The 53,272-nt window shown below is 61.6% G+C and carries 47 protein-coding genes; 25 read left to right on the forward strand and 22 right to left on the reverse strand.

Annotation, left to right across the window (positions count from 1 at the left end; all coding sequences use genetic code 11):
* Both VF769_RS10995 and VF769_RS11000 read right to left on the reverse strand, forming a co-directional pair.
* On the reverse strand, positions 1-1,621 hold a 1,621-nt coding region (locus VF769_RS10995; protein ID WP_331008451.1), incomplete at its 3' end, for a DNA phosphorothioation-associated putative methyltransferase.
* Positions 1,608-2,792, reverse strand: coding sequence for a cysteine desulfurase family protein (locus VF769_RS11000; protein ID WP_331008452.1), 1,185 nt, complete (start codon positions 2,790-2,792; stop codon positions 1,608-1,610). The genes VF769_RS11000 and VF769_RS10995, both read right to left, overlap by 14 nt.
* Positions 2,793-2,893: 101 nt before the next feature.
* Between VF769_RS11000 and VF769_RS11005 the strand changes: the two genes are divergently transcribed.
* Genes VF769_RS11005 through VF769_RS11025 form a run of 5 tightly spaced genes read left to right on the forward strand, consistent with a single transcriptional unit; the run spans position 2,894 to position 9,101 of the window.
* Entirely contained in the window at positions 2,894-3,850 is a 957-nt protein-coding gene (locus VF769_RS11005; protein WP_331008453.1) for a DUF4007 family protein, read from the forward strand.
* On the forward strand, positions 3,847-7,152 hold the full coding sequence (locus VF769_RS11010; protein ID WP_331008454.1) for a hypothetical protein: 3,306 nt from the start codon (positions 3,847-3,849) through the stop codon (positions 7,150-7,152). Before VF769_RS11005 ends, VF769_RS11010 begins: the two co-directional genes overlap by 4 nt.
* A complete protein-coding gene (locus VF769_RS11015; RefSeq protein WP_331008455.1) occupies positions 7,149-7,979 on the forward strand; it encodes a phosphoadenosine phosphosulfate reductase family protein in 831 nt (276 codons plus the stop codon). The genes VF769_RS11010 and VF769_RS11015 overlap by 4 nt, the downstream gene beginning before the upstream one ends.
* Before the next feature lie 43 nt (positions 7,980-8,022).
* On the forward strand, positions 8,023-8,445 hold the full coding sequence (locus VF769_RS11020; protein WP_331008456.1) for a hypothetical protein: 423 nt from the start codon (positions 8,023-8,025) through the stop codon (positions 8,443-8,445).
* A complete protein-coding gene (locus VF769_RS11025) occupies positions 8,442-9,101 on the forward strand; it encodes a class I SAM-dependent methyltransferase (RefSeq protein WP_331008457.1) in 660 nt (219 codons plus the stop codon). Before VF769_RS11020 ends, VF769_RS11025 begins: the two co-directional genes overlap by 4 nt.
* 126 nt (positions 9,102-9,227) lie before the next feature.
* On the opposite strand, the gene VF769_RS11030 is transcribed toward VF769_RS11025, so the two are convergent.
* The 3 genes from VF769_RS11030 to VF769_RS11040 all read right to left on the reverse strand — a co-directional run bounded on the left by VF769_RS11030 (position 9,228) and on the right by VF769_RS11040 (position 15,180).
* On the reverse strand, positions 9,228-10,913 hold the full coding sequence (locus tag VF769_RS11030; RefSeq protein WP_331008458.1) for a phospholipase D-like domain-containing protein: 1,686 nt from the start codon (positions 10,911-10,913) through the stop codon (positions 9,228-9,230).
* A 95-nt stretch (positions 10,914-11,008) separates the two neighbouring features.
* A complete protein-coding gene (locus VF769_RS11035) occupies positions 11,009-14,584 on the reverse strand; it encodes an AAA domain-containing protein (RefSeq protein ID WP_331008459.1) in 3,576 nt (1,191 codons plus the stop codon).
* A 332-nt stretch (positions 14,585-14,916) separates the two neighbouring features.
* Positions 14,917-15,180 (reverse strand): helix-turn-helix transcriptional regulator, encoded by a 264-nt coding sequence (locus VF769_RS11040; protein ID WP_331008460.1) that lies wholly within the window; start codon positions 15,178-15,180, stop codon positions 14,917-14,919.
* Between VF769_RS11040 and VF769_RS11045 the strand changes: the two genes are divergently transcribed.
* The 3 genes from VF769_RS11045 to VF769_RS11055 are packed head-to-tail and all read left to right on the forward strand — an operon-like array spanning position 15,173 to position 17,126.
* Complete coding sequence (locus tag VF769_RS11045) at positions 15,173-15,622, forward strand: hypothetical protein (RefSeq protein WP_331008461.1); 450 nt, start codon at positions 15,173-15,175, stop codon at positions 15,620-15,622. The two genes, VF769_RS11040 and VF769_RS11045, sit on opposite strands and share 8 nt — an antisense overlap.
* On the forward strand, positions 15,619-16,119 hold the full coding sequence (locus VF769_RS11050) for a sigma-70 family RNA polymerase sigma factor (RefSeq protein WP_331008462.1): 501 nt from the start codon (positions 15,619-15,621) through the stop codon (positions 16,117-16,119). Before VF769_RS11045 ends, VF769_RS11050 begins: the two co-directional genes overlap by 4 nt.
* A 14-nt stretch (positions 16,120-16,133) precedes the next feature.
* On the forward strand, positions 16,134-17,126 hold the full coding sequence (locus VF769_RS11055; RefSeq protein WP_331008463.1) for a FecR family protein: 993 nt from the start codon (positions 16,134-16,136) through the stop codon (positions 17,124-17,126).
* A gap of 50 nt (positions 17,127-17,176) precedes the next feature.
* On the opposite strand, the gene VF769_RS11060 is transcribed toward VF769_RS11055, so the two are convergent.
* The 5 genes from VF769_RS11060 to VF769_RS11080 form a co-directional block, all read right to left on the reverse strand.
* Positions 17,177-18,367 (reverse strand): HNH endonuclease, encoded by a 1,191-nt coding sequence (locus VF769_RS11060; RefSeq protein ID WP_331008464.1) that lies wholly within the window; start codon positions 18,365-18,367, stop codon positions 17,177-17,179.
* Between the two features lie 206 nt (positions 18,368-18,573).
* On the reverse strand, positions 18,574-19,890 hold the full coding sequence (locus VF769_RS11065; protein WP_331008465.1) for a hypothetical protein: 1,317 nt from the start codon (positions 19,888-19,890) through the stop codon (positions 18,574-18,576).
* 34 nt (positions 19,891-19,924) lie between these two features.
* Entirely contained in the window at positions 19,925-21,145 is a 1,221-nt protein-coding gene (locus VF769_RS11070) for a hypothetical protein (RefSeq protein WP_331008466.1), read from the reverse strand.
* Positions 21,132-22,391, reverse strand: coding sequence for a KamA family radical SAM protein (locus VF769_RS11075; protein WP_331008467.1), 1,260 nt, complete (start codon positions 22,389-22,391; stop codon positions 21,132-21,134). Before VF769_RS11075 ends, VF769_RS11070 begins: the two co-directional genes overlap by 14 nt.
* A gap of 11 nt (positions 22,392-22,402) precedes the next feature.
* Positions 22,403-22,909, reverse strand: a complete 507-nt coding sequence (locus VF769_RS11080) for a hypothetical protein (protein ID WP_331008468.1) — start codon at positions 22,907-22,909, stop codon at positions 22,403-22,405.
* A 415-nt stretch (positions 22,910-23,324) separates the two neighbouring features.
* Between VF769_RS11080 and VF769_RS11085 the strand changes: the two genes are divergently transcribed.
* From VF769_RS11085 to VF769_RS11105, 5 genes are read left to right on the forward strand one after another with little or no spacing between them, the layout of a single operon-like run.
* Positions 23,325-23,864 carry a hypothetical protein gene (locus tag VF769_RS11085; protein WP_331008469.1) on the forward strand — a complete coding sequence of 180 codons (540 nt, stop codon included), beginning with the start codon at positions 23,325-23,327 and terminating at the stop codon, positions 23,862-23,864.
* The gene (locus tag VF769_RS11090; protein ID WP_331008470.1) at positions 23,864-24,601 is read left to right on the forward strand and encodes a hypothetical protein; all 738 of its coding nucleotides are present in this window, start codon (positions 23,864-23,866) and stop codon (positions 24,599-24,601) included. Before VF769_RS11085 ends, VF769_RS11090 begins: the two co-directional genes overlap by 1 nt.
* Complete coding sequence (locus tag VF769_RS11095) at positions 24,582-25,796, forward strand: ATP-binding cassette domain-containing protein (RefSeq protein WP_331008471.1); 1,215 nt, start codon at positions 24,582-24,584, stop codon at positions 25,794-25,796. The genes VF769_RS11090 and VF769_RS11095 overlap by 20 nt, the downstream gene beginning before the upstream one ends.
* Entirely contained in the window at positions 25,789-27,069 is a 1,281-nt protein-coding gene (locus VF769_RS11100) for a hypothetical protein (RefSeq protein WP_331008472.1), read from the forward strand. Before VF769_RS11095 ends, VF769_RS11100 begins: the two co-directional genes overlap by 8 nt.
* 4 nt (positions 27,070-27,073) lie before the next feature.
* Complete coding sequence (locus VF769_RS11105) at positions 27,074-28,456, forward strand: NAD(P)-dependent oxidoreductase (RefSeq protein WP_331008473.1); 1,383 nt, start codon at positions 27,074-27,076, stop codon at positions 28,454-28,456.
* A gap of 13 nt (positions 28,457-28,469) precedes the next feature.
* On the opposite strand, the gene VF769_RS11110 is transcribed toward VF769_RS11105, so the two are convergent.
* The 3 genes from VF769_RS11110 to VF769_RS11120 form a co-directional block, all read right to left on the reverse strand.
* Positions 28,470-29,540, reverse strand: a complete 1,071-nt coding sequence (locus VF769_RS11110) for a DUF2332 domain-containing protein (protein WP_331008474.1) — start codon at positions 29,538-29,540, stop codon at positions 28,470-28,472.
* Between the two features lie 340 nt (positions 29,541-29,880).
* Positions 29,881-30,579 (reverse strand): SOS response-associated peptidase, encoded by a 699-nt coding sequence (locus VF769_RS11115; RefSeq protein ID WP_331008475.1) that lies wholly within the window; start codon positions 30,577-30,579, stop codon positions 29,881-29,883.
* Positions 30,580-31,130: 551 nt separating this feature from the next.
* Positions 31,131-31,484, reverse strand: coding sequence for a helix-turn-helix domain-containing protein (locus VF769_RS11120; protein WP_331008476.1), 354 nt, complete (start codon positions 31,482-31,484; stop codon positions 31,131-31,133).
* A gap of 155 nt (positions 31,485-31,639) precedes the next feature.
* On the opposite strand from VF769_RS11120, the gene VF769_RS11125 reads away from it, so the two are divergent.
* Together VF769_RS11125 and VF769_RS11130 are read left to right on the forward strand one after the other, a co-directional pair.
* Positions 31,640-34,621, forward strand: coding sequence for a TonB-dependent receptor plug domain-containing protein (locus VF769_RS11125; RefSeq protein ID WP_331008477.1), 2,982 nt, complete (start codon positions 31,640-31,642; stop codon positions 34,619-34,621).
* Positions 34,621-36,645, forward strand: coding sequence for an Atxe2 family lasso peptide isopeptidase (locus VF769_RS11130; protein ID WP_331008478.1), 2,025 nt, complete (start codon positions 34,621-34,623; stop codon positions 36,643-36,645). The genes VF769_RS11125 and VF769_RS11130 overlap by 1 nt, the downstream gene beginning before the upstream one ends.
* On the opposite strand, the gene VF769_RS11135 is transcribed toward VF769_RS11130, so the two are convergent.
* From VF769_RS11135 to VF769_RS11175, 9 genes are all read right to left on the reverse strand, one after another.
* Positions 36,601-38,400 carry an asparagine synthase-related protein gene (locus tag VF769_RS11135; RefSeq protein ID WP_331008479.1) on the reverse strand — a complete coding sequence of 600 codons (1,800 nt, stop codon included), beginning with the start codon at positions 38,398-38,400 and terminating at the stop codon, positions 36,601-36,603. The genes VF769_RS11130 and VF769_RS11135 overlap by 45 nt on opposite strands.
* A 3-nt stretch (positions 38,401-38,403) precedes the next feature.
* Complete coding sequence (locus VF769_RS11140; RefSeq protein ID WP_331008480.1) at positions 38,404-39,048, reverse strand: lasso peptide biosynthesis B2 protein; 645 nt, start codon at positions 39,046-39,048, stop codon at positions 38,404-38,406.
* Between the two features lie 48 nt (positions 39,049-39,096).
* Positions 39,097-39,228: a hypothetical protein gene (locus VF769_RS11145; RefSeq protein ID WP_331008481.1), complete on the reverse strand. Its 132-nt coding sequence runs from the start codon at positions 39,226-39,228 to the stop codon at positions 39,097-39,099.
* 63 nt (positions 39,229-39,291) lie between these two features.
* Positions 39,292-39,417 (reverse strand): hypothetical protein, encoded by a 126-nt coding sequence (locus tag VF769_RS11150; RefSeq protein WP_331008482.1) that lies wholly within the window; start codon positions 39,415-39,417, stop codon positions 39,292-39,294.
* Positions 39,418-39,525: 108 nt separating this feature from the next.
* Positions 39,526-40,137, reverse strand: a complete 612-nt coding sequence (locus tag VF769_RS11155) for a GntR family transcriptional regulator (RefSeq protein ID WP_331008483.1) — start codon at positions 40,135-40,137, stop codon at positions 39,526-39,528.
* The gene (locus VF769_RS11160; RefSeq protein ID WP_331008484.1) at positions 40,127-41,026 is read right to left on the reverse strand and encodes a phytanoyl-CoA dioxygenase family protein; all 900 of its coding nucleotides are present in this window, start codon (positions 41,024-41,026) and stop codon (positions 40,127-40,129) included. The genes VF769_RS11155 and VF769_RS11160 overlap by 11 nt, the downstream gene beginning before the upstream one ends.
* A gap of 12 nt (positions 41,027-41,038) precedes the next feature.
* Complete coding sequence (locus VF769_RS11165) at positions 41,039-41,668, reverse strand: acyl-homoserine-lactone synthase (RefSeq protein ID WP_331008485.1); 630 nt, start codon at positions 41,666-41,668, stop codon at positions 41,039-41,041.
* A 99-nt stretch (positions 41,669-41,767) separates the two neighbouring features.
* Positions 41,768-42,496, reverse strand: coding sequence for a LuxR family transcriptional regulator (locus VF769_RS11170; RefSeq protein WP_331008486.1), 729 nt, complete (start codon positions 42,494-42,496; stop codon positions 41,768-41,770).
* Positions 42,497-42,652: 156 nt separating this feature from the next.
* Complete coding sequence (locus VF769_RS11175; RefSeq protein WP_331008487.1) at positions 42,653-43,432, reverse strand: LuxR family transcriptional regulator; 780 nt, start codon at positions 43,430-43,432, stop codon at positions 42,653-42,655.
* Positions 43,433-43,588: 156 nt separating this feature from the next.
* Here VF769_RS11175 and VF769_RS11180 point away from each other — a divergent pair, with 156 nt between their 5' ends.
* From VF769_RS11180 to trbG, 10 genes are all read left to right on the forward strand, one after another.
* Positions 43,589-45,601 carry a type IV secretory system conjugative DNA transfer family protein gene (locus VF769_RS11180; protein ID WP_331008488.1) on the forward strand — a complete coding sequence of 671 codons (2,013 nt, stop codon included), beginning with the start codon at positions 43,589-43,591 and terminating at the stop codon, positions 45,599-45,601.
* Positions 45,598-46,047: a hypothetical protein gene (locus VF769_RS11185; protein WP_331008489.1), complete on the forward strand. Its 450-nt coding sequence runs from the start codon at positions 45,598-45,600 to the stop codon at positions 46,045-46,047. Before VF769_RS11180 ends, VF769_RS11185 begins: the two co-directional genes overlap by 4 nt.
* On the forward strand, positions 46,044-46,985 hold the full coding sequence (trbB, locus tag VF769_RS11190) for a P-type conjugative transfer ATPase TrbB (protein ID WP_331008490.1): 942 nt from the start codon (positions 46,044-46,046) through the stop codon (positions 46,983-46,985). Before VF769_RS11185 ends, trbB begins: the two co-directional genes overlap by 4 nt.
* Positions 46,982-47,302, forward strand: coding sequence for a TrbC/VirB2 family protein (locus VF769_RS11195; protein WP_331008491.1), 321 nt, complete (start codon positions 46,982-46,984; stop codon positions 47,300-47,302). The genes trbB and VF769_RS11195 overlap by 4 nt, the downstream gene beginning before the upstream one ends.
* Positions 47,302-47,565, forward strand: a complete 264-nt coding sequence (locus VF769_RS11200; RefSeq protein ID WP_331008492.1) for a VirB3 family type IV secretion system protein — start codon at positions 47,302-47,304, stop codon at positions 47,563-47,565. The genes VF769_RS11195 and VF769_RS11200 overlap by 1 nt, the downstream gene beginning before the upstream one ends.
* Before the next feature lie 7 nt (positions 47,566-47,572).
* Positions 47,573-50,044, forward strand: a complete 2,472-nt coding sequence (trbE, locus tag VF769_RS11205; protein ID WP_331008493.1) for a conjugal transfer protein TrbE — start codon at positions 47,573-47,575, stop codon at positions 50,042-50,044.
* The gene (locus VF769_RS11210; RefSeq protein WP_331008494.1) at positions 50,041-50,754 is read left to right on the forward strand and encodes a DUF4141 domain-containing protein; all 714 of its coding nucleotides are present in this window, start codon (positions 50,041-50,043) and stop codon (positions 50,752-50,754) included. The genes trbE and VF769_RS11210 overlap by 4 nt, the downstream gene beginning before the upstream one ends.
* Positions 50,755-50,759: 5 nt before the next feature.
* Positions 50,760-51,728: a type IV secretion system protein gene (locus VF769_RS11215; protein ID WP_331008495.1), complete on the forward strand. Its 969-nt coding sequence runs from the start codon at positions 50,760-50,762 to the stop codon at positions 51,726-51,728.
* Positions 51,729-51,746: 18 nt separating this feature from the next.
* Entirely contained in the window at positions 51,747-52,457 is a 711-nt protein-coding gene (gene trbF / locus VF769_RS11220) for a conjugal transfer protein TrbF (protein WP_331008496.1), read from the forward strand.
* Positions 52,454-53,272: P-type conjugative transfer protein TrbG (gene trbG / locus VF769_RS11225; RefSeq protein ID WP_331008497.1), on the forward strand; the 819-nt coding region annotated here is incomplete at its 3' end. The genes trbF and trbG, both read left to right, overlap by 4 nt.

Here is a 53,272-nt window from a genome sequence, read left to right on the forward strand (position 1 = left end):
TCAAGAGCCGGATCGGCGCGGGCATACGCGGCAAGGTCTCAGCCAAGAACCGGACCTTTTCACCGCGGCGCGCCCCGAGTTCCCCTTCGAGGACGCGCTCAAGCGCCACGCGGACTCCGTCGCCGCGCCCGAGCTGGAACAGCATGGCGCGCGCTTCGCCTAACATGGCGGTGTGGCTCGAAAAGAAGGCGCGCACGTCGAGTTGAATACTGCGCGCGAGGGAAGCGTATTTGGGCGCACCAGGAAACAAGCTGAGCGCAAAGTGCACGAGGAGGTCTTCACGCCGCGCCGCACGAATTGCCGCCAACTCACTCCCGTCACCAATCCGCCGCATCGCCACATTGATAGCGCGCGCCGGCGCCACGCCCTTGTCTTTGAGGTCAGCTGCTATCTCGTCGGTCAGTTCAGACACCGCAGGCGTGCGTCCATACTGCAAGCAAAGGCGCCAAATGTCGTCAATAAGGCCGCCCAAACGCGCTTCCACGTCGGCACGCTCACGCTCAGGCGCCTCACGCTTGGGGCGATCGTAGGCTTCGAGGCGACGATCGAAATACAGTGGTGCGCTTGCGCGGCGGGCAAAGGCAACCTGCTGCTCAAGCTCGGCATCGCGGAAGACGGCGACTATGCCCGGGGCGAGGGTGACGGGACGCACGTTGAGCGTCATCTCCACAAGCGCCCTTAGCTCATCTTGGGAAAAGTAACGCTGAAACGTGCCCCGAGACGTGACAACGCCATCGCGATAAGGCTTCCAAGCGCTCGCGGCCCCGAAGCTCGCGCGATTCATCACGGCGATAATGAGCGCACGCTGCGCAAAACCCCAAGCCGCGCGCAAGGTCTCGACCCGTTCGGCAGGCTCCTCAATGACATTGAGCACGAAACCCAAATTGACGATGTGGGCCGAGCGCCGCTCGCCATCGGTTGCAAAATGAGGATCCCAACCGAAGGCGTTGAAGCCGTTCGCGTTCAAAATCGCAACGTCGTCCCCTTGCCCGCACCCATAATCGAAAACGCTCGTAGGGCTTGCGATCATGCCAAGGCGCAAAGCAAGCGCCATCGGTTGCGACAAGGTCCGTCTAACCAACGCCGTTCGATGTCGATGAACTGAACGCGCCTCTTCGCCCTTCTCGACAAGCGCCGCGCCCCTGATCTCGAGGCCCGCGGCCTCTACCTTCCTTGCCCAAGGCGCTGAAGCGCCGATTGATTTGGTGTCTGCGAAAAGGCCCCGTTCCTCGGCTAGACGTGTAATTGCCGCAAACTTTGGCGCCCGCGCGTCGTCAGGAGCGAGCAGCAATTCCTTGCGATGCAGAATTGGCCGGCTCGACCGCTCCCGATAGGACGTCGCTTTGAGCGCGTGCGTGTCGAGATCTATGTGGACGGAGGCGAGGAGATGAGGAAACGCCGATTGTTCGAACGGCTCGTACAGCGATAGAGAAACATCCCGGGCGCCGATCCGCGCCACATTCCAGTCAAGCTCAGCATCGGCGATAGAGATAGCAGCCTTTAGCCGCTCAGCTTCTTCGTCTTCCAGCAGCGAAATTGCGTCACGATGAATATAGACAGCGCCGCCGACGCGTTTACCGGCGCGAGGTCGGGGGTTCGAACGCCGCCTAGCCATGCGCATGTCGAGCGCTGCTATTGGAGCGACGATCTGCGACAAGCGCGCTTACCACATCGATGGCCTCTTCGATCTGATCCTCGTCGCTGAACCGCCCCAAACCAAAACGTACGCATTCGCTCGCCGCTTGACGATCCAAACCAAGAGCGATCAGCACGGGCGATGGCTCCAGACTGCCCGAATTGCATGCTGCTTGGGTAGAAGCGGCCAAACGCGGTTGCATGGCGGCGACCATATCGCTTGCGTCAACGCCGACGAAACGCACACAGGCGTTGCCGGGATGGCGCAATTCGAGCGCGGGCCCGATCAGTTCCACCTCCCCGCACCGTTGTTGAAGCCCCGCGACGAACAACGCTCGTAACGCCGCCACGCGATCGCGCTCGGAGTCGCCCTTCTCAGCAATAAGGCGCAAGGCTTCGGCAAAGCCTCTGCACAAGGCGACCGGAATGGTACCCGGACGCAAAGTCTGCTGCCCGCCTCCGTACGTCAGAGGGCGAAGCTCACTAACGATGGCAGGCGCAGCGATCAGCGCCCCGATGCCTTTCGGTCCATAGGCCTTATGGGCTGACAACGTTAGGAGATCGGCGTGATGAGAAAGCTGTGAAAGGTCGCACGCCACAGCGGCTTGGCTTGCATCGACATGAAATAACGCGCCGGCCCGACGCGCGAGCTTGCTCAACGGCGCCGTCCCATTGATGCCGCCCACTTCGTTGTTTACGGCCATGATCGAGACGAGCAGCGTCGCCGGCGAGAGATGGCGCGCCAGCGTTTCTTCGCGCACACAGCCTGAGCCGTCTACATCGAGCACTATTACTTCGACGCCAAAACGATCTCGCGCCACCTCTGCAGCACTTGCCACCGACTTGTGTTCAGCAGCCGAGATGAGGATTTGAGAGCGTCCGGGGGGAGCGCCTGCGGCCGCGCCCAGAATTGCCAAGGCATTAGCCTCGCTCGCCCCGGATGTCCAAGTCACCCAATCGCCACGTGCGCCAACGAAAGCCGCAACATCGTCCGCTGCTTGCGCTACAGCAGCAGCAGCACTCCACCCAATTTCGTGCTCCGTGGCGTGCGGATTGCCGAATTCTGTCCGGTAGCTTTCATCCATCACCGACAAAACGCCCGGATCGATCGGCGTAGTGGCTTGATAATCCATGTACACGGTATGATTGCGCCGCATGAGGACGATTCCAGCTCCTGGACGAAGCGTCCAGCTCGCATTGACGAGACTCTTCTAGCATGAGAAGCCCTCCTGGACATCTTCTCCAGTAGGACAGTTTCATGGGCGCAGAGGCCCTCTACGCGAGCGGGTACAAACCCTCCTTTTCCGGCCACGAAACCTTCCCGCCGCGTTACGGTTGGCTGCGCAAAGGCTACAATGCAGTCGATGAGGCCGCATCAAGCCGCGACGCCAAAGCCGTCTTCACGTCAGAGACGTCGATCGCGCGGTTTGGCGTCGGCAAAAACATGGTCGCCTCCATCCGGCATTGGTGTGAGTTGGCGGGCGTAATTGAAGCCTGCGACGACGGCGAGGGTCTACGCCGCACAAGTTTCGGCACCGCAATATTCGGACAGCGCGGGGCCGATCCCTATCTCGAAGAAGACGACACGATTTGGCTTTTGCATTGGCGCATCGCCGCCAACATACGCGCCACTGCATGGTTTTGGCTGTTCAACCATTTCACCCAATCGAGCTTCTCGCGCGTTGAGCTCATTGAGGAATTGCAACGTCTGGGACAGGCGCAATCTTGGCCGCGTTTGTCCGAGACCACCATCAAGCGCGACATTGATTGCCTTGTGCGCACCTATGCAGGGGGGCGCGGCGGCTCATGGGGCGAAGAAAGCGCCGATTCTCCACTCGCCGAACTCGGTCTCGTTCGTCCCATGGGCTCACGAGATCGTTTTCAGATCGTGCGCGGCCCCAAACCCACCCTCTCTTCAGGCGTCTTCTTGTGTGCGCTCACGCGCTTTTTTGAAGAACGCGACGGCGCCGGCACCGCTTCGCTTGAATCCCTCGGCTATGAGCCGCGATCACCCGGACGGATATTCGTACTCGACGAAGATGATCTCGCTCACCGTCTAAGCGAGATAGAAACGACCTCCGAAGGCGCCTTTCGTTGGTCAGAGACTGCCGGCCTCAAGCAAGTGGTGCGGGTCAGGGCCATGCCGAGCAAGGACGCGCTCAAACTGGCGCTCCGCGAGATGGGCGCTCGACGCAAGAAGAAAGACGCCGCATGAGGGCTGCGCAGTCCCCCGTCGAGATCAATGCGCGCTTCCGCCGCTCGGTCCGCATCGATCTGGACCTCGATGCGCCCGATGCGTTGGACGGATTTTATTGCCCGCCGTCGTTCGCCAATGCGCTCTCTTCGATGGCGAGCCACATCGGCTCAACAGGACAAAGCGCTTTCACATGGACGGGCCCCTTCGGCGGCGGCAAGTCGAGCTTGGCGCTCGTCTTGGCAAGCCTCCTAGGCGGGCGCCCTAAACAGCGCGCGCTTGCTGAAGCGGCGCTAGGTGAAGCGACGACGACCGCACTTCGGACAGCCTTGCCAACATCGAAGTGGAAAGTGCTGCCGCTTATCGGTGATCGTACGCCATTGGCTGAACTGATCGCCGCCGCTTTGGAGCTGAAGAAGGGCGCGAATGGCGCCGCAGTGCTCCGCGCGCTTGGCGAGGAAAGTCGAACCCAAGGCCTCCTGATCATTGTCGATGAATTGGGTCGGACGCTCGATGCCGCGCTTAATGCACCTGGCGAACTCGATTTCCTGCAAGACTTAGCCGAGCTCGCCTCGCGCTCGGGCGGCAGGCTCGTCTTTGTCGGCATTCTTCACCAAGCGTTTGAAGAATACGCCGGGCGCTTACAGCGCGATGCGCGCGATCGTTGGTCGAAGATCCAAGGCCGGTTCGTTGATCTACCAATCGCTACCGCAGGCGATGAGACGCTCGAATTGTTGCGCCGCGCGATCAACGCCACGCCCAAGCGCCAAGCTCTCGCTCAACCGGTCGCACTCGCTGTTGCGCGCCTCATGACGCCCAAGCGCCCTGAAGCACAAGTGCGCAAACTCGCGGAGACGCTCGCCGGGGCCGCTCCGCTTCACCCAATCACCGCCTGTTTGCTGGGGCCGATGTCGCGTCGGCGCTTTGGTCAAAACCAACGCTCGGTGTTCGGCTTCTTGAACTCGGCGGAGCGTCACGGCTTCCAAGAATTCATCCGCACCAAAAAGACCCAAAGCCTGCTCGCGCCTGCAACGCTTTTTGACTATCTGCAAGCCAATCTCGAACCGTCTATCCTTGCCTCGCCCGACGGCAAAAAATGGAGCTCGGCCCTCGAAGGACTAGAACGCATTGAAGGCCAAGGCCCGCACGCCGCTCACATTGCACTCTACAAAACGCTGGCGGTCCTCGATCTCTTCAAGGATCGCTCAGGCCTGGTCCCTTCAGAGCCCGTGCTCGAAGCAGCGCTTGATTTAGAGCCCTCGATCTTCGCAAAGACGCTGAAGGATCTGCAGAACTGGTCAGCGATCACCTTCCGACGCCATTCGTCCTCGTTTGCGCCCTTCGCGGGCAGCGACTTCGACATCGAGGCGGCGGTGAGTGAGACGATCGCCGCTAATCCGGGGCTTGATCTCACTCAATTACGCGCTCTGGCGGATTTACAGCCGCGGCTCGCCAAACGCCATCACGCCGAAACAGGCGCGATGCGTTGGTTCGATGTGAGCGTGGCTTTGTTGACAGATCTCGCCTCTGCGCAAAGCCTAGCGCCACGCGCGAACGCCATGGGTACAATTGTGCTGGCGATCCCCGGTGCGGGCGAGGGTAAGACCGAAGCGGCCCGGCTTGCCGCGCAAGCGGTCGCGCAAACCACGTCCTTCGACCTTATCGTTGGCGTCTCCGACCAAAACTGGCGGCTTGCTGAGCTGGCGCGTGAGCTTGCTGCGCTTAAGAGCATCGAGCGTGATCATGGCGCACTGGCAGGCGATGCAGCCGCGCGGCGTGAAGTGGCCGCACGCATCACCGAGTTGCGGGCACTAGCGGAACGCGCTGTCGAAGCCGCCTTCGAAGGGGCGAATTGGTTCTCTGCTCGTCGCAATCCTCAGACCCTCTCTCGCCGCGGGCTCCAGAATCTCATCTCTGATCTCGCAGCCGAGCGATACCCGCATGCACCGCGCGTGCTAAACGAGCTGTTGAACCGGAACGCGCCCTCCTCGAACGCCGTCGCGGCACGCACCGCCTTGATGAAGCGCATGGTGCTAAATGAAGGTGAGCTTCGCCTGGGCCTTGAAGGTTATCCCGCTGAGCGCGGGATGTACGAAAGTCTAATCGCTGCCCTCAATCTCTATCGCGGCGGAAAGTATGTAGACCCCCTGCGGATGCGCGCAGATCCTGGCAACCTCGCGCCGATGTGGCGGGCCGCCGACACCATCCTCGCCGAAAGCAACGGGGCGCTCGTCACCGCGCAAACCATCTATGACGCATGGAAGCGCGAACCCATCGGCCTGAAGGAAGGTCTCTGCCCCGTCTTCTTTGTTGCCTACGCCCAAACGCGCCGCAATGGCTTGGCGCTTTACCGCGAGGGCGTTTTCCAGTCGCAATTCGACGAACTGACGATCGAATTCTTGGCCCGTGACGCCGCTGACCTCCAGATTCGGCGCGTTGAACTGACGAGCGCGACACGTGAACTCCTGGGCGCACTCGCTCATGTCGTTGGTTTGAAAGACGACGCTACACCCTTTGCCATCGCCAAAGAGCTCGTCGCCCAGTACGAGAATCTCGAGCCATGGACCAAGCGCACTGGTCGCTTGAGCCCGCGCGCGCTCAAGCTGCGCGATGTGCTGAAGCGCGCCGCAGATCCCAACCGCCTGCTGTTTGATGATCTCTCGCACCTAATCGACAATCAAAACGAGGTGCGACCGCGCGATATCGCAGCGCACGTGCGCGAGGGCTTAAGCGAGCTCCGGGCCGCGTATTCCCACACCTTGGATGAATTGAAAGCGCTCTTGCTGCGCGAACTCGACGTGCGCGCGCAAACCAAGGTCGAACTCGAACGTCTGCGTGAGCGCGCGGCCACGATCGTGAACTTGACGGGCGACTTCCGCTTCAACGCCTTCGCGGGGCGCATCAGCCAGTTCAACGGTACGCTCCAAGACATGGAAGGCCTCGCAGGCTTAGCCGCCGACCGCCTTCCGCGCGACTGGTCTGATAGCGATCGCGAGCGCGCCGCAATGGGGCTAGCTGAACTCGCGCAAATGTTCCTCCGCACCGAGACCTATGCCCGCGTCAAAGGCAGACGCGCGCGCCGCTCGGCTCTCGCGCTCGTGGTCGGCGTGGAAAACCAACCGATGCCGCTTTTCCGCGAGTTTGAAGTTTCCGACGCTGACGAGAAGGAAATCGTCGAGATCGTCTCAACCGTGGAACGCGCGCTTGAGCGCGCCAATGCCCGTGATCGCGATCTCATCCTAGGCGCGCTCGCCCGGGTTTCGACCCGCTACCTACAAGAAGAGCCCGAAACCGAAACGCCACGCAAAAGGCAACGCAAATGAAGCCGCCCGCCATTCGTCACGTGCTTGGCCTCTCAGGGGGACGCGATAGCGCAGCCCTCGCGGTCTTCATGCGGCAACGTCATCCCGAGCTCCAACTCGAATACTTCTTCACCGACACCGGCAAAGAATTGCCGGAGGTCTACGAATTCTTGACGCGGCTCGAAGGCTTCCTTGGCCAACCGATCACGCGTCTCAATCCAGATCGCGATTTCGACTTCTGGCTGAAGAGCTACAACAATTATCTCCCTTCGCCGCAATCGCGATGGTGCACGCGCCAATTGAAGCTACGCCCCTTCGAACGCTGGGTGGGCGGGTATCTCGATCAGGGCAGCGAAGTGGTGAGTTATGTCGCGATCCGCGCCGATGAAGACTATCGCGAAGGCTACCTCTCCACCCGCAAAGGTCTGTCGACCCGCCTGCCGTTCAAAGACGCTGGTATCGAGAAGGCTGGGGTGACTGAAATTCTCGAAGGTTCGGGTTTGGGACTGCCCAAATATTATGATTGGCGCAGCCGCTCGGGCTGTACGTTCTGCTTCTTCCAACAAAAGATTGAATGGGTTCGCCTTAAAGAGCGCCATCCAGACGCATTTGAAGAAGCGAAGGCCTACGAAAAACACGCTCTCACCGATGGCTCGCCGTTCACGTGGAGCCAAGGCGAGTCATTGACGGAGCTCGAACAGCCGGCGCGCATGGAAGCAATCGAGCGCGAACACGCCGAGCGCCTAGCGCGAGCAAACGCCCGGCGGCGCGCCAACCCCTTGCGCTCAAACGACGACATGGATGATCTCTATGGCTCGGCCAAAGTTTGCTTGGCCTGCCATAAATGACTCGGTTTCAGTCCGTAGCGTCTAGTGACGGAGACAGGACACAATGTCGGAGGAACAGTATAAGCGCGACGAGGCCGCCTATAAGGAAAACTGCCAGTTCGCGCGCGGTCTAAACACGCAAATTATGCAGATCCCGGCTTGGGCTATTACTGTGACCGGTGGGCTTTGGTTTGCGGCAATGTTTCGCGAAGTGGAAGAAGCGGCGCGAGTCGTACTGTTCGGATTCGCCGCCTTCGCCGACTTCATGCTTATTCGTGTGATCTATCGACTGCGTGATGTCTTCGAAAGCTACCTGGAGAAGATCAAGGCGTTCAATCCAAGTGCATTCGCCACCGGCAACCCACAAACCCCGCACATCGGGAGCGGTCGCCTTACAATGGTAACGACATTCGCTTGGATACTCCGCGCGGCGGGTTTGGTTTCGACACTTGGCTTCCTCCACGCCCTGATTGGTCTCCTGACATGACGCCTGTGCAAACCAGCCAAAGCAAACTTGCGTTGGGCGACCCTGACGGCGAGAGCACGATCGCCTTCTATAACGCACGCGCGGCAGCCTACGCAGATCAAACTGCGCATGTCGATTTGAGCGAAGTCTATGACCGCTTTCTCGCATTGGCGCCTGCTGGCCCCATTCTTGACGCGGGATCAGGCGGCGGCCGCGATACGTTGGCGTTCTTGAAGCGTGGTCGCGAGGTCGACGCCTTCGATGCTTCCGAAGAGCTTGCACGTATTAGCACCGAGCGCACGGGCGTCACCACGCAAGTGGTGCGGTTTGAGACGTTTCAGACGACCAAGCGGTATGCAGGTATCTGGGCCTGTGCGTCGCTTTTGCATGTGACGCAGTTCGAACTCTCCGACGCAATTGGGCGCTTGGCCAATGCACTCGCGACTAACGGCGTTTTCTTCATGTCGTTCAAGTACGGCGATGAACAGCGCATGGAGCCTGATGGACGACGCTTCACGGATCTCAACGAGGTGTCACTCAGCATGCACATCCACCGTCAGCCTCGCCTGCGGTTCAATTCAATGTGGGTCTTTGATGGCGCGTCAACTGCCGGCAAGACGTCCTGGCTAAACGCCATGGCGGTGCGCAAACACAGGCTTTCGCGACGACGCAGCTAAACGAGGTGCGTCGCCCCGCTGCGGTCACCGCGTAATTCTTTCACGGCATCCGTAACTTCACGCTCCCTTAGGTTGGTGGCGAAGCGCGCATTCTGAACTCGATCCTCGAGGCGAATGGAAGGCCCTTCAGGATTCGACACGCGTGTCCCCCGTGCCCTCCAACATCTGCGGGAAGAGAGCTTCGATTTCACTTACAGCTATCCTGGCTATACCAGCCGCGCGGATGTAGACGCCGATATCGGACTGCACGAAATCCGGATCGCTCGAGGCCGAAGCCCAGTTCAAGCTCGTAACGACGAGGTCATCGTCGTCCCAAGCCAAGAACTTCCCATGCAGGGGGATTGGGTCCGCCTTGATCAAGGCGACCCCATTCTCAGCCGCCTCTTGCACCAGCTTTCGGGCATGACGCTTCTTCAACGGACCCGAGGGCATCGTGTAGAGCAGTCGAGTATGAACGGATCCGTCGCGTTGGGCAGCGGCGGCACCGGGCATGAGCGCCCCCGGCCGGGCGGTGGAGCCCAGCCGGTGGCTACCAATAGTCAGTGAATCTCGCGCGGCGCCGCTGGCAGTACGCATCAGGGCTTCGTGCTCGTCGCCCAAGACCAAGGAGATTTCGGCGTCACCGCCAGCCTCTGTTCGCTTCGACAGCGAACGCGCGAGCAGCGCCATTTCGTTTGCGACGTCGTCCGCCAAGCCACGGCGGCCCATCATGCGCTGCATTGCCACCGCAACATCGCGTACGACCCTTTGATCGCGCAGCACGACTGTCAACTCCACCGCATTCATCGGCGAGGACAGCCAATTGCACGATCCAACCGCCGCCACCCAATCGCCATTCTCGCTGTCCGCCAACAATACCTTGGCGTGAGAACCGGTCGTGCGCATGTGCATCGTAAAGTGCGCACGGAGAACAGCGTCGTTCCGGACGATCTTCGCGATTTCGTAGGCTGCCGTGCTGTTCTTTTCCTCCTCGTCGTCTTTCGTCTCGGCTCCCCACAAGAGATCGAACGAAACACCGCGCGCGCACGCCGTCCGTATCTCAGGCAACAACTCCCGAAAGCGATAAGCCTTTAGGAAGGTCGAGTGAACGATAACGCGCTGATGCGCTTGTTCTAGAAGCGAACGTAAGCACGCCAGTTGGGCCGACCCGCCAACAACGAGATCCTTCGCATCAAAGGCGCACCGATGCACTGTGGAGGGCGGATCGGGTTCCGCCGCCTGACCACCGTATCGAACCGGCACATCGCTCGTGCCGCGCGGGAGCGCCGCGGCCCGTTTCACCGCATCGCGCAATGCATCAGATGCTTCATCCGGCAGTCCGCGCGGAATGCGGTCGGTGAAGCGAACGATCATGTATTCCTGGCGCAGGTTGGACGTGCGTCCATCGACATACGCCAGTTGCTCCTCCCAACCTCGTGCGGCGATCTGTGAGAGGCGCGCGAAATTTGCTTCATGGGACATGGGCGGGTCGCCGCCATCAACACTGATCTTGCGAATGTCGTTATCGGGTTCCTGCTCAAGCGCCGACTCTGAAATCAGCCGGACTTGACCCGTAGGAAAGAAGCCTCCGGATACCCGCTCAATGACGAAGGAGGTGCGTTTCGGCAGTCGCTTCGGAAAAAACGGGAGCGATCGGCCTTCGCTGACAATGTTCTTGCCATACTCGCTTGCGGCAAATTCGAGGCCGTCCTCGCGCAGCACAACCTCCACAAGCCGGAAACGCATCATCCGCGACAGCGACGCTGCAATCACTTGCGGCGGAAGCTGCGACGCTTTGGTGAGCGCTGGAAGTGCGCGCGATTCTTGCGCCAAATTCCACAGCAGCAACTCATCGATGACGCTCCACGCCCTACCCCGGTCGATCATGACTCTGCAGGAGAGCCGATAAGCTGGGATCGCTATCAGCATCAGTTCTTACTCCGCCCAAGCGCTTCCGGAGCGATGAAGGACGCCGCCGCGGGCGCAGCATCGGATGCGACGGACAGTGCCGACACTTCGCGCACAATGTCTGACAGAAATTCAAGATCGTGAGGCTGCGCGTCAGGATTGACGCCTTCGACGGCCTCACGGAGGAACGCTAAGCTTCCAACGATGATCAGCTTGGACTTCGCTCGACTGAGCGCCACGTTCATTCGCCGCCTGTCGCGCAGAAAGCCCACGGCACCCGCGCCGGTGCGTGGATTGTTACGCACAAGCGACAAAATAACGAGATCGGCTTCGCTTCCTTGAAAACTGTCCACCGTGCCGACCCAATCGCCGCTCGGTCTGACGGGAATGAAGTTGCGAAGGTGCGCCAGCTGACCGCTGCCAATGCCCGCTTTGATGCGGTCCTGCAGCTTCCTGACCTGTGCGGTGTAAAACGACAGTATTGCAAGACTCGGCCTGTGGCCTTCTCGCGCACGTACGTGCCGCAGGACGTCGATGACCGAATTGACCTCCCCGGGGTTGTGCCAACGCGGCTGACCGTGTTCCGCGCGAGCACTCGATCCGGTCGCGCTCACGTGTTTGAACTCCACAGCCACCACCGGAGACGCGGGCAAGGGCGCAATAACTTCGAACGGTGGCGGAGCTGAAGAGGCAGCCTCGCGATTCTTCTCTGTCGTCAGGATGCCTTCATAAAAGACTTTCGAGACGATCCGAGCGATCGCTGGATCCATGCGACGCTGTTCGGTGAGCGTAGCCGCAATCGAGCGATGGTTTGCGCTCGCCTTCTCCCGCCGCTCGTCTTCTTCGACGACCGCGCGGAATGGCTCGAATAAGCGCAGTGCGACGCCAGCGTGGTCGCGGAGGACGGCGTCGTCGCGGGCAACCTCTTGGAGTTCCGCGAGTTCGCCATCACGCAGAAGCGGGCCGACGTATTGCTCGGCCAACGCCAGTGCTTCTAGGACCGCACCGTGATCGCGGAGAATGGAAACGATACGGTCGGCTTCAAAGGGCGGCAATTGGCGATGATCGCCTATGAACAATCGGCGTCCGGACAGCATCATTGCGCCGGCCAACTCTGGTCCAGTCGCCTTTGCCGCCTCTTCGACAATCACCCAATCAAACTGCTCGCGCGCCTCCACCATTCGCTCGATGTCGGCCGAATTGACAGTCGATATGACGATGTTGGCGGCGTCCAGCACCAGACTCGACACCGCGTTGAGGGCGATCCGATCGTCACGCTCCAACACATCGGCGGCCTTTTCCGCGCGGACCGCCGCCTGCCGCAGCGCGTGGACGCGGTCGCGCAACGCTTTCGGCGCGTCTCTCGTCATGGCACTGGTAGCCAAGTTCTCCAGATACTCTAGTCCCGTCCGGTGGACGTCTTCATTGCTCGTCGACGCGCGTTCGTTGTTGCTTGCGGACCGAACCATGATCACGTCGCCTAGATCGTTGTCATCCAGCGCTTGCCGCAACTTCTTCTGCAGCCCGTCAAGTGCGTCATGACCTTGCGCGCAAACCAGAATGCGTGTCGCCTTGTCTTGCTCAAACCGGCGGCGGACTGTCTCGGTCGCCAGCTTTGTTTTGCCAACACCCGGCGGGCCGACAACGAAGAAACCCGGAAGGACTGACCAGAGCGCTCTAAGGGCACGCTGCTTCGGCTCATCCAAATCCACAAAACTCTGATCGCTCGCGCCGACCTCAAGCTCTTCGCGGCTTGACCGGCGCACGCGCCACGGATCATCAAGCATTTCAGCAAGATCGGCGCGCGTTGAAAGCGCCTTGATATTGCGCAATCTGCGAACGATCGCTTGCTCAGTGCCAATATCATCATCGCGTCGGAGAAATATACGACTGCCCTCCGGCAGCGCGTCGTCGATTTCGAATCTGTAGGGTCGTTGGCCGGCACGATTGACGACATCAAAGAACCGCGCCGACACATCGTTCGTTCGCGTGGCACCGAGACTTCCCGCTTGGGACAGCCGCCATCGCCCCTGCGCGCTTGGGTCATCGTCTTCAAAGAGCCGTTTCAACGCGGCAGAGGTCTCAGCGATACCGATGCGCTTGGCGAACTTGTCGCGATCATTATCTGGCTCTGCCCGGAGCAAGGCGTAGCGCGCACCAGCCTCCGCGTTTGTCTCTAGCACCTCGACCGGATAAACCTCGAGCGCCTTCACAAGCGCCTCAAGAACCTGGGCTAGGACAAGGGCTCTGCGCACGAGATCGAGCCGTGTCGAACCCAATGGCGGGGCTGAACTTGAGAACGCGCTCCAATCGAGTGCATCAGGACCCAACTGCGCGCGCATCTCATGAGCGGCGCGCACCGAACTCACAACCTCGATAGGTTGGGCAATCTCGTGCTCTTCTCTCTCGCCGATGTGAAGGCTCGCGCCGCGAACAATGGCGCGCGAGCAGATCGCCCCATCCCACAGCACGCCGGTGTCATGGGGTAAGGGCGACAGACGGTACACCATCGTGCTCGTGACTAGATCGATATTCTGCCCTGCCTCCAGCCGCTTCGGCGCTAGAAGCGTCACACCCGTGTCAAGGTCGGCACGCACCCAGTCGAGTTGCCGCAGATATTCATCGACAGGTATCTCACCGTTCGTCACGTCATAGACGGCTTCGCCCAATCCAGCCGCCTTCGCAAACGTCAGCACATACGCGCCGGCTCTTGAACCCGCCTCGCGTCCAGCCTCCGCAACAATGTCGTTGATAAGACGCTTTATGGATTCTGGCTCAAGTGAATCGCCCCGCTGTGGTGCGACGAGCCGCGCAAGCAACAGGCGTTCCGAGCTGCTCAATACGATTGGCGTTTCCGCTCGTCCGAGCGTCGCGATTTCACCGCTTGGACGCACCGCCGCGTCGAGTGCTTCGGCGGCAACATTTCCAAACGCACGCCAATCTTCCGCGAAGGAATACTTTGAAGCTCTCTTCCCACCGGAACGCGTCGCCTGTGCGTGAGTGCGATCTGCCTTCGACGCGCCTAGCCAGAGGCTCCACTCAAAACCCGTTAGACGAAAGTCTGGCTCGTCGGCACCTTCGGTCATGACACACGATGCCGAGATGTCGCCATGCACAAGACCCTGCGCATGGATCAGCCCAATCGCACTAGCGATTCGATGCATGTTCCTCCAAAACAATGCCCGAGGGCGTGGCGTGGCCAGATTTCTGAGCCAATGCACGCGTGGCACACGGGCGATCCTGGTGGAAAGAGGTTGGCCAGCCTTTTCCAAGAGCGCGCCGAAATTCTCTGCGTCTTCGACGAATTCTAGGACTTCAACAATCGTTTCGCGGGCGCCGGAGTAAGCCATCACGCGTTGCACCTGCCGCGCCTCGTGGCGCCACAGTTGACGCAGATCGTCGTCAGCCTGGCTGCCGGTCTTCGGCCAAAGCTTCAGTATTCGATCGAACCCGGTCTGCTTGTCTTCTACCTCGTAGAGAGCCGCGCGAAGCGCCTTGCGGTCGCCTCCACCGATGGCATCGCCCAAAAACTTGAACCGCTCGTCCAGCGGCTTCAGCTTGGACCTACGGCCCCGGTTGTTCTTTTGACCGGCCAACGCGCGCTCCTCTCCATCTCGTTACAGACTCTAGCTGAATTCGAAGCCGGAGACCCAGCGCCAGTTGCGCGGCATGATTCGTTTCCGCGATAATTCTCACATTCGCGACCGCCCTGTTGGGCCACCTTCCTTGATTCGGTGTGAGGTTCGCCCGGGGCACCATTCGGCAGCTTTCCAACCGTTCGACCGGCCAGTGCCGACGCCCCTTGTAAGTGGCTCCGAGGCAATACACCTCGCGTCAGGGATCGAAGCCCACAGGGTCGAGACGCGGATGCGGCTCGATCGCGAAGCGACGAGAGCCCGGCCCGCGTAGCGGGCGACGCCAACGTGACTTAACCGCGCTTGCGCTTCGCCTTCGGAATGTCCTTTAACATTTCCGCGAAGAACGATTTCTCGTCTTCCTCGAGCGCTCGAAGCCATTCCACGAGCTGAACGATGTCTAGGCGTCGCTCGTGAAGCTCAACTTTGGCAACGTATGACTGGGTTTTCTCAAGACGTTCCGCCAACTCGCGTTGGTTTAAGCCTGCCGCCTTTCGCATCGCGATCAGGCGAGCGACTATGGCTCGATATCTTGGATCGCGAAGTGTGGTGGCCAAGGCGTCCGCTCCGCCAAAAACGCGGTGGACAGCCCGAGTAAGCAGTTTTCAGATTGATCCCGAAGAGGGATCACGTAGACTCTTGCCCGAAATGACCGGCGCAACCGAGACATTCGCGGATTTGGCATTCAGTGCGCAGCTGATCGAGCGCCAACTGAAGGCGACGGGAGTCGCCGTGGTCGGCCGCGTGTGGGAAACAAAACGCGCTTACGACTTGGCGCTTCGGAACGGAAAGGATCGAACCGTTGTAGTTCGTTGCGTAATCGCACCGCACGCCGCTGATCACGTCGCGCTCAAAACGATGCTCACCGAAGGCGACTTTACCCGCGCCTTCATCGTTCACACCGGAAACGAAACAGACCTCACAGGCGACATCCCGACCTACCCCCTCTCCCGCATCGATGAGCTTGCCGCTCTCCTAGCCAAGGAGAGCCCCCCATGAACTCCACCCTCGACTGGGCCAACCTCTTCGAAGAGGAAGCCCCTCGCCTTATGCGCTTCCTCCGCCGCTTCGGCCCCCGCATCTCTCCTGAAGACATCTCTCAGGACGCCTTCGCCAAGCTCTGTGCTGCAAAGACCGGAGAGATCGCCAATCCCCAGGCCTATCTCATGACCACGGCCCGCAATCTGGCGCTCAACGACCTTCGCCGTCAGGCCAATCACAAGACCGACCCTTATGCCGGGATCGAGACCCTCGCCCCTGCTTCGGAAGCTGATCCTGAGACCGACCTGATCGCCTCAGAGCAGGCCTCAGCCGCTGAAGCCGCGCTCGCCGCTCTCGAGCCGCATCTTCGCGAAGCCTTGCTGCTGCACATCATCGAGGGTCTCACCCAACCGCAAGCCGCCGAGCGCCTCGGCGTCTCCCGCCGCACGCTCCAGCGCTACATCGAGACAGCCCTGGCGCAGATGGCGCTCGCCCTCGCCGAACCCGACACGTAAAGCTCCAACGCACAATGCCGACCCGGCAAACCCTGACACGAGCCGAGCGCGAAGCCACCGGCTGGATCGTCCGCATCAAGGCGCACGATGTGAGCGACGCTGACCGCCGCAATTTCCAGGCCTGGCTCAACGCCGACCCCGAACACCAAGCGGCCTACGCCAAGCTGGAGCGCACCTGGGGCGCGGTTGAATCGCTGCAGCACCTCAAAGGCCGCGCCGCCGCCAACGACACAGCGCCTTCGCGCAGCGCCGTCAGCGACCGGGTTCGAACGGCCATCGCCATCGCCGCGTGTGCGTTGCTGATGATCGGCGCGGGAATCTGGTTCACCCGCGCGCCATCTCCTTTCGCGCCTTCCGAACACTACGCCACCGCCCCTGCCGAAGTGCGCACCATCACTCTTAGCGACGGCTCCACCATCACGCTCTCTGGCGCCGGCGAAGCATCGATTGCGATCAGCGACAGCGAACGCCGCGTCGAACTTACCCGCGGCTATGCCCTCTTCGACGTCGCGCACGATCCCGCGCGGCCGTTCGTGGTGCACACCCCAGAGGGCGACATCACCGTGGTCGGCACCTCATTCGTCGTGCGCGTCAGCGAAGGCGAAGTGCGCACCACCGTCTTGCGTGGCTCCGTGCGTGGGGCGGCCGATCGAGGTCTCTTCAGCGCACGCCACAACAGCGTCACCGCCGGCGTCAATCAGGAGATCGTTTTGAACGAGGACGGCGCCGTACTGGCGGAGATCTCCGCGGAAGAGATACCTCGGCGCCTCGCGTGGCGCGACAATATGTTGGCGTTCGACGGCGAGACGCTCAACGAAGCTATCGCGCAGGTCTCGCAACAGACAGGCTGGCGTTTCGAACTTGAAGACCCGGCCCTGGGCGAGATGCGCGTCGGAGGCTACGTGCACGCCGATCCCGAAGCCTTTATCGAGCTTATGTCGTCGAGCCTGCAACTCGAGGCACGCCGCGAAGGCGATCGTCGAATAGTATTGTCGCGACGGTCATAAATATCCGACGACATCCAAGTAGGTGCAAACGGTTGGCGTGACGACGACGACTAGCTTCCCTTTTCAGCCAACCCCGCGAGGCTCGCCATCTCCTCCGGCGTGAGTTCGCGCTCATAGGGGATGGAGAGCGCATGTCGTGCAACACGATCCGCGAGCTCGCGCCGGAATTCGTCAACGCGCTCGGGCGGGATTTTCCCATCGGCGCCAGCATATCGGCCCATTACCTGGTCCAGGATGTGGTCAATCGCCTTGGGACGCTCTCGGTCGACGTGATGTTCAAGTATCGATTCAATGCGCGCTTGCGACGCTGCATTGGACCGATCCGGGGTTTCGAGCCAGCCCATGGCGATGTCGCCAATTTGTCCGACGTCGTCCGACCACAGGCTCGTCTCTTCCGGATTGGACACCAGGGCGAGGTGAACGTTGGGCGGACCGCCCGTTTCAGCCAGGATTACTTGCCACGCAGCGGCATTGAGCAGCGTGAAGTGACCGATAACCCGGCCCTCGGCATTAGAGCGGATGAAGATCAAATTGAAGAACGCTCCGAACCGATCGCGCAAATCCGCGTCAAGCGGTAGCGACCTTGAATCGAACCCAATCCGATCGTGGACGAAGGTCTCACCGCCATTCACAACGAAATCGCGCGCTTCGGCGAACGCCGATTCGCGTACCACCTCCGAGCCAAGCGTTGCTGCGATGAGCACCAGGCACGCCTTGGTTACGGAGCGCAGCGCCTCTGGGCCGCCGAACTTCAATTCGTGCGGCACGACGCCCGGGCGCTGTGAAACTATTGTTGCCTTTGAGGCGGCGATCCTCTTGCGCACTTCGTCTTCCGGAAGCTTCAGCATCGCAGCCAAGTTTGGAATATGACGCTGGAGTTCTTCCGGTGAAGACGCCTCGATGTTGACCCCGACAATGTTGCCGGCGTCATCGCGTTTGATTTCGAAAGGACGGTTCTGCCGAACCGGCGAGCCATCGCTTGCAATATTGATACGTTCGGCACCGGCCTGAACGTTACGGAGCATGGGCGGGCCATTTCCTGTGCCCGATTTCAACTGAAGCAGGTTGCGGATGACTTCAGCCTGTCGGGCGAAATCGCCGTCAATCGTGCCCCCGAAGTCGTTGTTACATTTCGAGCAGATTGCCTTCTTGGTCGTCTTTCGCCCGCCCAACGCGTTGAGCAGGATGTGTTCCGGCTTAGTGTCGGCCGTCAGCTCATTCTCATCGAAAATACAAAGCATTCCGCCCGACTCTCCCGTACAGACAGAATAACTTAGGTCTGACGCGGATGCGTTCAACTTCTGCGCGTCGATGCTCGAATACTTCTATCTAGCCCCCACCATTAGCGTGCTGACGATACTGGCAAATCTCGCGCGGCTCCCCCGTCGCCTCACTTGGCCGGCGGTTCGGGCCTGCCGACCTTGCGCTTTGCAGCGAGCGCATCACGCTAATCAGTCTCCACGGCGCACGGCGCAACGACTGCCTGCGGCATGCCATGGATCTTCTTCTTGTCCAGGGGACAGACCATAGCCATGACGGAGGCAAGCGTGGCTCGCCCATTGGCAATGAAATAATATGGAGTGAGGCGAGCTCGGCCTTCCATGACCGACTCGGCACCGTGCTCGTGATAACGGATCGAAACCCGCCGGCCGTTCTTGAACGCCTGCAGGAGCCAGGGTGTCGAGGCGAAGTCGGCAAGCGCCTTGTTAAGCGCAAGGGTCCAATCGGCGCGGGATTTGTCGTGACCGATGACTACTCCGCGAGAACCCCAGGCATATTCTGAGAATCCTGAAGGCTTAATCACAACATGCCGCTCGGCCTTCGTCGCAATCGCCAACTCATCCCAGCTCCCAAGGTTGCGCCCGGTGCTGGTCAGCGTCGGAAAGGCGGTGGCGGAAGGGTCCAACAGCCAGGTCTCGGGCACAGCTTGAATCAAACTCGCGTAAGTGTCGGCACCAAGATCGTTCCACCACCACTGTTTCAGCGCGGGATGGTGCAGCAGCGCGAGCCACAGCTTTTCCTCCAGATGCGGCTTGATCGGGGGCGTAATCGTCACGGCGCCGGCGTCCACGGCGTGGAGCAATGGCTCGATGTTTGCGATGTTAGGCAAGTCGAATAACTCGAAGAAGCGATAGATCACATCGATCCGGCGCAACCGGCCATGTTCGAAAATGCAAACGCCCTCGTCGACAAAGCGAAGGTCGCCTGGAGCGACGCAAGAGGCGCTCAAGCCGTTGCCGCGCAGTGCGCGAGCAAGCGATGACATTTCTCCGCGATAGTCGCTGGATTCAGCCGACACGACGATGGCGACGCGCGGCGAAGCAACATCCGACAGAGCCGTAAGTGCCGCGGCGAACGCGTCCGGGACAGGTGCGTGCGTGAGCAAGCGCGGGCCAAGCGCAGCAAAATGGGGGCTAAGCGCCGCCATCAGACCAAAGCCGCCGGGCACGCTGTCGAGTTCGCATATCGCAAAGCCGGTCGGCGTGGGAATAAGATCTGGTCGAATGATCACCGGCAGCGTGTCGCGCGACCGCGCCGCGCGTGCGCGCGACACGAGCGATGCTGGCTTGCCAGCGTCGAGACAGCGCGAAACCCAGACCGGTTGTCGACCTTCGACGCTCTCGAAATAGAGGCGGTTCTGGCTCCGCAGGAATCGAAGCAAATGATCGCCCAACGCCTCGATCCAGCGCGCTTCTGGAGCACTGAGCGAGAACGGCTCTGAAGCGACGCGGCAGCGTACCAGAGCCAGGACCTCATCTGGCAAGCACGGTAGATGCGCAGGGGCGCGGCTCTGAAGCTCATGCATGGCTGCGCAACCCGGAGGCTGCGACATCCCCCTGCTGCCGCGCAACCCGTTCGGTGTAAACGACGCGAATGAGCTCAACATGTTTGGAGGCCAGCAGGTCATCAGGGACAACGCGATCGACCGTGGCGGGCACGAGCTCAACACCAGCGTCCTGGTAGCAGCGAGCAACTAGGCTCGCGCACGAGAACTGGGCGCTGTCGGCGCGTGGAGCGCCGATCGAGACGCGAATTCCAATGCGCGCCTCGGCGGCGGCGCCGGCGGTCGCGGCGAGGCTGCTTCGGCAGCGCACGCGCAGATGGGCGATCGCGAAGCGCACCGGCAGCGCTTCGATGCGGTGGGCGGAGATGACTTTGCCGAACCCATGCGCAAAACGGTGACTGTCGATCGCGATGGCGCTGTGGGCCCAGACGCCCCAAGGTGCCGGCATGTGAAGGCGAACTAGAAAGATGTCGCCGGGCTGAACATCGGGGAAGGCAGCCGCCAGATCGTTGCGCAGGCGTCTGGTCGGCAGCCGCCGCAGCGCATTCTCGATGTAACGCGCGGGGTGCCACACTGGGAACCAGAGGAAGAAACAGAGAGCGCGCAGCGTGTTGAAGACAAACTTGTTGTCCCGGACGGGGCGGCGCAGTGGACAGCTACGCGCGCCGATCCACAACGCGACGATGAGCACCAGCGCGACCAGGCCCACAGCGGTGGTAACGCCGGCACCGTCAAGGCTACCGACAAGCAGCGCGCCGGAATAGCCAGCGCCGACGAAGAGGCTAGTGCTGCAAGCAGCCGCAACGAGATCAATTGCCACGTAGCGGCGCATGGTGAGCGCGCCTGCTGCGAGTAACGGCAACGCCGCGCGGATGTAGGGCGTGAAGTGGCCAACGACAATGAAGCGGAACGGGCGCCGTGAAAGTGGGTCACGCACAGCATCCATTCTCGCCAACAGCGCACGCACGAATCCGAAGCGCTGCAGCCAGGCCGACAATGCGAAGCTCAACAGGTCGCCCAGCAGTGTGCCGGCGTAGATCGCCAAGACGGCGGCCGCGCCGTGCAAATGCCCTTGCTGAACCAGCACGCCCACCGCGACAAAGCCGATCGTGCCGCTGATAACGAAGGACGTGACAATGAAGGACTCAGCGATCGCCATGATCAGGATCGCGAGATAAACCCATGGATTCGACGGCGACAGAATGTCGAAGATGGCGTGCTCAAGCGTGGTCATGTTGGGCCTCCTCGGTGTCGGACTCAGAAGTGTTGCGGGTGTATTCGGCGAGGGTCGCGAACACGCCTCCATCGAGGTGAGGATCGCTCTCCTCGCCCGACGGCTGCGGATCGGGATAGGTGAAGCGGTCCCCGCGATAGTTGCGCAGCTGGAGCTCGCGGTTGTCGCGCCCGGTCGCGTATTGGGGCAACAGCGGAAGCTTGCCGCCGCCGCCCGGCGCGTCGATTACGAAGTGCGGTACGGCGTAGCCGCTGGTATGGCCGCGCAGCGCCTCGATGATTTCCAGCCCCTTGGAAACGGGCGTCCGGAAGTGCGCCGAGCCGGCGATCGGGTCGCATTGGTACAAGTAGTATGGCCGCACCCGCCGCTGCAGCAGGCCATGCATCAGCTGACGCATGATAACTGCGTCGTCGTTGACGTCCTTTAAAAGGACAGTTTGGCTGCCCAGCGGCACGCCAGCGTCGGCTAGACGGCCAAGCGCCTGATCGACCTCTGGCGAGAACTCACCGGGATGCGTGAAGTGCACGCTCATCCACACGCGGCGCAGGCGCCGTAGCATGCGCACGAACGCCGGCGTGACCCGCGTCGGCAACACCACCGGTACCTTGGTGCCAATGCGGATGAATTCAACGTGGTCGATGCCGTTGAGGCGGTCTAACAGATACTCAAGCTTATCGTCGCTGAGTGTCAGCGGATCGCCGCCTGAAATGAGGACGTCGCGCACTTCGCGGTGTTGCTCGATGTAGCTAAGCGCCGCTTCCCACTTTGTAGTGGTGAACGAATAGCCAGCGCCGACGCTGCCCACCATGCGCGATCGCGTGCAGTAGCGGCAGTAGGTCGAGCAAAAGCCGGTCGCCAGGAAGAGAACACGGTCGGGATAACGGTGGACAAGGCCGGGCACGACGGTGTCGGCATCTTCTCCAAGCGGATCTTCGGCCTCCCCGGGCGTGCGGCGCCATTCAGCGCCAACGGGAATGTGCGTGCGCCTGAGAGCATCCTCCGGCGCGCTCAAGTTCATGCGGCTCGCGAAGTACGGCGTGATGCCCAGCGGCAGCCCATCGCCCAGGCGGCGCACGGCAGCGCGCTCATCGTCGTTCAGCACGAAGATGTGATCGAGTTCGCGAAGCGAGCGGATGCGATTGCGCAGTTGCCAGCGCCAATCATTCCATTCCGCGTTGGTAGCTTTAAAGAACGCACGATTGAACGCGCGTGCTTCGGGGCTGATGACGAAGGAAGAGCGCGTCATGGCCTCCTCCCCTAAGCCAGGCCGAACTGCGGAGCGCGAAAGCCGCGGATCGGCGGCACGCGCCGCGGGGGCGGTTCGACAAGAAACTCGTCGATGAAGCGAACGTTGAGGCCATCCAATTGCTGCGAGCACGCATCATACGCCGACCACACTTCGACTTGGACGCATGCGTCGGCTGCCGCGGATGCGATCGGCAACACCACGCCTGCATCGCCTGAAGCGATAATGAGTCTGACGACGCCGGCGCGGATCGCAGCGAGCGCGCGGCGAACGACAACAGGATCGCAATTGTCTTCAACCGCAACTTTTTCGAAACCGTACACATCCCAAGCGCGCGCTTCCTCGATCTTGAAGAAGTTGCGCACGATGGTCTTGGAGGCGGCTCCAGCATCGCTGCACGCGCGCGCGAACTGCGCCATGCGCAAGCGTGCTTGACGACGAAAGCCGCGATTGAGGAGGTTGTCGCCATCAGCCAGAAAATGGCAGGAAGACGGCGCTGTCGATAATGCGATGTTCATAGACGCTGCTCCAGGATCACGCGATCGGTGCGATCGCTGGAGTTCGCGCTACAGCAATGGCCAGCTGCTAAAAGCCAAAGCAAATGGCCCTGTTTAGGGGCCTCGAGTTTGAGGTCGTCAGCGGCGCAGACTTTTCGGTCCTGCTGTTTCCCGCTAATATCGACCGGCGAATTCAAGGGCTCGACGCTGCACCCGAAGATCGCTCCCTGAAAACGACTCCCGAATTGGGGTCCGGAATCGTGGAGCGAACGGCAGCATCGACCTTCGCGCGCCTCGCGCAGATAAGCTCGATGAGCTTAAGGAGCGCGTGATGACCGACAATCTCGGACAACCTAACATAACGGCGGAGAGCGATCAGGTCCGCACTTTGACGCTACTAGGGATCGCTGGCCTATGCGTTGCCCTTAACGTTGCGATGGGCACCGTTGTCAATTTGCTGAAATTGCCAGTTTATCTCGACGCAATCGGCACCGTTGCCTGTGCGTTGTTGGCCGGCCGGCTGGGATTGAAGGGATTTGCGCTTGCCGCGCTCGTAGGCGCTGCGAGTTTTACGATTTCGGGCCTTCTATTCACCCCCGCCGTGCTGTGGTTCATCCCGACCCAGGTCGTCATCGCGGCCATAGCGTTCTTTATCATTCGGCCCGCACTCAAGACCTACCTTGCAGCCGGACCGTTTCCGCTGCGCGCTGTGATCTTGACGATCTTGCTGGGGGTGTTGCTCGGCGTGATCGCCGGCATCGTCAGCGCGCCGATCATCGCGTACGTGTTCGGCGGCATCACCGGCAGCGGCCCTTCGCTCATCGTCGCAGTGCTGTTGCGTTCCGGTCAAAACCTGCTGAACGCAGTCGTCACTGCCGGTATCGCCACCGAACTCTTGGACAAGACGATCCAACTCGCCGTCGCCATCGCCCTCGTGCGGATGACGCCCGGCCGCATCCGCCGCATGTTCTTCTAATGCGTATGCACGCGGCTGTCCGCTGGCTCCTGATCATCGGGGCGTTGTTGGTGGGGTTTTTCGCCTCACCAACGGCGCTGGCGGTCTGCGCGTTCATCGTCGCGCTCGCGTACATGCTGCTGGGCCTCGGCGGACGCCTGTCTTCCTTTTTGATGTTAGTTTCTCCCATAGTGCTGGCGTCGGCCGCTTTGTGGATTTTTGTTCTGACTGATGGCTTTGATGCGCCGAGCATCGGCCGCGCCGCGACGCGCCTACTCGATGGGGACACCAATTTCATCGCGCTGCTGCGCGCGCTGACAGCGACGTCGCTTATACTCATCGCCATTGGCGCGATCCGAGATGGTGAGACCTACGCCGTGATGCGTGCGATGGCGCTACCAAAGCCCGCTGCCTTCGTGTTCGCGTCCGGCGCGGCGCTGGTCGAGTCGGTCCGGGAGGCCGTCGAGCGCAGCATCGTGGCGCTTCGCGCTCAAGGCCTGATGAAACCGACCTTTGCATCACGATCGGCAAACCTTGGACGCGTTGTAGGCCTCACTTGGCTCGCCGGTTTGAACTTAATCGCTGGGCGCGCCGAGACGAAATGGAGCGGCAACCGCTTCATCGATCGGCTGCAGAGCGAAAGCATGAAACCTGCGACAGCGGTCTGGGACAGCTTGGTCGGCCTGTTGACGTTTGCTGCTATCACGTCTGCTGTAGCTCTGGGCGCGGGGGTTATCGATGGCGCTCACACTTTTTGACGGACAAAACTTCTCGGGCCGCTCGGAGGCTTTGAAGGCATTTGCCTGGCGTGAGGGCGTGAAGGGACAATATCTTCACCCGGCCCTGGAGGTGAATCTCTCTGGCTTTGCGACCACCGTCGGCGGCGAGTTGAGACTGCATCCGGAGCAGGCCGCTTTGCCGGCCGAAGTTCGTCACATACTGGATGACGGCGTCAGTGCGCTACCGGAAACACAGAAGCTGCGTAGTCTGTCCGGCGGCGAAACTGTGCGGCTCATCGCTACTTGCGCGTTGCGGTCGGGCGCTCCACGAGTTGCGATGGATTGCGCATTGGAGCAGCTTGACGCGGAAACGCGCGGGCGTCTCTTCAACGGGGTGATGAAGCCGCTGTCGGCCAGCGTGGACATCGCCGTCGCTGACAATGCATCGGCGGATCTTCGCGGCGGCTTCACCGAGGTGCGCGCGTTTGGGTCATCGCAACTCGATCTCAACGCGCACATCGGCGAATTCACGGAAAACCTGCGCTCCGGGATGGTGACTGCGCCCGCGATCGATCTCAAAGGTCTGAGCTTCCGCTATCCTGGGGCCCGTCGACCTATCTTCGATCGCTGTGATTTCCGCCTCGAACCAGGACGCGTGTATCTCCTGAAGGCGCCAAACGGCGCCGGGAAATCAACGCTGGCGCGGCTGCTTACAGGGGTTCTGAAACCGACGCGTGGGCGGATCATCGTGGACGGCGCAGCGCATGCGCCCTCCTCCAGCAATGCGCGGCTTTTCTTCTACGCGTTCCAAAATCCAGCGTCGCAAGTGATCGGAACGTCGGCCGCCGGGTATCTGCAGTTGATTAGCCGCGCTAGCTGCAATCGCAGCACGATGCTTCGCGGTGAATGGAGTTTCACGCCGCAGACCATTCAGCGCGCCTTCGGGCTCGATCCATTCGCGACAACCGAGCCCTTCGATCTGCCATTTGTTGCGCTGAAGCGGCTGACAATGGCGGCGGCGCTTTTGGGCGGCGCTCCATGGCTCTACTTCGACGAGCCGGCGCTGACCGCCGATGAAAACAGCCGCCAAGCCCTGCGCGACCTTTTCAGCCGGCTATGCCGGGCAGGTTTCGGATTGGTCGTAGTCAGCCACGGCGAGGAGTTCGATGGACTCACCGAGGCTTTTCCACTTACGATTGCAGAAGGGAAACTTCAGAGGCGGGTCGATGGATAACCGCATCCAGAGCGAAGCTGTGGAATGGGCCGAGTTGAGCGGAGAACTGCTCGGTCAGTACCCGCAATTCGAACCAATCTTCGGCACAAGGTCCAAAGCGCTCAATGGCAAGCGAATCCTTCGCCTTAAGCTCCCGTATGGCCGGCGTCTCATCACGGACGGCAAATTTCAGTGGGACGGCATTCCACTTGCCTCATTCACTAAAGGCGACTTCCAGCAACGAGCGATCCCGCTCGGTCTCGTGCTGGCTCGCAGCATCGAGCTCTTCGACAAGATCGTAGTGCACCGCCCGGATTCGCACTCTGAAAGGATTGTGCGTCGCGCCGTGCCACTCGTTTTGCTGCAGAAGGGCGAGTTCTTTGGTCTCTTCCAAGCTTTTTGCGAAGACTTTCCTCAATCGCGTCTGCAAGCCACGGCTGGCGGAACGACTCTCGTTCTTATTCCCCGCATCGGCAATCTCGGCGACCTCCGAAGCTACGCGGCGCAGCAAGGCTTTGGCACGGCTTGGCACTACGCGGAACAACTGAAGAGCGAGGACAAAAGCGGCTTTAGCTTTGGGCGACTGTTCGCAGACGTCCTGTCGCAATCGCAATGCGACTGGCGCCTTGAAATCATCCTCTTTCCAGACGACGTCGTGCGTCAGCTTCGCGAAATCTCTTCAGCGAACGAGTATCTCCTTAGCCTGACGCTGAAACAAATGCGGCTGTCGCACGATCGGTCACAGGACGAAATCGACCTGCTCCTCGGTCCGGGCGGAAACCGTCATGTTCTGGCGGCACGGATGATTGCGCGCAAGCTGCGGCCGGGCTTCTGCCCGGTCCTCAATTCCGATGAAGATCGGGAAGTCTTGCCCGCGGAATGCATCTATGACTTCGTCTATGGCGTCGCTGAATCCGATCAACGTCGTAGAACCAAAGAGCGACGGTTTCCCAACGCCCACAACTTTTATCCCGCCGTCTTCCGGCCGTCTCTAAAAGACGAGCCGTCCTTCTATTTTCTCAACTGGCCCTTTATCGGCGTGAATAAGGCCAAGGACCTCCCTGTCAGCGAACATATCGAAGCGATTAAGTCGCTCGGGCAGCGCGATCGCAACTATAGCTTCGTCTGTGCGCAGCCGCCGACCTTTGCCCAGCTCGTCGCCGCCGACGCTGCGCGACGCTCGGGCTTAGCCGAACTACCGGAAATAAAGCTCGGTACCGCAGGCACTTTGGAGGACAAGGGAAGGACAAGCTATTTTGTCGATGGTGGCGTCGTCTACATCGCGCCTCGATAATCGTATGATGCGCGACGCTGCCCCCGACCCGCAATTCGAGCACGCACGCATGCCGATCGTGGCGGAGCTTGTCAAAAACCTTCGTGAACAGCGGTTCCACTTCGGCGCGAACGTCATGCTGTTCGGCGTGCAGCACATTATGGCGCAAACGCTTGGGCTCACGTCAGCACTGCGAAGCCTAGGGATCGCCCCTGAGAACATCGCGCTCTGCGGCAAACCGTATTCCACCCACGGGGGTACTGTCGAAGCCTTGCGGCGAGACGGCGTCATGACCGTGACGGCGCGGCGCTATCGCTGCGACCGACTTCAGTCGGACCAGCAAATCGAAGACCTAAACGCACTGAGCGAGGCGTTCCTGCAACGGCGACAATTGGTGGGTGACTCAATCGTGCTTGTGCTAGACGATGGCGGCCATGCACTCACCCGCTTCAATCAACTGACAACGAGTCCCTATCGAATAGCTGGTGTCGAACAGACAGCAAGCGGGTTCTGGCAACCAGGTTTCCGCGAGGTGCCGTTTCCCGTGGTCGATGTTGGCGCGAGCGCGTGCAAGCGACTTCTCGAGCCTGACCTTATTGTAGACGCCGCGATGGCGCGTGCCTTGAATGCGATTGAGGGCCGAACCAAAGGCTTGCGCTTAGGGATCATTGGCCTTGGATATTTGGGAACGGCGTTGGCAAGCCGCCTCGAGGCGGAAGGAGCCGAACTCTCCGTATTTGACCGACGTCCCTCCCCGATGAAGCGCTTCAAGCGTCACGCGGCTGAATCGATTCACTCGGTGTTCGACCGAAGCGACGTAATTTTCGGCTGCGCGGGGCTCGATGTCACCGCGGGCCTGTTCGACGAATGCAATCTTCGGGGCCTTACAACACGGCAGCGCACCTTGATTTCGCTCTCTTCCGGCGACGACGAGTTCTTCTCTCTAAAGTCGGCGTTACTGAGCAACGGCAATTACGCTTCAGGTACCTACGAAGTGGATGACATCCCCGACATATGCGGGGACCTCTGGGGCTCGTCGTTCCGGATTTTGCGAAACGGCTTTCCAGTCAACTTCGACAATTCGGCGGAGTCCGTGCCGCTCGAACACATTCAAGGGACCGTCGCGGCGCTCGTCATCGCCATTTGCCAGACCTATAAGTACGCGATGACGATTGGCGATCGTCCGAACATTGGTCGGGTCATGCTCGACGTTCGTGCGCAAAGGTGGTTGTTCAAGAGATGGCGTTGGGTTGTGCCACATGGCGAGGGCGGGCCCCCGTCAACACCCGACGTTACCAGTATCGTCAGATACTCCTCGCTACGGACGCGTCCTAAAAGCCGCAATTATTCTGACCACTTTGCCCGCTGGACATCGGAAAAACCTCACTTCGAACACGGTCGCAAATAGATGTTCGAAGATGTCACGGGCAGCCGCCCCATTCTAACCAGGCTCCTACGCCGCGATTGTCGCTAGATCCGAGTGTCTGGCGCCGCGCGTATCCCACGCGCCATGTCTCGAGCTCAAGTACAAGCGGGACGGTCGGGTCGGGGTGACCATCTTGCACCGCCCATTCCAACGAGACTACGTGCACTGTCCTTCGCAAGCTCGTTTCCGCAAGTGCGTCGTCAACTGCGCGGCGCTCGTCGGGCGTGAAGTGATGGGACGTCATGGTGTGCATGACGCAGAGGTTCATTTGCGGGTCCATGTTCGACATGGCGATCTTGAGAAGGTCCCCCGCGGTGCCTTTCAGTATGGGCGGCGGGCATGCTCGCGTCTCAGCCAGTGCTGCGCGTAGATATTGAAGGCGCGTGTCATCGTCAGGAGAGATGAGCGCCATCATCCAGTTGCAGGCGCTAACGTCGGCCGGGTCCACTGGCTCGGAGTCGATGCCCAGACGCGCCCCGATCGGCGGGATCGCAGTTGGCAATTCAAACTTGCGCGCGCCTCGGAACTCACACCGCAATTGAATCGCGGCGCGGCGGTCGCCTATTCGGCCATGGACCCCGTAGTCATAATGATATCTATCGAAATTGAGGTTGAAGCCCGCACACGCTCCAACATCGATGAGCGCCAGCTGGCGTCCGCTCTCACGCGCGCTGACCTCAATGATTGCAGGCAGCAACACAGCAGACCGGCGGACATCACTGATCTGTATTTCTCGCTCACCGATGATCGCGAGGATGGCTTCCAAGTTGTCGAGGCAGAATTGCCGGAACGACGGATAAGCCGCCGCCGGCGGCCGCGGCGAAGTTTGCACCGTCGCGTAGAATGCAGCCAAGTCACCGGGTACGCCTTGCAGCAGAAGGTAGTGCACCGCCCCGAAAAATCGATTGCAGAACAAGGTCGGCTCAGGTGCCTCAGCGAGAATTTGAAGCAAATCTTCGTCTTCCATCATCCCACTGGCGAGAGCCTCATACAAACGGGAGACGCCGCGGCGATTGGCAGTCCAGCTGACAATTTGTTCTCTGATCTCGGCCGCGTTCCATGTCATGGAAGAAGATCCTCAAGCAGGCAGGCATTGGCTCGTTCGATGCTATGCGGACAGAGCCGCTTGGTCGCCATCGATCTCGGCGAGCACGCGGCGTCCGAGGGGCCTTGCGGCCGGAACGCCTGATGCTGAGGCCGGCCGGTCGGTGCGCCGCCGCTGCGGCGTCAAGCGCCAGCCTAACGGGCGCTGGAAAAGCCCTTGCCGATCCAGCGCTCGGGACTCGATCCCTTCCACCCGCCTCGACGCACCTGCCGGTGACTTCTACAACGCATTCTTGGCGGTGAGATGACCCGAGCGGTTCTCCTCCTTGAATCCCGGCCAGAGCGAGACACGCTTCGACCCGCTATTTGATATAGCCGCCAACATATTGCGCCGCTTCCTCATCGCCGACGATCTCAAGCGCGTCTACTGGCAGCACGCGGGCTTGGAACGCTTCAATCTCATCGGGCGGCGCATTCAGCCATTCTTCGCAAGCGGCTTGGTCGGTTAGTACAACGGGCATCGCCTTGGCGTGCACGGGCCGAACAAGCTCATTCGCGTCGGTCGTCAAGAAACTGAAGAGTACGTGATCGCCCTCGTTCGGTTCCTTCTTCGAGCCGTAATCGCCGGACCACACTCTGTATAGACCGGCGAAATACATGACGCCACGATCGGGCGGCGCAAACCATCGGATCTGTTTCTTGCCCTTGGGCGACGCGTCTTCGTACTCGCTGAAGGCTGTGAATGGCACAATGCACCGATGCGCCACGGCCAAGACGCCACGCCAATGCGGGCTCTTCACATTGCGGATGTTGGTGACCGGCGCGCCGCCGTACTGCGGCGGGCCCGGCAAGCCCCATCGCATCGTTTGCCACTCAAGTTGATCCGTCCGCTTCCCATCAATCCATCGGCTTCGAATGATCGGCGCTTGGCTCTTGGGAAACACTTCGAGCACGGCGTTGCCAAGCACCGGATTGATACGGGTTTCGCTCCACTCGTCAAAGCCCCAATAATCTCTTTCCTTCCCGGCCTTGCGGATGTCGGCTGCGTATCGATTGCACATGCGCTGGAATTTAGGCGTTAGGCTTTCCGTGCGCCAGCGGGCGTGGTCGCTCCGGTCGTGGAACCATGGCCTAGCCGTTAGACGGCGCACGCCGCGCCTCAGTGCGGGTCATTGCCGGCGTCGGGGATTCTGGCGCCGGTCGCCCTTCCCGAGAAGCATCTCAACGGACTGTCCTAACTCATCGGCGATCGCGATTACCTCTAAGATTGTCAGATCATGGGCCCCTGCCTCGACCTGGCCGACGCGGAACCTCGAAAGCCGCACGCGATCGCCAAATGTCGCCATACTCAGCCGAAGCTTCGCTCTATGGCGAGCAACACACACGCCAATGAACGCATGTGTCCCTGATAGCGGCCAGCGATTGTCGCGTTTCCTTGGATCGAGCGTCCCAATCTTTGAACGAGATCGGCCCCGGGCCGCCGCTTGCTTCACCAGCTTCTTCACCCAAGCCGCGCTGCACCCGCCATACTTTGCGACCGCTGCATTCGACCAACCTTCATTGAAGTAGAGATCTACCAAGCGCCGATGAAACTCGCGCATAAGGCCCCGCGTCATCGGCCAACAGGAGCGGAAAGCCAAGCTTGCAGCGCTTCCGTCCTTATGAGCGTGCGATTGCCCACCTTCACTGCCGACAATTTCCCGTCCTTAATCGCGCGCCAGATGGTCGTCCTCCCGACCCCAAGAGCACCCGCTGCTTCTTTGATCCCGTATGCAAGCTTCTCTGACGGCAACGCTACTACGGGCGGGGGCGCTGGTGGCGGAGCCGGCAGCTCGGATGGCTCCTCCTTCTTGAACGGATGGAGATGAATCTCTTCCCAGAGGTCTACCGCCGCACGCAAATGCTGCGCCATCGCGCTGACGCGCGCATCTCGGTGCTTCATCTGTGCTCGTTGAAAATCACCCATACCTCTCATCGCGTTCCTCCTCCGCGATCATCGGAGAGAGCGCATCTCCGGGCTAGTCCTCCAGCCGCAAACATTGTTCGCGCAGGCGTGGCGCAGTTTTCGAGCTGAAGTGTCTTCCTCCCGACAACGCTCGTTCAAGGGCGGAGGGGGAAACCATGAAGGGCAAGACCACCAAGTGGGATGACCGCCGGCGAAAGCTGGCAACCGCTCTTATTCTCAGCGCCATGGGCGCCACCGCTGCCGAGCCGGCGTTCGCGCAAGACATCCAGCAGATCAGCGATGAGCGGATTGAATTCGATATCGCCGCTCAGCCTCTCAGCAGCGCCCTGAGCGAATTCGCGCGGCAAGCGCGCGTCAATGCACTCTATTTCTCAGACGATCTGCGGCGGCTCCCCTCTCCGCAATTGCGTGGTTCCTACACACGCCAACAAGCGCTCGATCTTTTGCTTGCGCGCTCCGGCTACAACGGCCGCATCAGTGGCGGCAATCTGGTGCTGGCTCAGGAGCAATCATTACGCCCCCAGCGGGCGAGCGCCGCGAGCGGCGCTGAAACTGCGCAGGCATTCAATGTGGCAGACGGCGGAACCCAAGACGAAGAAGAGATCGTCGTCACCGGCACGCGCATTCGTGGAGCTGTACCCGCAGGGGCGAACCTGCTCACTCTCGATCGCGGCGAGATCGAAGAGAGTGGTCGCACCACCGTGCAGGATTTGCTGCAGACTCTTCCCCAGGTGTTTCCCGGAAGCCAAGGCGAACTCACCCAGCTCAACTCCACCGCGCCCGGAAACAACATTGCCCTCGGCTCGACGGTAGACTTACGCGGGCTTGGATCGGACGCGACGCTTACGCTGCTCAACGGCCGGCGCCTCGCGCCAGCAGGCTTAGGCAATTTCGTCGATATTTCCGCCATCCCGCTCGCGGCGATCGAACGCGTCGAAGTCCTCGCCGATGGCGCGTCAGCGACGTATGGGAGCGACGCGGTCGGCGGCGTCGTCAACATTCTGCTCCGACGCAATCTGGAGCGTCCTGAAACTGCCGTGCGTTACGGCGCAGCCGATGGCATGGATGAAATAGGCTTCTCTCACGTCATGGGCGCCGATTGGGCGCAAGGCTCACTGATCGCTGGGTACGAATATCGCAATCGCGACGCGCTGGCGGCCGCCGACCGCGATTTTGCCGCGAACACGGATCTCACAGCCTTCGGCGGCTCCAACTTCTCCCGTTTCACCTCAGCGCCCGGCAACATCATCTTGGTCGGCGCAACCCCTGTGACGCTGGCGATACCCGAAGGGCAGAACGGCCTCACCCTAACCGAAGCAGATTTGCTCGACGGCGTCGTCAATCTGCAGAACGGCAATGAAGGCACATTCCTGCTGCCCGAACAGGAAAGCCATTCGGTCTTTTTGTCCCTGAGCCAAGACGTAACGCCAAATATCCGCATCTTCTTGGATGTGTTGGCTTCGCAACGGGAAGCCCACGCGGAGAAGGCCCAATTGGGCGGCGTCGTGGCGGTGCCAGAGACGAACTACTACCGCCAACAGAATGGACTCTTCGCGGGCGATGGAACGCTCTTCATGGCCTATTTCTTCGGCGACGACTTCGGTCCACTGATGACCGATACACGCTCGGAGACGATCGCGACCGCGGGCGGAGCGCAGTTCGAGTTTGGGGGAGACTGGCAGCTCGAAGCGAGCGTGGGTTATGGCGGACATGCCGACAATGTCGACAACACGAACATAGCGGACTCTGGCGCGCTGGCGGCAGCACTGGCCAGCTCCGATCCAGCAACCGCGTTCAATCCGTTTGGCGATGGCGGCGACACGCCGAGCGCCGCGCTTGCTGCTCTGACTATGCGCCAGCATATCGAGACTGATTCCGAGCTTGTCAGTTACGCACTACGCGCCGACGGCGGTGTGTTTGACTTGCCCGGTGGTCGCGCCCGCGTCGCCTTCGGCGTCGAGCGGCGCCACGAAACCTTCAGCATCGACCGCCAAGAGATTTTCGGCTCAGGTCTTGTCACCAACCCCTTCACGCAGGCGCCGGGGGAGCGCACCACAGATGCGCTTTACGCCGAAGCCTTCCTTCCGGTTTTCGAGGCGGTGTCGCTTTCTCTATCTGTACGTCGCGAAGACTCTTCCGACTTCGGCGAGGCGACAACACCGAAAATCGGGGTGCAATGGCGTCCCCTTTCCGATCTGACTTTGCGCGCGACCTGGGGCGAATCTTTCAAGGCGCCGCAATTTGCGCAGATGCTGGGCGGCACAGGCGCGTCGATCGGCTCGCTTCCTGGCTTCTTGGACCCCGACGCCACCAACGGTTCAACCGGCCTACTACAGATCCTCGGCGCCAACCGCGGGCTCGAACCCGAACAGGCTGAAACATGGACCGCCGGCTTTGAGTTTGCGCCGTCATGGCTGGACGGCTTCAGAGTGTCGGCAACCTATTTCGATATCGAGTTCTCCAACCGGATCGCGAACCCCGGCTTCATTCTCGACGCTTTCCAGAACCCCGATCAATACCAGGGCTATTTCATCCGCAATCCAACGCCGCAGCAGATCGCTGACTATCTGGCGCTCGCCGACGACGTATCGGGAATCATTCCGCCCGACGGCATCGAAGTCATCTGGGACGAACGGCTGACCAACCTTGCTTCACTGCGCATGCGCGGCGTTGATCTCTCCGCCTCTTATGCATTCGACACAGATTGGGGCGAACTTTCGCTTTTCGCGACGGCGAGCGGGCTTCTTCAGTTTTCACGACAGAACAATCCCTCGCTCGCCGATACCGACGTGCTCGACACCATACTCAATCCCGTTGACTGGCGCGGGCGGGCGGGCGTGGCGCTCGATACCGGCGCGTGGCGCGGCGCGCTCTCGCTGCAATACACGGACGCTTACCGCGATAATCTGAGCTCGCCAGAACGCGAGATTAGTTCGTGGACAACCTTCGACGCGCGACTGACGCGCCGGTTCGGACAGAGCGAGGACGGCTCCGGCGCCGAAATCACCCTCGACATTCGCAATCTCGCCGATGAAGACCCGCCCTTCGCCAACAATCCGATCGGCATGGGCTTCGATACGCTGAATGCGTCGCCGGTGGGACGCGTTGTCATGGTTGAAGTGAGGCAGCGTTGGTAATGCGCCTCACGCGCGCCGCTGTGTTGGCGGGGATCACCCTCCTCTTCGCAAGCCAAGCAGCGGCGCGCCCCCCAGGCGCGGAGGATATGCTGGCGCTGGTCGAACTCGGAGACTATCGCGGCGGCCTTTCACTATCCCCGGACGGCCTAAATATCGCGGTGTTTGCCCGCGAGACGCGCGTCCGCGAAAATGATTATCGCTACCGGCTTCTTGTCATGTCGAGCGCTGGCGGTGCTCCGCGCAGGATAGCGGACGCCGGCGATATCATCCTGCGCAACACGCCGTTCGGACCCACCGGCGCCGCGATGGATCGAGCGCCGGCATGGTCACCTGATAGCCGATATCTCGCCTACCTGGCGGCGCGCGAAGGACGCGTCGAACTCTGGCGCGTAGCGCTTGATGGGTCGCCGGCTGAATTGCTTGTCGACGGACCGGGAGACGTGCTCCGCTTCCAATGGCTCGACGACAATAATTTGGTGGTGGAGATAGACGCGCCACGAGGGTCTCTCAGCGCAGCCACCTTGCATGCCGAGCGCGTCGGCTTTCATCCCGATGAATTCTTTACGCCTTATGCGAGCCTTCGTCCGTTTGCAGCCACCAATGCTGGCCGCACGCAGTTCGTTATGGATGTTCAAACCCGAACGCGTCGCTCCGCAACCTCAGCCGAAAGCGAGGTGTTGAACGGCCGGCCTCACGCTCCCGCACCAAACACCGCCATCGCGGAGGACAGAGCCGAAGGCAGCGCGACATGGATCGCGCCGCGTACTCCCGGCGACCGCGCCTCTACGCCTGCGCTTGGCCTCTATCGTGCTCAGCTAGACGGCGGCAGCGTCATCATGTGCGCAGATCCTGCCTGCAGCGGACGAATGCTCGGCGCGTGGGTCTTTGGCGAGCGGATTGTGTTTCGCCGCATGGAGGGACACGGGCAAGGTCTGACGGCCCTTTATGCATGGGACGGGCGGGCCAACACGGTCCACCGCATCCGACGAGAAGACGAAGAATTGTTCGGCTGCGCCCGCGCGGCAACTCGGCTGGTCTGCATGCAGGAAAATCCTCTCCAGCCGCGCCGCATTGTCTCCATCGACGTCGATACGGGCGATCTCATTGAACTCTACGATCCGAACCCCGGTTGGCGTGCGTTCGACCAGCCACGCATTGAGACCATCGAAGTCAACGACGCTTACGGCAACGCTTCCTTCGCTCATCTCGCCTTCCCTGCGCGCTATCGGCCGGGGCGTCGTTATCCAGTCGTTGTTGTACAATACCGCTCGCGCGGCTTTCTGCGCGGCGGGGTCGGCGGCGAATATCCCATTCTGCCGCTGGCCGGCCGCGGTTATTTCGTGCTGAGCGTCGATCGTCCCGAATGGCGCGGCGCCGAGGCAGCCCTTTCCCAAGGTGAACTCGATCAGCGGACCGCGTTGGACAATTCCGAAAATCTGATGAAGCAGTCAGCGCTGGAGGCGATGCTGGCTGAACTCGACAGGCGCGGCCTGAGCGATCCGCGCCGCATCGGCATTACTGGATTCAGCGACGGCGCGGAGACCCTCTATTGGGCGATCACCAATTCCCACCTGTTCGCAGTGGCCGTCGCCAGCACCCAGCCCACGGATATGACCGCATGGACGCTTGGCTCCCGCGCATTTCGTCAGAGCCTCTTGAGCGAAGGCATGCGCGGACCCAATGCCGAAGACGACGATCCGTGGGCCGCCTGGTGGGCGCGCAACACGACCGTGCTGCATGCTGAGCGGATTCGCGCGCCCCTCCTCATGAACCTCGCAGAAAGCGAAGCCATTATGGGCTTTCCATTGGCGACACGGCTTGAAGAACTCAATCGTCCGTTCGACCTCTATGTCTATCCAGGCGCCTATCACATCAAATGGCGCCCGGCACAGCTCTTGGCCGCGCAGACGCGGGCGATGGATTGGCTGGATTTCTGGTTACGCGGCGTCGAACGCGAGGATCCGGACGAGCCAGGCCGGCTAGAGCGGTGGCGCGCCTTGCGAGACCGCACTGGCAGCCGCTAGCGCCGACATGGCGCGCTCACGCGCCGTCTCCAAGTTTCTGAGCCAACATTCGGCGGCGATCAGGGCATAGAGACCGTCCGCCGCCATTCCGTCCTGCACCCAACCGCCCGTGAGCGCGCGTTTAAGCGCGTCGGCATCGACGACGCCGTCTTGAACGAGGCGCCCTCCGCACAAAACGTCTCGAATCCACGACTCGTTGGCCGCAAGGACGGCCGCAAAGTAGCGTGTGGTTTCGCCCTTGGTGACGCGGCGCGCGACATCGGGAGGAACAATATCAGCGAAGGCCGCGCGAGCGAGCGATCGTTCCTTGCCGCCCGCTGTCATCACATAGGGTGGAATGCGCAGACAAGTTTCGACGATCGGCTGCGATAGCAGCAACGGGTGCGTGCCGGCGCCGCCGGGGAGAGCGGCTTCATCAAAATAGCTGAGCGCTTGCAGCAGCTGATGAATTCTGAGCACGCGCGCCGGCGCTACCCAACGCAGTTCGGCAAGCCACGCATGGTTGGCCGGCGCCTCAGCATCGTCCCCTGCCGGTTTGAGAGCGCCCATGACATTGGAACGAGGCCGAACCGGCGGCTTGAGCCGCGCTGCGCCGACGACCATGGCGGCCAACACGTCCCAGACCGGCTGTCCGGTAAGCCGCGCGGTGTCGAGCGCGATCTCCACGAGCGCACCGGGACGCACGCCATCGCAAAGCGCATCGGCCGCGATCGAAGGCGTGCGGCTTCGCTGGAAGATGTGGTCCCCGCCTTGACCGGAGGTAACAAGGCTTGCGCCAAGGTCGTCGTAGAATGCCGTCAGGTCGCGATTGCCCAGAGTGAGCAGCGTAAGTGTCGGCTTGGCCGTGAGCGGCGCATTCAAGCACAGCGCATAATTTACCCGCGTCGGATCGAAGCGCAGCTCCTTGAGTTCTGCTTCATTTGCGGCTGCGACCGCGCGCGCGTGATCGCGTTCGTCACCCTCGGGTGCGCCTTCCCAATATTCCGTGACGCAGATGACCTCCGCCTCGGTGTTGCAGCGTAGCAATCCCAGCATGACTGATGAATCGAAACCGCCTGAAAGTCGGAGCGCGATCCGCTGATGCGATCCGCCCCACGCCTTCACGGTCGCGTCCGCCGCACTGCGCAACGCCTCTTTGCCTTCGCGCCAGTCAAGCGGCCTGTTGGCGCGCGCGAAATCCCGTGGCGTCCAAGCCGCCTCAATCCCCCATCCTTGCTGCGGATAGACCGCGCACTCTCCGGGCGCCAGCTCTTCAACGCCCTCAAGGCCCGTTCGCCGGCCAACATGCGGAGGGTATCGCAAGAATGCGCGAATGAACCCGAGGTCGGCGCGGGTTTCGGGCGCTAGCCGAAGGAAATCTTCGGCATCCGAGAAGAAGATCCGCACGCCATTGATCTCGGAAAAGAAGCAAGAACGCGCGCCGCTTGGATCGCGAAGCACGCGAACGATGTCAAAGCCGCGATCGATCAGGACGGCGACATAAGCGCCCCATCGCTCGGCGATCCAGGTTGGCGTTGGATCGATGCACGACTCACATGGCGGCGACGGATCAGGCTCGCGTCCGAAACGATCGCCGAAAACAAAGCCCATGCCATGAGGTAGCACCTCGATCGGCCCTGCTCCGCGATGCAGCAGCACAAGACCGCGCCAATCGATGAGAGACGTGGCGCCCTCGGCCAGGCGTTCGGAGAGCGCGCGGGCCGTGCGCGTCTGCTCGCGCTCTCCCGGCGTCCAGCGGAAACCAACGAACGCCACGGGTCACACCCAGGCTATCGGCGCGAAAGACGCGCAATGATCAGAACTGTCGCCAGCGAGCCTGCCTTCCCATTCGACCCAGCAATGAGCGGCGAAGGGCGCCGTGCGCACGCCAAACACGAGGTCTGGTCTTAGCCCATGCATCAACATGAAGCGAAACAGCGCCAAGGCGTCGAAGAGACACACGCGCCGGCGCGGAAACCAGGGCCGGAATGCCTCGAACACGCCAATCAAATGCTGCGCGTCCGCTTCTGGCATCACGGCGCGCGACTTCAGCTCCGCTAAGCGCGCAAGTGTCAGATCCAATCTGCGCCGCGCCAGCGTGCCTGCGGTCCACCAGCACGCGGACACGCACAGGCCATACTCAAAAAGCGATGCACGAGAATGGTCAGTGGGGAGAAGCTTCTGCCCAGGCGCGGCTCCACGGGTTTCCTGGGGCGCAGGACACGCCCGCGCTTGCTCAATCAGGCCCAGCTCAATGAGCCGCGCGCCGCTCCCCTGCGCACATTCCGTGTCTGCCAATCCAGCGATGGCGGGAGCTGTCCGTAACGGCACGCTCCAGTAGCGGTCGAGGCGCAAGTCGAGAAAGACGATATAGCCGCCGTCCGTGCATGCGCGAACGTGCGGGCTCAATTGGTAGGTTGTCATGGGCAGCGTCGCCGGGCGCGGATCACGCGCCCGGCGTTCCTCGCGAGTTCACATGTCGCGCATGTGCGGCGACACGAAGTTCTCTTTGAAAATCGGGTCCCAAACCCCGAGCGTGACTTCGCTCGCGGGCCCGAGGTCGGTCACGGTCTCGTCGTGATTCAGGTCTTCGTGGGCTTCCATCTCAGAGCTCCTTCAGCAGTTGGTCTGCGGCGCAAACGACGGCGTCCGCGCCGCAGGGGCCGATCAGAAGTCGCGCGCTTGCGGCGTGACGAGGTTTTCCTTCTTCACGGGATCGTAGATCCCTTGCGTCACTTCCGTCGCAGCGCCGAGGTCCACGATGTCTTCTTGGCGTTCGATATCTTCACGCATTGCACTCTCCATTCACCGCACGACCTTGCGGCGCGTAGAGTGTGCTGCGGCTCAGCAAGATTTGGGGGACAATCGGGCTAAAGATTTCGTGGGAAGTTTTTAGACGCTTCAGCCGCCATTGTTGGGCATCGCCTTGGCGTGTGCCGCACTTCTTATCACGGCGCAATGACTGATGCGCCGCTCAAAATATCTGCGCAGCTTATTAGCGAGTACAGCGCCGCCGCGATCAAGTGAGGCGGCGATCTGAATCAACTCCTCATGAGCGCCCGGCAGCGCGTCCGTTTCAGCGCGCAGAGCTTGCTGAAGACGCTCATCGGCGGAGCGGCCAGCACGCCGGGCCTCGGTATTGGCATTGCGATCGATATGGCCCATCATCGCCAAATAGGCGCCGGCATAGTCAGTGTCCGGCGACAGCGCCGAGAGAGCTTCCGGCGCATATGATTGCAGCGCCCACTTCGTCAGGTGTTGACGCCACTGATAAAGCTCACGCAGCTCTCGCTCCGACCAAAACGCCACTTGATATATCCGCGACGTATTCAGTCTGACGAGTCGCTCTGCGGCCAGTATGGCCAACGCATACCGAACCGGTGTGGCGCTCACGCCAAACTGAGAAGCAAGCTTGTCGATGTCGAGACGTTGCAGGATCACAAGCTCGCCCGACAAGATTGCTCGTTTTATCTCCTGATAGACGCGTTCGCCGGGACGCGGATCAAGCGCCATCCCCACCCCGTGTGTCGCTCCCGGCATAGTGCGCTTTGAGCTGCGCCTCGATCTCCGGTGTCAGCGCATCAACGTGCGGCATGAACCCACGCCGCTCTCGCAGGTAGTTGATCGGATCCTGCCCTTCCCAGCCTCCAAGATTGGGCCGGTGGATGCGATAGCCGATGAGCTGTTGGAGATCTGTCGGAAAGGAAGCTGCGACCTCGCGCGGATAAGCTAGAAATTGATTCTCATACGTCTTGAGCCATCCCAAGCAATAACTGACGATGATTCCGGTGCGTGGGAGCGCGGTGAGGTTCTGGCCTGCGCCGTGCGTGAGCGAGCCCAGGAAGAGGAGCGCCGAGCCTGCCTTCATGGCGCCGGGCACACTATCTGCGGGATCGACACCGCGATCCAGCGCCGCGCGGTGGCTACCCTTCCAAAGCCGCGTCGCGCCATTTTCCTCGGTGAAGTCGCTCACGGCCCACAAGACGTTCAAGAGCCAGTGGCGCCCGTTGGTCGGCCAGGGCCACATCTCCTCATCACGGTGCGGCGCTTGCGGGCGCTCCCGACCATGCACACGCACGGCCTGGGTCAGATTGAGCTGGATGCAGTCGCAATTCGGTTTGAGCAATGCCTCGGCGATCGCCAAAATGTAGGGGTCCATGACCAAATCGCGCACGCTTGGCGCCTTCGAGAGGAGCCCGCCCACACGCGTTGTATTCCAACCGTAGAAGTCACCTTCGCACCTGGGCGTCGCTTCCAGCCAAGGTTCGAGCTCCTCCGCGAGCGTGCGGCAGCGCCGCTCGTCGAGCAGGTCTTCAAGCACGACAAATCCGTCTCGTTCCAGGATCGATAGGTGATCCTGATCCACAGGCGCAAGCGGCACGACGTTGGAAGCTTTCATCATGGTGTTTCTCCTTCAGGCCGCCTGAGTGACATCGCCGCCGAGAAATCGGGTGACCGGCGCTTTGATGCCGTTGGTTTGGCGCACGCGCTTCAAGCCCTGCTGATCGATCGACGCAACGAAAGCCGTGAGACGATCTCCGCCGACACGGCGCGGTCGGCCGAGCGGCGCTACATCCCAGCCGGCCTTCGCCGCGAGCGGCGCGAGCGCTGCGCTCGCCACGAACGTGACGCGCTCGGTGCCGAAGATAAGCGCAGTCTCCATGATGCCGGCGATGATGCGCGCGAGCAGATCGTGGCGCGGCTGGCCGTGCGCCGTATCGGGTGCTGGACAAAACCGCGTCGCTTCCCACACATCGGGCCCTGCCGGCGGTTCGTGATCGCACAGGAAGCGGAAGTGATCGGCCAAAAGATGCGGGCGATCAGTTTTGAGCAGCCGCGCTGAGCCTGTCACCGGCGCGCGCGGCGCCGACGCTTCGATAAGGTAGATGGCCTCGGGACAATCGTAAGAATCGATCTCGATGCCGGCGCTTTCCTCCAGGCGCCATTTCATCTGGTCGATGAAAACTTCCTTGCGCTGGCGATGCATCTCCATCAGCGCGTGGTGATAGTGGCGCCGGTTCTCAGCGGTGATGATGTGGATCATGGGGGCTCCGGTCGTCAAAGGACGGCCAGAGCATGCGGATTCCGAGCCGCTCGAAAATAGGCACGGACGTGCCTATTGACAGCGCCGCGTTAGGTGATCTCAGCACACATCTTCGAGCCTGATTTGCCCGTCCTTGAGCGCGCGCACGAATGCCTGCACGCGGCTAGCCACGCCGTATTTGTGCATCGCGCGGCGAACGATGTTGTGCACAGTATGCTCGCTGAGGCCCAGAATCACGGCCATGTCGCCATCATCCTTGCCCTGCCCCAAGAGTTGCACACATTCACGCTCTCGCGGGCTCAGAACGGGCTTCGCAGGTATCCCCGCAAGACGCAGTCGCCGCGCGCATTCATGCGCATAGACGCCGTACCAAGTGGCCTTCTGCGCATTGAGCGGATCAACACCATCGGGCCCAATGACCAGCGAGCAAGAGGCTGGCAATGCGTCGGGCGCATGGATGGGAATAGTGATCCCATCGACGAGGCCTGCTTCGGCGGCTTCGTTCAAGATCCGAACCTGATCGGCCGCAAGGCCGGCGCGAAAGACGCGGTCGCTCCACTGAAATGGGAGCGTCTGACGTCTCGCTCTCCAATAGACGGGATCGCGCTTCGCATAGTTCTGGTCACTGAAGCGCTGCAGCCATGGAAGCGGATAGTCCACCATCATCACTGCTTCCGCGGGCGGCCGCAGCGGATCGACATGAGAGGCGCATGCGGCATGCGTGAAGCCGAGTTCGCGGATTTCGCGCATAAACGCGGCATGAAGTTCTTCAACGCTCGTGGCGCGATCGCAGACTTCTGCGAACGCCCAATTGATCCGGGCTTGCATGTAATCCTCCTCGCCCCAACAACTTTAGATGGCGAAGAGAGATCGAAGACAAGCGCGAGCGTGACGATTACGCGACAAATCTTGGTTATGGTGCAACGTGAATATCGTTTGAGAAATCTTCACCACGATTTTGGGAAAGATTTCGAAGGTCGGCTCTCAGGCGATCGGTTTGATCTGGCCAGAACTGATTGCACGCGCCACGGCTTGAATGCGTGTGCTGGCGCCCAAGCGGACACGCGCGCGCTCGATATGGCGCCGGACCGTGGCGACGCTGAGCCCCAGCCCTTGCGCTATCTCAGCATCGACGAGACCACTGGCGCAAAGCTCAAGGCATTGCCGCTCGCGCCGGTGTAGCTCTGCGAAACGGGGCGCCGATGCAATGCACATCTCGGCCGCGCGGTGATGCACGACCACATTGATCAATTTGCCGGCGGAATAAACGTCTTCCGGCATGTCCGGCTCGCTCGTTACCAAGGATGCGGACGCGCGACGCGGAAGAATGGAGGCCAGCTTATGGGTGCGCCCATGGCGGAGCCCGAATTCGCGCGCCTCATTGAGGATGCGGCGCTGTCGCCAAGACAGCGGCTGAAGAAACTCAGGGTCCGTCCAAACGAAATCCCCACTCCCGGCCTCCGCCGCGCGATAGACCGGATCCACGAGGTGGTAACGCTGCGCTGAAAAGTGGGCGATCCATTCCTCCGGGTAGTTCTGGAATACATAAGCCGCGTTATCGGGCCGCAACGGGTCGGCATGGACGCCGAGAGCCACGAAGGTGAATCCCATCTCAACCAAACGCTCTCGCCAAATGCTTTCCAGTTCGAGCAGCGTCGCCGCCGCATCGCAGGCGGCGGCGAAGGCGATCATCTCGGCGCTGATGAGGTTTTCGCGCATGCAAGTCGAAGTGTAGCCGATTTCGAACGCCACATCACCTGGCAAGCGCCGCCTCAATTGAGCGCTTAACACCAATGCGCGTGACGAAACTCGCACGCGAGTCGTCGCGGGTCGCGCGGCATGCCTCGATAGAGTTGCAACATGTGGCGCCATTAGGAATTCAACGAGACGCTTCTCGTCATGTGGGAGCGGACGTTTCATATGCGATTGGTGTGGGGCGGCATCGCCGCCGCTTCAATCAGCGTGCTTGCGTGCTTCGCCGCGACTCAGACATGCGCACGGACGTTCAACTACCAAGCAGCGCTCGGCAGGCCGACCTTTGTATTCGGCTCGACGCCGATTTACGCACCCTTCTCGGTTCTGACCTGGTCGGAGCGCTGGAGCGCCAACTACCCGCGCGCCTTTGCGTTGCCGAGACTGTTCGTCTTCGTCGGCTTCCTATCGAGCGCGATGCTTGTGCTGCTCGCGCTGAAATCGCCTCATCCCAGCCAGCGGCCGTTCGGCGCAAAGAGCTGGGGCGGCCGCAAGGATGCGCGCGAGGCCGGCCTCTTCGCTGAAGGCGGCATTGTCATCGGCAAATTCGATGGCGAGATTCTCGCCTACGATGGCCCACATCACCTCTTGCTGACTGGCGGCACGCGCTCGGGCAAGACACGCGGCAGCGTCATCCCGACCTTGCTCGCCTGCCCGCATTCGATCCTCGTCTTGGACTTGAAGGGCGAACTTCATTCCGGCGACACGCGCGTGGATTTTCCCGGCACAGCGGGTTGGCGCGCAAGGCTCGGCCCGGTGATCCGTTTTGCACCGACCGAGGCAATCTCGGATCGCCTCAATCTCCTGGATACGATCCGGCCAGGCGCTCAAGAGGTGCGAGACGTTCAAAATCTCGTGGAGCTCATCGCCGACCCATACGGCGACGGGCGTTTTCAGGAGTTTTGGGACCGCGCCGCCAAGCAAATCCTCGCCGGGCTCATCATTCACGTCGTGTACGCTGAGCCCCTTCCGAGCAAGACACTGGCGCGCGTATTCGAGTTGCTCGCCCGCTTCGACGACACCGTAAAGCTGATGGAGGCGACGCTCCATCGCAAGAACGAAGCAAGCGGCGAGCCTGAAACGCACCCCGAAGTAAAGCGCGCCGCCCACTCTTACGCCGCCTATCACGAGAAGTTACGCGCTGGCATCAAGGCGACCGCCGAGAGCTATCTCGGCCTCTTCGCCGATCCGCTTGTGCGCCAGAACACGGCGACATCGACCTTCCGCATTTCAGACCTCATGTGCGCCGACGAGCCGGTGACGCTTTATCTGTGCTGGCCGCCCAACGACGCCAAGCGAGTCAAACCGCTCATTCGCCTCGTCTTCGGCGCCGTCCTCCGCGTGCTGATGGAGCATCAGGAACGCGCCGCCGACGGACGTGAAAAGAAGCGCAACCTTCTTCTTTTGCTCGACGAGTTTCCGCAACTCGGCAAGCTCGACGTGTTCGAGCAATCGATGGGCGCGATGGCCGGCTATGGCCTCAAAGCCTATCTCGTCACCCAGTCACTGCATCAGGTCACGCAAGCCTATGGCCGCTATCACACGATTCTAGATAATTGCCAGATCGTCACGAGCTTTGCCGCAACCGATGTTGAAACAGCCGAGACGATCTCCAAGCTTGCCGGCGACATCTTTGAGATGCGTCCGCAAGAAACCTGGTCGGGCAAGCGCCAATTCTTCGGGCTTGACCACCGCGCAATCACGTATCGAGAAGAACGCCGCCCGCTGCTGTTGTCGTCAGAGGTGCGCCGGCTCAGCGAAGGCGAGGAACTGATCTTCGTCACCGGCGCAAAGCCGCTGCGCGCCCAGAAACTGCGTTACGACGAGGAGCCGGTCTTCCGAATGCGGCTGCTGCCTGCCCCTGAGGAGGCGCGCCGCCGCGCACTGCCTTCACCGTGGACCGGCATCTCGTCACTCGGCTTCGCGCAACGCCGAGCGCCCGACGCGCCGCCAGGGCGCGATGGCGCAATAAATCGCGCGCTCACACAGAAAACGCCGCTGCGTTCGCGTCCAGCGCCGGAGCAACAGCAGGGCGACCTCCTTTCTGCGTTGGAAGCGAACCGACCAGATCACAGCGGCGAGGTTGACCCTTCATCCGCCGCGCAACCCACGCTTCCAGCGTCCTCACGTTTTGCGCTGCGCCCGCCTTCCGAAGATTCCGCCGGCGAGGCTGGCTCATGAGCGCCAAGCCGAAAAAGAAGATCACGATCTATCTTGAACACGATCTCGCGCGTGCGCTGGATTTAGAGGCTCGCCTGCGCGGCCTGCCGACGACGCGCGCGGCCGCCGATGCGCTGCGCCGCATCTTCCTCGACGAAAAGGATGAAGCGGTCGCCGACACTGTGAAGCTGCGGCTCGACCGTGTCGAAAAGCGCGAAGTGGTGCGCGAGCGCGAAATCGCCATCGTCAAAGAGACTCTGCTTCTCTTCATCCGAGTGTGGCTGGAGCACACGCCGCCGCCACGGGAGGAAACGCTCGACGCCACCAACGCTGTCGCCGAGCGGCGCTTTCAGTCCTTCCTTGAACTTCTCGCCGAGAGCATGGCGCCCGGTCAGACGCTATTTCCCTACGCGGCCCACGGCCGCCGAGCAGACGCCGGCGCGCCCATGAATGGAGCGACGGAATGAATGCGATCACTCCTTCTCAAGAGCGCATCGTCGCCGAGCGGCGCCTTGCATCCCTGACAGGCGCTCTCGGTCCGGCGTTGCAGGCCGCTTTGGCAGATGACGCTGTCGTCGAAGTGCTGATCAACTCCGATGGCCAGATGCGCGTCGATCGCGTCGGCCGCGGCATCGAGGTGACAGACGCACGCCTCAGCGTCGCTGAGCGCGAAATCGCGATCCGCCTCTTAGCAGCCGAAGCATTCGAAACAGTGACTGAAGACCATCCCTTCCTCGCCGCGACGCTCCCCGGCTCCGGCGCGCGGGTGCAAGCGCTCATCGCGCCCATCGTCAGCGCGCCGGTGTTGGCGATCAGGAAGCGGCCAAAGCTCATCTACACACTCGACGATTACGTGCGCGCCGGCATTGCCTCCGCCGCGCAAGCCGCAAAGTTGCGCCAGGCCATTGTCTCACGGCGCAACATCGTGGTCGCCGGCGGCACAGGCTCAGGCAAGACCACGCTCCTCAATGCGTTGCTCGCAGAGCCCGACTTTTCCACTTCGCGCCTGCTCATCTTGGAAGACACGGCGGAACTGCAGTGCGCCGGCGCCGATGTGGTGCAACTCCTCACCAAGCGCACGCATCCGCAAGTTTCGATGCGCGACCTCGTGCAAATGACGTTGCGCCTCCGTCCTGATCGGATCGTCGTGGGCGAAGTGCGCGACGGCGCGGCGCTCGAAGTCTTGAAAGCCTGGAACACCGGCCATCCTGGCGGGCTCTTGACCATCCACGCTAATTCCGCCGCCGACGCGCTGCTGCGGCTTGAAGATCTTTGCCTCGAAACGGGCGCCGCGCGTCCCGAGCGGCTCATCGCGTCCGCCGTCGACACCATCGTCTTTATGTCCCGAACGGCGCAAGGCCGCCGCATCGAAGAAATCGTCAGCTGCAAGGGAGACCAGCGATGAAAACATCACGCTTCAAAGTGGCCGCAACGAGCGCAGTGATCGTGCTTGTCGTTTCCAGCGCTGGACCGGCATTCGCCTCCGGCTCCGGCATGCCGTGGGAAGCGCCCCTCCAGCAAGTGGTGGATTCGATCACCGGGCCTGTCGCACGCGCAGCAGCTGTCATCGCCATTATCATCTCTGGCGTCGGCATCATTTTTGGTGAAGGCGGCGGTGGCATCAGGAAGCTCGCCTTCGTTGGCCTGGGCATCGCCATCATGTTCGCAGCCGTCTCGTTCTTCCTCGACTTCTTCGGCTTTGCCGGCGGGGCGGTGCTCTGATGCTCGACGAACCCGAAGGCTTTCGCATCGCTTTGCGCACGTCGCTGACGCGTCCGCTCCTCATTGCCGGCGTCCCGCGCACATTCGCGATCATGAACGCAACGGTCGCCGCCGCCATTGCTTTTGGATTGCAACAGCCGCTCATCGGACTTCCGCTCTGGGCGATCATCCAAGGCGCCGGCGCCTACGCATCATCGCGCGATCCCTGGTTTTTGGACACCTGGCCGCGCGCCATGGCCAAGCCTTCCTACTTCAGCGCGTGAGGCTGCGATGATGGACCTCCGTCCCTATCGCCAGACAGAGGCCCGGCTGGCCGACTGGTTGCCCTGGGCCGGACTCGTCGCCGATGGCGTCGTCATCAATAAGGACGGCGCCTTCCAGCGTACGCTTACATTTCGCGGACCCGATCTCGATTCCTCGACGCTGTCTGAATTGACCGGCGCAAGCACCAGGCTCGACAACGCATTGAAGCGCTTTGGGTCGGGTTGGTGCCTGCACGTGGAAGCGCGCCGAACTGAGACTAAAGAATATCCCATCAGCGACTGGCCGGACGCCCTCTCATGGCTCATTGACCAGGAACGCGCACAAGACTTCGCCGCGGCCGGTGGGCGCTTCGAGAGCGCGTACTATCTCACCCTGTCATGGCTTCCCCCCAGCGAAACCTCGGGGAAGCTGGAAGCCGCTCTATTCGAGCATGGCGCCTCGTCCGGTCAGATTGGCGTCGACTACCGAGCCTGCCTCGCAAGCTTCATTGAGGAGACGCAATCGTTCAAAGCGCTGCTTGACCTTGTCATGAACGAAGTGCGCTTTCTCGATGGCGCGGAGACACTCACCTATCTGCATTCGTGCATTTCGGACCGGCCGCATCCCATCGCCGTCCCACCGACGCCGTTTCACATCGACGAGCTCGTAGCCGACTCTGCTCTTGTTGGCGGCATCGCGCTACAACTCGGCGAAGTTCACCTCAAGGTGCTCTCCGTCCGCGCTTATGTGAGCGAGACCGAGCCCGGCCTTCTCGACGCCCTCAACCGGTTGGGCGTGCCCTATCGCTGGGTGACGCGCGTCATGCCGCTCGACCGCGAAGAAGCGCGCGCCGAAATTGAGAAGATCCGCAAACGCTGGTTCTCTAAGCGCAAGGGCATCCTCACACTCCTGCGCGAAGCGCTCTATCGCGAAGAAGCAACGCTTCTCGACAACGACGCCACAGCGCAAGCCGAAGACGCCGATCTGGCCTTGCAGAAAGTAAACGGCGAAGCCGCAGGCGCGGCGTATGTGACGCTGACCATAACCGTCGCCGATGCAAACGAGGCCACAGCATTCGAGCGCATTCGCCAAATTCGCCAGGTCGCCGACGGCATGGGCTTTGTCACCGCGCTCGAAACCATCAACGCAGTGGAGGCTTGGCTCGGTTCGTTGCCCGGCCAGCCCTACGCCGATCTTAGGCGCCCGATCCTGTTGACCCCGTCGCTTGCCCATCTGTTGCCGCTCTCGGCCGTTTGGGCGGGCGAGCCCCACAACAAGCACTTGAACGGCCCGCCGCTCCTGGTTGCCGCAACTGATGGGGCGACGCCCTTCCGCCTCAACCTCCATCATGGCGATGTCGGACACACTCTGATCGTTGGACCCACCGGCGCTGGCAAATCCGTTCTCCTCGGTCTCATCGCCGCCCAATGGCGCCGCTATACCTACGCGCAAGTCTTTGTGCTCGACGCTGGGCGCTCAAGCCGCGCGCTCGTGCTGGGGCTTGGCGGCGCATTCGTCGATCTAGTGCAAGACGACGCGCAAGCATCGATCGCGCTCCAACCGCTGGCGCATATCAATGATGAAAGCGAACGCGCATGGGCGCGCGATTGGCTGATCGCGCTTCTAGAGCGCGCCAACATCGCAATCGATCCGGCGCGTCGTGAAGAAATCTGGGCCGCACTCTCGGTGCTTGGCGCACGACCCGCAAACGAGCGGACACTCTCTGTCCTGTCGGCGCTCATCCAGGACAGCGACATTCGTGCAGCGCTTCAGCCCTTCACGCATGCCGGACCCTGGGGACGCTTGATCGACGCGGACGAAAGTCATCTCGCCGAGCACGATGTGCAAGCCTTTGAGATGGGCGAACTTATGTCGAGCGCCGATGCGCTGGCGGCGGTGCTGCCGTGCCTCGTGCATAAGCTGGAAGCACGCTTCGACGGGCGTCCCACCCTGCTCATCCTGGACGAAGCGTGGGCCTATCTGCGCGATGGCGCATTCGCCAATCAAATCCAGGCTTGGCTGAAGACGTTGCGCAAGAAGAACGTCGCTGTCGTGTTCGCCACTCAAGAAGTGGCCGATGTCGAGGCCAGCACAATCGCCGCCACCATCCTTGAAGCCTGCCCGACCCGCATCTTCTTGGCCAACGATCGCGCGCGCGAGCCGCGCACGCGCGCATTTTACGAAGGGCTCGGCCTCAACACACGCCAGATCGCTTTGATCGGCGAAGCGGCGCCCAAGCGGGACTATTATGTACAGACGCGTAGCGGCGCCAGGCTCATAGACTTGACCCTCGGGCCCGCAGCGCTCGCCTTTCTCGGCGCCTCCACGCCTCAAGACCAGCGCGCCATCGATGCTGTGTGCGCGGAGGCCGCCGCCTCCGGCTTCGCCGCGGCTTGGCTCGAACACAAGAACCTCGCCGATGCGGCGCTCGCTCTGCAGCGCTTCACGGCCGCGACTTCACCGCACCTAAAACGCCAGACTGAGGGAGCGCTCACATGACCCGCAAATCACGTCTTTTCATTGCCACTTGCGCGCTCGCGCTCGCGCTGGGCGGCGCACCCGCTCGCGCCCAATGGGTCGTGATTGATCCTGCCAATCTCGCGCAAAGCATCACGCAAGTGACGCACATGATCTCGCAGATCAACAACCAGATCGAGCAAATCCGACAACAGGCGCAGATGCTGGAGGGCCTGGGCCTTGAAATGTCGCCCGAACTGTCGGCCTCGATCGGGCAGGTGCGCGATCTGCTGCGCCAAGCGGAAGGACTACAGCAGAACGCCGAAACCATCGCAAACGATATGCGCGAACTCTATCCGGAAGATGTCTCCAACTTCGATCTCGACAGGTTGCTCAACCAGTCCGACCGCTGGCTAGAGGAAAGTCGCGACAGCGTTGAGGCGCTCATGACGATCAGCGCGTCGGCCAGCAGCGATGGGCTGGAGGACGCCGACCGCGCGATGTCGCGAGCGCTCCAGGCAAGCTCCCGTGCGCAGGGACAGACATCGGCCGAACAAGCGACGGCGCAAGCGATCGGCGTCCTCTCCTCACAGGTCGCACAGCTCCAAGCGCTGCAAGCCGCTCAAGCGCGCGCTCTTGCCACCGAACGCATCGAGCAGATCGCGCGCGAGGAGCGCGCCCGTGAAGTGCGCCGCCGCGCTTTTCCCACCGAAGCCTCAAGCGATGCGCCGCCCGCGCAGCCGCGCTTCTGATTCTCATGAATACCGGCAGCGTCAATTCCTTTCTGGATCGCTTTCTCGGTCTCGCCGACCGGGGGTTCGGGTTGATCCAAGGCGATGTCGCGTTCGTGCTGAACGCGCTCATCGTCATCTCGGTCACGCTCGCCGGCGCTATGTGGGCGCTCAAAGCCGAGGCGCCGATCGCGCCCTTTTTTCGCAAGGTGCTGTTCGTCGGCCTCTTCGCGTTTCTCGTAAACAATTGGAATGCAGTCGCCGGCGCCATCAACCAATCAGGCGCTGCGCTCGGCCTAAAGGCCGGCGGCTCCGGCATGAGCCTCGCACAACTTCACGATCCCGCCCGCGTTGCAGTTCAAGGCAAGGAGCTTTTCGGCCGCGTCATGGAATTGGGCGACGGCATGAACATCTTCACCGACTTCCTAACCCTCGCCACCATATTGCTCGCGGGCGTCATCATTCTCATCGCTTTCTTCGTGCTGGCGCTGCAGATCTTCGTCCAGCTCATCGCCTTCAAGCTTGGCTCGCTCGCAGCATTCGTCGCCCTGCCCTGGGGCGTGTTCGCGGGCACCGCTTGGGCGGCGGAGCGGCCGCTCGGATGGGTCGCAAGCTCGGCGATCCGGCTCTTCCTCCTGGCTTTTGTCGCAAGCGTGGCCCTCAGCTTCGTTGCCGAACTGCCGCAGACGATGACGCTCGACAATGGCGGCGCGCTCGATGTTCTTTTGTTCGGGCTCACCATTCTTGCGCTTTCTTTCCTCGCGCCGGCGCTTGCCAGCGAAGTGATGCAAGGCAATCCCAGCCTCTCGGCCGCGCAACCCATTCAAGGCGCAATGGCTGGCGCCGGCATGGTGGTTGGCGCCGCGGTCACGACGAAACTCATGACCTCCGGCCGCGGCGGTTCGCGTGGCCGCCCCGCGCGAGGACGCGGCCCAACCGGCGGCGCGCGCCCGCGGCCCAACTACGCGGTCATGCAACCGAAACAGAAGTCCTGACATGGAGAAGGTAGCGCCATGAACTTTCCCTTCCGGCGTCCTCCGCGAGCATACGCGTCCGATGCGCCGGACACGCCTTATGCGCGCGCTCAGCAAGCATGGGATTTGCGCATGGGGTCGGCGGTGCAGGCAGCCGTGACCTGGCGCTGGCTCGCTCTTGGTCTCGGTCTGCTCGCTATCGTGCTTGCAGCCGGTCTTACGTTCGTGGCTCTACAGAAACGCACCTTCGTTCACGTTGTTGAGGTAAGCCCGCAAGGCCGGGTGCTCTCGGTTGAACCGCTGTCCGGGCGCTACACGCCGACCGACGCGCAAGTCAGCTACTTCCTCGGTCATTTTGTCCGGCTGGTGCGTGAGATTCCGACCGATGGCGTGGTGCTGCGCCAGAACTGGTTTGCGGCGTATCGCTTTCTGACGCCGCAGGCGTCGCAGCAGCTTAATGAGATCGCGCGCGAGGACGATCCGTTCGCGCGCTTGGGCACGAGCGCGCGGACCGCCGTCATCACCTCGGTGGTGCAGCGCTCAGAGGCGACATGGCAGGTAAGCTGGATAGAGGCGACGCACGGCGCCGACGCGCGCTCGGCTCAGAGTTTTACCGGGCTCTTCACCGTGCGTTTCGACCGCCCGCGCAACGCCGATGCGCTGATGCACAATCCGCTGGGGCTCTTCATCACCGAATTCTCGATGTCGCCTGAAACCCCCGCGTTCTCCTCGTCGCGAGTTCAGCCATGAATAGAGCCGCCCTTCTTTGCTTCGCGCTCATCAGCTTAGCCGGTGCGCCCGCGCAAGCGCAGAGCGCGAGGGCTTCGGCGCCGCTTGCTGCGCTTGCGGAAGCCAATGCTGAGGCGCGCCGGCGTCCCGACCCGGCCAATTTCACCGACGCAACACAGATCTACGATTATGCGCCAGGCGCCATTTATGAAGTCTATGGCGCGCCTGGCTTCATCTCGACGGTGCTGCTTGAACCCGGTGAGACAATCCTCAGTGTCGCGGCGGGCGACACCACCCGCTGGATGGTTGAACAGGCAATTGGCGGCGACGCCGCCAACGCACGCGCCATGCTGCTCATTAAGCCGACGCGCGCCAACATTCGGACCAACATCGTGCTCGTCACGGACCGGCGCAGCTACGCCATCGAAGCGATCGCAACAGGCGGTCAAACCTATTCCGCTCAGACTGCGTGGCGCTATCCCGCCGTCGCAGACGGCGACCTCGCAGGCGCTCCTATCGCGTTGGAGACGCTGAACTTCGGCTACCACATCCGCACCGTCCGCGGATTCAATCCACGCTGGCGGCCCGTGCGTGTCTTTGACGACGGACGCAAGACCTACATCGAGTTTCCGCCAGCGATGGCGACAAGCGAAGCGCCGCCGCTCTTCATCATCGAGAATGGCGAGGCCGGACTCGTCAATTATCGGGTCTCAGGCGGCCGCTACGTGATCGACCGCCTTTTCGACATCGCCGAGCTTCGCTTGGGCGACGAGCGCCCGGTGATCGTGCGCATCAGCCGCGACGATGCGCACGCGCCGCGTACGGCCCGCCGCGGG

Source organism: Vitreimonas sp. (genome assembly GCF_036392335.1).
In the GTDB taxonomy this organism is placed as follows: domain Bacteria; phylum Pseudomonadota; class Alphaproteobacteria; order Caulobacterales; family Aquidulcibacteraceae; genus Vitreimonas.

Coding starts and splice junctions, on each gene's coding strand:
- VF769_RS11165 (WP_331008485.1), bottom strand. CDS start 41,668: ATGATCCACATCATCACCGCTGAGAACCGGCGCCACTATCACCACGCG.
- VF769_RS11055 (WP_331008463.1), top strand. CDS start 16,134: ATGCCGACCCGGCAAACCCTGACACGAGCCGAGCGCGAAGCCACCGGC.
- VF769_RS11140 (WP_331008480.1), bottom strand. CDS start 39,048: ATGACAACCTACCAATTGAGCCCGCACGTTCGCGCATGCACGGACGGC.
- VF769_RS11105 (WP_331008473.1), top strand. CDS start 27,074: ATGATGCGCGACGCTGCCCCCGACCCGCAATTCGAGCACGCACGCATG.
- VF769_RS11080 (WP_331008468.1), bottom strand. CDS start 22,909: ATGAACATCGCATTATCGACAGCGCCGTCTTCCTGCCATTTTCTGGCT.
- VF769_RS11215 (WP_331008495.1), top strand. CDS start 50,760: ATGAATACCGGCAGCGTCAATTCCTTTCTGGATCGCTTTCTCGGTCTC.
- VF769_RS11185 (WP_331008489.1), top strand. CDS start 45,598: ATGAGCGCCAAGCCGAAAAAGAAGATCACGATCTATCTTGAACACGAT.
- VF769_RS11110 (WP_331008474.1), bottom strand. CDS start 29,540: ATGACATGGAACGCGGCCGAGATCAGAGAACAAATTGTCAGCTGGACT.
- trbE (WP_331008493.1), top strand. CDS start 47,573: ATGATGGACCTCCGTCCCTATCGCCAGACAGAGGCCCGGCTGGCCGAC.
- VF769_RS11130 (WP_331008478.1), top strand. CDS start 34,621: ATGCGCCTCACGCGCGCCGCTGTGTTGGCGGGGATCACCCTCCTCTTC.
- trbF (WP_331008496.1), top strand. CDS start 51,747: ATGAACTTTCCCTTCCGGCGTCCTCCGCGAGCATACGCGTCCGATGCG.
- VF769_RS11160 (WP_331008484.1), bottom strand. CDS start 41,026: ATGATGAAAGCTTCCAACGTCGTGCCGCTTGCGCCTGTGGATCAGGAT.
- VF769_RS11100 (WP_331008472.1), top strand. CDS start 25,789: ATGGATAACCGCATCCAGAGCGAAGCTGTGGAATGGGCCGAGTTGAGC.
- VF769_RS11115 (WP_331008475.1), bottom strand. CDS start 30,579: ATGTGCAATCGATACGCAGCCGACATCCGCAAGGCCGGGAAGGAAAGA.
- VF769_RS11200 (WP_331008492.1), top strand. CDS start 47,302: ATGCTCGACGAACCCGAAGGCTTTCGCATCGCTTTGCGCACGTCGCTG.
- VF769_RS11090 (WP_331008470.1), top strand. CDS start 23,864: ATGCGTATGCACGCGGCTGTCCGCTGGCTCCTGATCATCGGGGCGTTG.
- VF769_RS11210 (WP_331008494.1), top strand. CDS start 50,041: ATGACCCGCAAATCACGTCTTTTCATTGCCACTTGCGCGCTCGCGCTC.
- VF769_RS11145 (WP_331008481.1), bottom strand. CDS start 39,228: ATGGAAGCCCACGAAGACCTGAATCACGACGAGACCGTGACCGACCTC.
- VF769_RS11010 (WP_331008454.1), top strand. CDS start 3,847: ATGAGGGCTGCGCAGTCCCCCGTCGAGATCAATGCGCGCTTCCGCCGC.
- trbB (WP_331008490.1), top strand. CDS start 46,044: ATGAATGCGATCACTCCTTCTCAAGAGCGCATCGTCGCCGAGCGGCGC.
- VF769_RS11095 (WP_331008471.1), top strand. CDS start 24,582: ATGGCGCTCACACTTTTTGACGGACAAAACTTCTCGGGCCGCTCGGAG.
- VF769_RS11060 (WP_331008464.1), bottom strand. CDS start 18,367: ATGCTTTGTATTTTCGATGAGAATGAGCTGACGGCCGACACTAAGCCG.
- VF769_RS11150 (WP_331008482.1), bottom strand. CDS start 39,417: ATGCGTGAAGATATCGAACGCCAAGAAGACATCGTGGACCTCGGCGCT.
- VF769_RS11000 (WP_331008452.1), bottom strand. CDS start 2,792: ATGCGGCGCAATCATACCGTGTACATGGATTATCAAGCCACTACGCCG.
- VF769_RS11050 (WP_331008462.1), top strand. CDS start 15,619: ATGAACTCCACCCTCGACTGGGCCAACCTCTTCGAAGAGGAAGCCCCT.
- VF769_RS11075 (WP_331008467.1), bottom strand. CDS start 22,391: ATGACGCGCTCTTCCTTCGTCATCAGCCCCGAAGCACGCGCGTTCAAT.
- VF769_RS11170 (WP_331008486.1), bottom strand. CDS start 42,496: ATGCAAGCCCGGATCAATTGGGCGTTCGCAGAAGTCTGCGATCGCGCC.
- VF769_RS11155 (WP_331008483.1), bottom strand. CDS start 40,137: ATGGCGCTTGATCCGCGTCCCGGCGAACGCGTCTATCAGGAGATAAAA.
- VF769_RS11085 (WP_331008469.1), top strand. CDS start 23,325: ATGGGCACCGTTGTCAATTTGCTGAAATTGCCAGTTTATCTCGACGCA.
- VF769_RS11195 (WP_331008491.1), top strand. CDS start 46,982: ATGAAAACATCACGCTTCAAAGTGGCCGCAACGAGCGCAGTGATCGTG.
- VF769_RS11015 (WP_331008455.1), top strand. CDS start 7,149: ATGAAGCCGCCCGCCATTCGTCACGTGCTTGGCCTCTCAGGGGGACGC.
- VF769_RS11020 (WP_331008456.1), top strand. CDS start 8,023: ATGTCGGAGGAACAGTATAAGCGCGACGAGGCCGCCTATAAGGAAAAC.
- VF769_RS11070 (WP_331008466.1), bottom strand. CDS start 21,145: ATGACCACGCTTGAGCACGCCATCTTCGACATTCTGTCGCCGTCGAAT.
- VF769_RS11005 (WP_331008453.1), top strand. CDS start 2,894: ATGGGCGCAGAGGCCCTCTACGCGAGCGGGTACAAACCCTCCTTTTCC.
- VF769_RS11125 (WP_331008477.1), top strand. CDS start 31,640: ATGAAGGGCAAGACCACCAAGTGGGATGACCGCCGGCGAAAGCTGGCA.
- VF769_RS11180 (WP_331008488.1), top strand. CDS start 43,589: ATGCGATTGGTGTGGGGCGGCATCGCCGCCGCTTCAATCAGCGTGCTT.
- VF769_RS11025 (WP_331008457.1), top strand. CDS start 8,442: ATGACGCCTGTGCAAACCAGCCAAAGCAAACTTGCGTTGGGCGACCCT.
- VF769_RS11120 (WP_331008476.1), bottom strand. CDS start 31,484: ATGGGTGATTTTCAACGAGCACAGATGAAGCACCGAGATGCGCGCGTC.